This window comes from Rhizobium sp. 'Codium 1' (assembly GCF_020889605.1).
Lineage (GTDB): Bacteria > Pseudomonadota > Alphaproteobacteria > Rhizobiales > Rhizobiaceae > Allorhizobium > Allorhizobium algae.
Genome location: NZ_JAJGPW010000002.1, coordinates 340,801 through 397,504, shown reverse-complemented (window position 1 = coordinate 397,504; position 56,704 = coordinate 340,801). Strand labels below are relative to the sequence as shown.

Below are 56,704 nucleotides of genomic sequence, written 5' to 3'. Positions count from 1 at the left end.
CGCTTGGCCAGACGATCATCGCCATCGATCCGGTGGCGACGGGTGGCCCCGGCGTGTTGTCGCGACTGGCTTTGCTGGCCGAAGAGATCGGTGCGCAGGACGGGACGCGCATTCCCGGGCGGTGCGGGCAGGATCTGTCCCGGAGCGCCGCGGTCGCCGGCATCACGATCGAGGACGAGGTCGTCGCGGCCATCCGGGCGATTGCCTGAGCGTGCCGCGTTTCCCTGCTCAGATCACTCGGCGGCGATGATGTGGAATTCCTGCGGGGCACCCGGATTCTGCGCCTTGCTCATCAGGTAGATGAGACAGCTCGTTCTCAGGAGCGAGGCGAAGTTCGACACTGCGCCATTGATCTCAAGGGCTTCGTCGTAGAGCGTCGACAGGAAGCGGGATGTCGAGAAATTCTGGCTGGCTGCGATCTCGTCGATCAGCACCCAGAAGGCGGCTTCAAGCTGGATGCTGGTGGAATGGCCACCGATGCGGACCGAGCGGTTGACGGCGCGATAGCGGGACGGGTCCTGTCCTGCGAAGACTTCACACATGGCATGCTCCTCCCTGGTATCCGTTTTTTCGGTCTGCAGTCTTTTGAGCATTATGTTGCGCGCCGCTGCTGTGGTCAATTTCCGTCTTTTCTAAACTGCCTCGCCCGGGTGCGAAGAATGGACACATCTGCCGGCGAAAAAATTCGGCTGCGGTAATGGGCTGCTACCAGCCTTCCGGCAAATCGCGACATCCTCTCTCCATGACAGCTGTCAGCATGCGAGGAGCAGCCCATTGGCGAAAATGATCCATTCGATGATCCGCGTCCTGGAGGAGGAGCGCTCGCTTTCCTTCTACACTCAGGCCTTCGGCCTCGAGATCGCGGAGCGTCTCGATTTTGAAACCTTCACGCTCATCTATCTCAGCAATTCGGAAAGCGAGTTCGAGCTGGAGCTCACGGTCAACAAGGGTCGCGAGGAGGCCTATGAGCTCGGCAATGGCTACGGCCATCTGGCGTTGAGCGTTTCCGATCTCGATGCCGAGCACAAGCGCCTGACGGATCTGGGATTGAACCCGAACAAGATCGTCGAGTTCAACCGGGACGGGGCGCTGCTCGCTCGCTTCTTTTTCATCACGGATCCCGACGGCTACAAGATCGAGGTCTTGCAGCGGCACGGACGGTACAAGTGATCGTGAGGCCGGGGGAAGAGGAGCCCTCGGCCTCATTTTCCAGCAGCCGGCGGGCGCGGGATCGCGCCTTCCAAGGGTGACGGTGCAACGCCGTCGCGCATCATCTCATGGGAGGAGAATGACGTGGTTACGATACTCGACAAGAGCGGGGGCATGTCCCGTCGCCAGCTTCTGAAGACGGGTGCGGCCGGTGCCGTGCTGATGGTCACGGGCACGGCGGTCATCTGTCCTGACCAGGCCTGGGGCCTGGAAGCAACGGCCCTGAAGCCGGACACGCTCGCGACGCTGATCAAGATGGCGCGCGACATCTATCCGCATGACCAGCTTGCCGACCGTTTCTATGCGGCGGCCGTCAAGGGCCAGGACACGATGGCCGGCAAGGACGAGAAGCACAAGATGCTGATCGAAGAGGGCATTGCCGATCTCGACAGCAGAGCCGGTGCCGGCGGTTATCGAGGCCTCGGCTGGGAAGACGACCGTGTCGCCATCCTGCGCGACATCGAGACGACACCCTTCTTCCAGGCGGTGCGAGGCGACCTCGTGGTCAGCCTCTATAACCAGAAGGAGATCTGGCCGATCTTCGGCTACGAAGGCGAGTCCTATTCCAAGGGCGGCTATATCGAGCGCGGATTCGACGACATCACCTGGCTCTGAGCTAGCCCCAGGACACGCATTCATCGTCGCCGGAAGGAGGCCCATCGCGGATGGGAACGGCGGCGCTTACCCCAATGACCGATTTCCCGGGAGGAAAACATGGCAGCGCCCTATGATCTCAACGACGACAGCGTGGTCGTCATCATCGGTTCCGGTGCAGGCGGCGGCACGCTTGCCAACGAGCTTGCCCAGAAGGGCATCGACGTGGTCGTGCTCGAGGCCGGCGCCCGCATCGAATACGAGGATTTCATCAATGACGAATGGGAGAGCTTTTCCCAGCTCGCCTGGCTGGACAACCGCACCACCGGTGGTGGCTGGCGGGTTTCGAAGGACTTTCCCAATCTGCCGGCCTGGATCGTCAAAGCCGTCGGCGGCACGACCACCCACTGGGCGGGCGCCTCGCTCCGCTTCCAGGAGCATGAATTCAAGACGCTGACGAACTACGGCAAGGTGGAAGGCGCCAATCTGCTCGACTGGCCGATCACGCTGGCCGACCTCGAGCCCTATTATGCCAAGGCCGAGGACAAGATGGGCGTGACCCGCACCAACGGTATCGAGGGGCTGCCTGGCAACAACAACTTCAAGATCCTGAAGGCCGGTGCCGACAAGCTTGGCTACAAGGAGTGTCACACCGGCAATATGGCGATCAACTCGGCTGATCGCGACGACCGGATGAGCTGCCAGCAGACCGGCTTCTGCTTCCAGGGCTGCAAGTGGGGCGCCAAATGGTCGACGCTCTACACCGAAATCCCGAAGGGGGAGGCCACGGGCAAGCTGGAAGTCCGGCCGAATTCGCACGTCGTCAAGATCGAGCATGATGACAGCGGCAAGGTGACTGCGGTCGTCTATGCCGACAAGGATGGCAATCTGCAGAGCCAGAAGGCCCGGATCATCTGCGTCGCCGGCAATTCGATCGAAAGCCCGCGCCTGCTGCTCAACTCCGCCTCGTCCAGGTTTCCCGATGGTCTGGCCAACTCGTCGGGGCAGGTGGGGAAGAACTACATGCGCCACACGACCGGCTCGGTCTATGCGGTCTTCGAAAAGCCGGTGCATTTCTACCGCGGCACGACCATGGCCGGCATCGTCCGTGACGAGGCCCGGCACGATCCGTCGCGCGGGTTCGTCGGCGGCTATGAGCTGGAGACGCTGGCGCTCGGCATCCCCTTCATGGCAGCCTTCCTCGATCCGGGCGGCTGGGGCCGGTCGTTCGCGTCCGCCATGGACCAGTATGCCAATATGGCGGGTCTGTGGATCGTCGGCGAGGACATGCCGCAGGAACAGAATGCGGTAAAGCTGCATGGCGAGCTGAAGGACAAATACGGCATGCCCATCCCTGATGTCTGGTTCACGGACCATCCGAACGACGAGGCCATGCGCAACCATGCCTACAAACAGGGTGTGGCAATCTATGAAGCCGTTGGCGCAACCCGCGCCTTCCCGACGCCGCCCTATCCGTCGACCCATAATCTCGGCACCAACCGCATGAGCGAGAAGGCTGAGGATGGCGTCGTCAACAAGTGGGGCCAGAGCCACGACATCAGCAACCTTTTCGTCTCCGATGGTAGCCAGTTCACCACCGGGGCAGCCGAGAATCCGACTCTGACGATCGTCTCTCTTGCGATCCGCCAGGCGGATTACATCGCCGAACAGATGGGCCAAGGCAGCATCTGACCGGCAAAGACTACCTCCCTGCTGCGGGCAGCGATCGTGACGTGCGGTCCTGCCCGCTTTTTTTGTCTGACAGGGGCAGTCAGTGGCTGCGGGCGGTGACGAGCGCGCGGGCTTTCTCGCGGGCCTTGTCCCTGGTGCGGGCCACGGCCTTTCGGAGGCGTGCGCTGCGGGTATTGTCATTGTCGGCGACCGTCATGGCATTGCCGCGCCATTCGAAACCGCTGCCGAACCAGGCCGAGACGAAGAGGGCTGGCAACAGGAGGTCGCGGGTCAGCATGGCTGGCAGGATGCGCCACTCGCTGGGCCAGCCATAGGTACGGGCGAGCAGGAGCTCGCCGGCATACCAGGCGGCGAGGTAAACGAGTGGAGCTGCGGCGGGCAGGGTGCCGGTTGCGGCCAGTGCGATGACGGCTGCCGTCGGCAGGGCGGCGCCGGTGAAGATTTCCGGCAGGAAGTAGACCGGGAAGGAGGCGCGGCGCAGGCGCGCCCAGCGCAACTGGCGCTTCCAGACGGCTCCAATGTCGCGCCTTCCAAGCGGTTGCGGGAAGGGCTGGTGCACGAGGCGGACCTTGAGGCCGACACTGCGGATAAGGATCGTCGCGGCTGCGTCTTCGGCCACCTCTTCGCCGAGCCGTTCGAAACCGCCGAGATGCGAGATCAGTTGGCGGCTGAACAGCATCGACTTGCCCTGGGCGAAGCCGAAGCCCGCGGCATCGGCAAAAAGCTGCCAGCGTGCCTGGAAACTGTCGAGCCAGGCGCTTTCAAGACGGGCGCCAAAATTCTCCGGCTCGGTGCCGGCCGGTGGCGAGCAGACGAGGCCCGTCTCGCTGTCCCAACGCGCCATCATTCGCTCAATGGTGTCCGACGGCATCAGGACATTGCTGTCGGTCATGACGATCCAGTCATGGCGAGCGGTGCGCCAACCCTTGACCACGTTGTTCAGCTTCGGATTGGCGCTGAACAGGTCTTCGCCGACCAGCAGGCGCGCTGCAATATGCGGGTGCTCTGCAATCAGCCGGCGGGCGAGGGATGCTGCGGGGTCATCGGCCCTGGCGACGCAGAAGAGAATTTCATAGACGGGCCAGTCAAGTTCGAAGGTTGAGGCGAGGCAGCGTTCGAGATTGTTTTCCAGGCCGCAGATCGGACGGATCAGGGTGACCGGCGGGCGGGCCAAGGGATCGTGTTCGCGCTTCCGGTGGCGCAGTTTGACGGCAATGACGAGGGCGATGCTTGCCAGCTGGGCGAATAGTGCGAGCGCGGCGAACCAGATCAATAGTGTCATGGCGAGTCTCCGGTATCTCAGCTTCGGATAACATCGCTGTGTGACAGTTCGGCGAAGCCCGTAGAGGCCCGCAACGTCGCAGGCTTCAGTCCTTGGATCGCAGCGCCTGCAGCAACTTGAAGCCGAGGATCGCCGCAACCGCGCCCGCGGCCAGGAAACCGCTGATGCTGCCGCTGATTTCCGCGATCTCGGTGACGCTTTCGCTGAAGCTCGCGCCAAGGCCCGTATAAAGCCCGACCCAGACCGTTTCGCCGAGGATGCCGGCCAGTGTGAAGCGCGCCCAAGAGAAGCCAGAGGCGCCAGCCATCAGGTTGAGATAGGGGCCGAGCGGAGAGAGCAGCCAGCGCGTCAGGAAGACGGCCATATTGCCGCGCTCGTCCATTTCGCGCTGCGCCCGTTCGATCGCCTTGCGTCGCGCCGGATTGCGGGCGACGATCGGGACCAGCCGACGCCCTGCGGTCCAGCCAAGCATATAGCCCAACTGGTCGCCGAAGACGGCCGAGGCGAGGGCGACCGCAATCACGATCCAGAGGGTAAAGTCGCCGGCTGCGGCAAGGGCGCCCATCAGCATCATCACGATGGAGGCTGGCAGCGGTGCGCCGAGGCAGCTGGCGCAGACAACGAGACCGAGCAGGGACAGTCCGTAGGACGGCAGCGACGCGAGCAGCGTCTCGGTCAGGGTCATTTCGGCGGACCTCGGCGGCGGAGATCGGCAAGCGAATCCTCGATCTCAGCCTTGAATTCTTCAAAACTCTGGCCGCGCTCGTCGGCAAGCCGCTCCAGCGACGGGCGTGGGCCGTCCTTGGGCGGGGGCGGAAGGTCGAGGTCACCGGCGAGCTTCTCTACCGGCACGTGCCAGGAATGGGCAACATAGCCGATCGTCATCCAGGGTTCGGGCGGCAGCTCCTGACGCGCCGGGTCTGCCCAGTAGATGACGAACAGGATTGTCCGCCCGGCGAAGAAGATCGCGAGCGCCATCGCCAGCACGAAGGCCGAAGTGAGGATCCGGTGGCGGCGCCACAGTCTGAGGAAAGGCTTCACGGTTCTCTTGTGTGCTCCGGTCGACGGAAGGTTGACAGACCCGGTCACGGGGATTCTATCCTTGCCTTCTAACCGAGAACGGGGAGTGGCGGCAATGGTCGAAGCGGACGTCAGGCTCGGTGACAGCTGGAAAGCCGCGCTGGGCGATGAGTTCAGCCGTCCCTACATGCAGGACCTCAAGGCCTTCCTGCAGCGGGAAAAGGCCGATGGCAAACACATCTTCCCGAAGGGCGCGGAGTATTTTCGTGCGCTCGACCTCACGCCGCTCGATGACGTCAGGGTGGTGATCCTCGGGCAGGATCCCTATCACGGCGCGGGCCAGGCCCATGGCCTCTGCTTCAGTGTGCAGCCGGGCGTGCGGGTCCCGCCGTCTCTCGTCAACATCTACAAGGAGATGCAGAGCGATCTCGGCATCCCGCCAGCGCGCCACGGTTTCCTCGAACATTGGGCCCGGCAGGGCGTCCTGCTGCTCAACAGCGTGCTCACGGTTGAAGAAGCCCGCGCGGCCTCCCATCAGGGGAAGGGCTGGGAGACATTCACCGATGCGGTGATCCGGGCCGTCAATCTGGAATGTGAACATGTGGTCTTCATGCTCTGGGGGGCCTATGCGCAAAAGAAGGCCGCCTTCGTCGACCGGGCGCGGCATCTGGTGCTGACGGCGCCGCATCCTTCGCCGCTGTCTGCGCATAACGGCTTCTTCGGCTGCCGCCACTTCTCTCAGGCCAATGATTATCTGGTGGCGCAGGGCAGAAACGCCATTGATTGGCAATTGCCCGCGACGCCCTGATATCGTTTCGCGAAAAGTCTTTCACGCTCTTCTTAAATAGCGATGCTTCACTCTACCGTGGCGCCAAAATACAGCCTAACGTCTATTGTCTCTTTTTTTCAGCCAATGCAGATTGCGCCACGATCTTTCCATCGTGGCGCAGGTCTAAGCTTCATGCAGCCCTCATTGTCGGTTTCGCCTGTCTGGCGACGGCCCGTTTCGCCGATTGCCTGCCGGTTCGCCGAGGGCGATGTCGATCTCGTCGTGGTCGGCGCCGGATATCAGGGGCTTTCGACCGCGCTGCATGCCGCGCGTGCGGGACTTTCGGTCCAGGTCATCGAGGCGTGCGACATCGGTACGGGCGCATCCGGGGTCAATGGCGGACAGGTCATCCCCGGGCTGAAGCAGGATCCGGAGGTGCTGACCTCCCTGTTCGGCGACGAAGCCGGCAAGCAACTCACCCGCTTTGCCGCCAGGACGGCCGACGTCGTCTTCGACCTGATCGGGCGTGAAGGGCTGGATGTCGAGCATATGCGCTGTGGCTGGATCCAGGCCGCGCATACGGAAGCCGCACTGAAGGCCGCCATGCAGCGTAATCGCCAATGGCGAGCCCAGGGCGCTGATGTCGCACTGCTCAATCAGGCGGAGATCGCACTGCTGATCGGTTCCGAGGGCTATCGCGGCGGTTTCCTTGACCGGCGCGCGGGTGTCGTCAATCCCCTGGCGCTGGTGCACGAACTGGCGAGGATCGCGACAGAGGCGGGTGCCGATCTTGTCACTCGCGATCCGGTGACATCGCTCGTCCGTGACGGGACGTTGTGGCGGGTGGGAACTGGGAGCGGACGCTCGCTTCGCGCCCGGAAAGTGCTGCTTGCCACGAATGCCTATTCCGGCCTGCTTTTCCCGAAGCTCGCACGAAGCCTCGTCTGGTTGCATTCCTTCCAGATCGCCACCGAACCGCTGCCGCCAGAGTTCGACACCATCCTGCCGGGTCGTCATGCGGTGTCCGACAGTCGGCGGATCCTCGTCTATTACCGCCGCAGCCCGGATGGTCGCCTCGTCTTGGGTGGTCGCGGGTCGATGCGCCCGCCGCGCACGGCCGAAGACTGGGTGCACCTGGAGCGGGCGTTGCTGCGGCTCTATCCGATGCTGTCAAACGTTGCGATTTCGCATCGCTGGTTCGGGCGTGTCGCCATGACGCCCGATCATCTTCCGCATCTGCACGAGCCGGAGCCTGGGCTGCTCATGGTGGCCGGCTGCCAGGGGCGAGGCATCGGGCTCATGGTCTCGCTCGGTGAGCCGATTGCGCACTATGTCGCGACTGGCGACCCCGGCAAGCTGCCCCTGCCAGTCTCGCCGCTTCACGGCATCCCTCTGCATCGCTTTCGGCGCATCGGGATTGCCGCGCATGTCGCCTGGTACAGGTTGCTCGATGGTCTGGAACGCTGATCTTCCCATTCTCGTTGGGAAAAAGGCCAACGAGCCGTCTTGCGGACTTGCCGAGATCGATCCCGTGAAGAATAGTTCGAAACAGTCAATTCTTCCCCAAGTGGAGTCTGTATGTCCAAGCATCTGAAATTCTTCATAGACGGCGCTTGGGTGGATCCCATTGTCCCGGCTGTCCTCGACGTCTCCGATCCGGCGACAGAGGAGCCGTTCACGACGATCTCTGTCGGGGCCAAGGCCGATGTGGACCGCGCCGTTGCTGCGGCCAAGGCGGCGTTCACAAGCTTCTCGCAGACGGACAGGGCGGAGCGACTGGCGCTGCTGGAACGGATTCTCGAGGCCTACAACGCTCGTTTCGAGGATATTGCGCAGGCAGTGAGTCGGGAAATGGGTGCGCCACTTGCCTTCGCCCGGGACTCGCAGGCCTGGGCAGGACGGGCGCATCTGGAAGCGACGATCGCGGCCTTCAAGACCTTCAATTTTTCCGAGCAGCGCGGCACGACCCGGATCGTCAGGGAGCCAATTGGCGTCTGTGCCTTGATTACGCCCTGGAACTGGCCCCTCAACCAGATCGTCTGCAAGGTCGCCCCGGCTATTGCCGCGGGCTGCACGGTGGTTCTCAAACCGTCCGAGATCGCGCCGATTTCCGGTCTGATCTTCGCCGAGGTCATGGAAGCTGCCGGTACACCAAAGGGCGTTTTCAACCTCGTCAATGGTCGCGGCCTGGAGGTCGGTCAAGTCATGGCGGGTCATCCCGATGTCGACATGGTTTCCTTCACCGGATCGACCCGCGCCGGTATCATTGTCGCCAAGACGGCCGCCGATACGGTCAAGCGCGTCGCGCAGGAACTGGGGGGCAAGTCCGCCAATATCATTCTCCCGGATGCCGATCTTGTCACGGCGGTGAGCAAGGGCGTCGAGGGCTGCTTCGGCAATTCCGGCCAGTCCTGCGATGCGCCGACCCGCATGCTGGTGCCGGCGGACCGCCACGACGAGGCCTTGCAGATCGCCAGACAGGCCGCCGAGAAATACAAGGTGGGTGATCCCCAGGCACCGGATACAGTGCTCGGACCTGTCGTCAGCGACATGCAGTACGACAAGATCCAGCGGCTGATCGAGGTGGGGATCGAGGAGGGCGCGCTGCTCGTCAGCGGTGGTCCGGGCCGTCCCGAGGGGCTCAATCGCGGCTATTATGTCCGCCCGACCATCTTCGGCCATGTCACGCCTGACATGACGATCGCGCGCGAGGAGATCTTCGGGCCGGTGCTGTCGATCATGCCTTACGAGACGGAAGAGCAGGCGATCGAGATCGCCAATGACACCGTTTATGGTCTCGCAGCCTATGTGCAGTCCGAAAACATCGAACATGCGCGCCGGGTGGCGGCCCGGATGCGGGCAGGCTCGGTTTATCTCAATTATCCCGACTGGGATACGGCCGCTCCCTTCGGCGGCTACAAGCAATCGGGCAATGGTCGCGAATATGCCGATTGGGCCATTCACGATTTCCTCGAAATCAAGGGTATCGTCGGCTGGGGTGAGTGACCGCGAGCCTGTCGGGCGTCGCGGACGGTTGCCGGCAGGTAAACTGGCCTCGGGGCGTCAAGCCCTCGCCTGCCACCTGAAGTAAAGCGTGCGGACCAGTCTGCACGCCTGCCTCAATTTTGTCTATTTTTCCAATCGCTTGCATGATCAGGCTCTAAAGGCGTGCGTGGAACAATTTCCCGTGATGCCCGTTCTTTCCGTCAATGGCAGACAACGGAAAGGATCCAGCCATGAAGACGAAGATCATTGCTCTCGGAGCCATTCTCATCGGTGCCGTGGCATCGCCAGTCGCGGCGCAGGAAGGCACTGTTACGGGCGCTGCAGGCGGCGCCGTCACCGGTGCTATTGTCGGTGGCCCGGTTGGGGCTGCGGTGGGTGGTGTGGTCGGTGCAATTGCCGGCACCGCCGTCGATCCGCCACCCCAGAGAGTCGTCACCTATGTTCAGCAGCAGCCCGTGCCCGCGCAGCCGGTCGTGATCGAACGACAGGTGGTTGTCGGTGAGCCTTTGCCGCAGGAAATCGTCCTGACGACGATCCCTGAAGATCCGGCCTATGCCTATGCGGTGGTCAACAACCAGCGCGTGATCGTCGACCCACAGACCTATGTCGTTGTTGGGGTCGTCCAGTAAGGACGAAAGACTTCAGCAAAAGAATGAACGCGCTGCCGCCGCACAGCAGTTGGCAGCCCATCCAGGAGGAAATACCATGGATCAACGTCCCGATCCCCGCCTTGACCAGCGGCCGCATGTTACCCAGCAGACCACGACGAGTGGCGCGAGCTGGGGAATCGCGGTGCTGCTGATCGTCGTAATCGCCGCCGGTGCCTTCTTCATCTTCGGCGGTGGAGCAGATACCGATTCGCCAATGACGCCGGCCACGGAATCGACCGCTCCGGCAGAACCGGCAACGCCGCCAGCAACTGATGCCGCTCCGGCGACCCCGCCGGCCGCTGATCCGGCCCCGGCTGACCCCGCCCCGGCGGCACCGGCCCCGGCGACGCCGCCGACGACAACGCCTTGATCATTTAAGGCAGTCTTTGAGAGGTCAGCTACCGCCGGTGGCTGGCCTTTCGCGTTTGGTTGGGCTTTGTTGGGATCTTCCCCGCAGATCAAGGGAGACAGACGATGGGTGATGTCGGGCTGGCGGTAGCACAGGGCGCAGGTGCGCCACGTCTCGCCGTCGATCCGCTGCGTTACGCAGCAATCTATGCCGTTGGCGACGTGCATGGCTGTCTCGAGCCTCTGGTCGACCTCGAGGAGCGTATCCGCGAGGATGCGGCCTCGATCGAAGGGCGAAAACTGATCGTGATGCTGGGTGACTATGTTGATCGCGGGTCGAAGTCTGCGGCGGTCCTCTATCATCTCACAGCCGCGCCACCTGCCGGGTTCGATCGTATCTGCCTGCGCGGCAATCACGACGATGCGTTTCTTGCCTTTGTGGAAGGTGACCCTGCGGGCAACTGGGTTCTCGATCACGGTGCGAAAGAGACGTTTCGATCCTATGGCGTCGAAGTTGACGACCATCCATTGCGGGGTGCCTGCCGCCCTTTGCGGGAGATGGTGCGTACTGCTGTTCCGCAAAGCCACGTCGACTTTCTGCGAAGTCTGCCGGTGCTGCTGACCGTCGGAAATGATGTCTTCGCCCATGCCGGCATTCGGCCCGGACGCCCGCTTTCCGAACAGACAGACGAAGACCTGATGTGGATCCGCCGATCGTTTCTCGATCTCGGGCCCGGTCTTCCCCTACGCGTCTTCCACGGCCACACGCCGGTGAAAGAGCCTGATGTCGGGCCTGATCGGGTAGGCCTCGATACCCACTGCTATCGCACCGGACGGCTGGCAGCCGCGCGTGTTGTGGACGGGGATGTCACGATCCTGTCGGTCGGCGGGCCTGGCTGAATCGGGAGGCCATCCGTTCAGCGGGCCGGTTTTTCGACCGCCGGCTTTCCCCATTCGGCGATCGCGATGCCGCCCAGAACCAGAACCAGTGCCACGACGTGGAAGACTTCCAGCGTTTCACCGAGAATGGTGATCGACAGCAGAGTTCCGAAGACGGGCACGAGGTTGATGAACAAACCGGCGCGGTTGGCACCGATACCTTCGACGCCCTTGATGTAGAGGATCTGCGAAATCAGCGACGGGAAGAGCCCGGCATAGAGGATGATCAGCCAGCCGCGCATGTCGGGCAGGATCAACTCACCACGACCCGCTTCCCACCAGAGAAGCGGGAGACAGGTGACGGCGGCGGCAAGTGCCGGGACGGCCATCAGGCTCTTCCAGTGCACGGGTGGTTTCCAGCGCAGCGAAACGGTGTAGATCGCATAGGAGATGCCGGCAAAGAGCATCAACAGGTCGCCATGGTTCAGGGTGAGCGTCAGCAGCGTCTGCAGATCGCCATGCGAGGCCGTGACGGCCGCGCCAACGAAGCTGATCAGGAAGCCAAGGATCTGGATGGCCGAGACCTGAATGCGAAACAAAAGGAAATTGATGACGAAGATCAGGACCGGGATTGCACCCTGTTCGATCGCGCCGTTGACGGCGCTGGTATATTTGAGTGCGGTATAAAGAAAACCGTTGAAGGCGGCATAACCAATCGCACCGTAGAAGATCAGCAGCTTCCAATTGGCCTTGAGGACGCTCCAGTCCTTGCGAATCTGCGGGATCGCGATCGAGGCAATGACCAGGGTCGCGAGCGCCCAGCGTCCGAAGCTGAGGACCATGGGGCTTACATGGCCGAGCGCGAGCTTGCCGGCGATGGTATTGCCACCCCAAAGGAGGGTGGTGATGACGAGAAAGCTGTATGCGCGTATGGGCAAAGGCATCACTTCCCTGCAGGCGGCCGCCGGTTGCCTAAACCATATCGCTTTGGTCCGGCGCAGCGCGAATTGCCTCCGAATTAGGCGAGGGGGCATGCTTTGTCACGCAAAAAGCCAAATCTGGCCTCAAGACGGGTCGATTTCCGAAAAACAACACAGTATAGATGCGCGGGTTTGGGTAGGGCGCAGACACTGCGCGATATACAGGATTATGTGATGACGAATGTCGTGGTGATTGGTTCGCAATGGGGTGACGAGGGCAAGGGCAAGATTGTCGACTGGCTCTCCGAACGTGCGGACATCGTGGTTCGCTTCCAGGGCGGACACAATGCCGGCCACACGCTCGTCATCGACGGCGTTTCCTACAAATTGTCGTTGCTTCCCTCGGGTGTCGTGCGCCCTGGAAAGAAGGCCGTCATTGGCAATGGCGTCGTCGTCGACCCGCATGCGCTGATTGCCGAAATCGGCCGTCTGAAGGAGCAGGGCGTCGAAGTGACGCCGGACAATCTGCGCATCGCTGAAAATGCGACGCTGATTCTCTCGCTGCACCGCGAACTCGACGGCATGCGCGAAGATGCGGCTTCCAACAGCGGCACCAAGATCGGCACGACTCGCCGCGGTATCGGCCCTGCTTATGAGGACAAGGTCGGCCGTCGTGCGATCCGAGTGATGGACCTCGCCGATCTCGACGCGCTTGACGGAAAGGTCGAGCGGATCCTCACCCATCACAACGCGCTGCGTCGCGGCTTCGGCGTGGCCGAAATCGAGCACAAGACGATCATGGAGGAACTGACTTCGATCGCCGATCGTGTTCTGCCTTTCATGGATTCGGTCTGGGTGCTGCTCGACAAGGAGCGCCGCAAGGGCTCGCGCATCCTGTTCGAAGGCGCGCAGGGCTCGCTGCTCGACATCGACCACGGCACCTATCCCTTCGTGACCTCGTCCAACACGGTCGCAGGCCAGGCCGCTGCAGGTTCTGGCATGGGCCCGGGTTCGCTCGGTTATATCCTCGGCATCACCAAGGCCTATACGACCCGCGTTGGCGAAGGCCCGTTCCCGACGGAACTGCATGACGAGATCGGCCAGTTCCTGGGCGAGAAGGGGCATGAATTCGGCACGGTGACGGGCCGCAAGCGCCGTTGCGGCTGGTTCGATGCAGCCCTGGTGCGCCAGTCGGTCGCGACCAATGGAATCACCGGCATTGCGCTCACCAAACTCGACGTTCTCGACGGTCTCGAAGAGCTGAAGATCTGCGTCGGCTACAAGCTCGACGGTCAGGAAATCGACTATCTGCCTGCTGCCCAGGCTGCCCAGGCGCGAGTCGAGCCGATCTACATTACGCTCGAAGGCTGGAAGACATCGACTGTCGGCGCCCGCAAATGGGCGGATTTGCCGGCTCAGGCGATCAAGTATGTCCGTCAGGTGGAAGAACTGATCGGTGCGCCGGTCGCCCTCCTGTCGACAAGTCCCGAACGCGACGACACGATACTTGTGACGGACCCTTTCGAGGACTAATCTAGGATTTTAATGAAGTTTTGCCGGCGTGGCGGGCCGGCTCTCAAGAGAAAGTGCTGATGGCAGACTTTATCGCGGTAATTCGACGGGCCGTAGACGGGCTCTCGAACAACACTCCGGAGATGCGCGTACGGGTCTATGAAAAGGCCCGGGCCGCTGTCGTTCGGCAGCTTGAGAACATGTCGCCGCGCCCGCCCGAACACATGCTCCAGCGCCAGCTCGACAAGCTCGATGCCGCGATCCTTGAGGTCGAGGCCGAACATGCCGAAGCCTTGCCGGCCATCGACGAAGTGCCGGTCGTTGCCGAGGAGCCTCCAGAGGCGGCCGGTACGGCAGACATGGCAACAACTGGTGCCGTTGCCGCGTCTTCGCCCGCCTGGGCCGAGCCTGTTCCGGCAGCCGAGGAAGAGCCCGCGGCCGGCCCTGAAGACGCTCAGGCCTTGCCCGAAGCTGTCCAGCCGGTCAACGAGCCCGTCGAGACCTATGCGGAGAACGGTCCCTCTGTGACCGGTGACGACTGGGCCGACGCCCATATGGCGGAACCGGCTGCCGAGCCAGAGCCACAGCCAGAGCCTGAAAGTCTCGAAGTCTATCGCGCAGAGCCGGTTCAGGAACCGGAACCCGTTGCGGATGACGCCGCGCCGGTTGACGCAGGCTGGCGGGTCGAGCCGACATTCGGTGCCGATGATCCGGACACCGATTACGAGCGCCTCTACGACGACCGTCCCGAAGAGCCCGTTGCCGCCGCGCCGGAGAGCCCGGCAGAGGTCGAAGCCCCCGCTGAAGCCGAACCCTTCCAGGAGGCCCCGACAGCCGAGGAAACCTGGTCGCAGCAGGACGAGCCCGAGCCGACCACGCCGGCCTGGGCGGTCGAGCCGCCTGCCGAGCCCGAAGCCGCTGAACCCGAACGTGCTGAACCCGAACCCTTGGCCGCCGAGGTCCAGCCGGAACCCGAACCCGATCTCGTAGCGCCATCGCCGGCCGCCGCCGTACCGGTCGATTCGGTCGATGACTGGCTGCAGAGCCGTGCCCAGGATCCGCTGCCGACGATCCCCGCTGCGAGCTGGGATCCTCCTGTCGCGACCGAGACGGCCGCGAACCGCGTGCCGGAAGTTCCGGAAATCGATATGGCCCCTGCGGCCGTATCCTATACACCGACCGATGAATTCCCTGCCTATGAGGAGCCGGTTCGTGTCGAGGCGAGCCATGACTTCCTCGCTTCGGAGGGGCTCAGCCTTCCGGATGCTGACCCCGCTACACTCGGGACGATCGGCGAACCTCCGGCTGCAGCGAACATTGAACCAGACGATTTCAGCCAGTGGTTCCAGGATCACGCGGAGGAGGCCAAGGCTTCGCCGCGCGAGGGTGACGATGGGTCTGCACAGGGCGCATCGCTTGCTCCGACCGAGTGGGACGAGCATATCGACAGCTTTGCGCCGAGCGCAAAGGGTGCCCAGGTCGATGTCGCTGCCGGACAGGCCGACGGCATGGAGACACTGGTCAGCGGTTATGGACAGCAGCCTTCCTATCGGCTGGAGCCGAAGAAGCGGCGTAATCTTGCGCCTCTCATCATCGGTGGCCTGATCGTTGCCCTGCTTGCTGGCGGTGGTTATCTCGCCTGGAGCATGCGTGATGATATCGGCAGCATGGTCGCCAACCTGACCGGCGAGATTGCGCCGGCAGAAGAGACGACGGCCCCGCCCGCCACCATGCCGGCCGGTTCCGAGACACCGGCCGAACCGGTGACCGAAGAGGCCGCCACACCGCCTGCCGCTGCGACGGCTGCCGACCAGAAGTTCACCCAGCGCCTGCGTCCCGATGGCACCGAAATCGACGAGGGTGCAGGATCTGCGCCGATCGAAGGTGCGCCGGCCGAGGGCCGCTCGGTTTCCGCCCAGACGGTCGCCTCGGCCGTCGAGCCAAGCGATGCACCGGCTGCCGCCAATGGCGCTGCCGCCACGCAGAGCCCGGCCACGTCCGGGGATGCTGCAGCGATCGCTGGAGGCGAGAAGCTCTTCCTATACGAAGAGCGCATCGGCCAGGCGACTCCGGTCGCCGTGCCGGGCTCGATCAGCTGGACCGCCGTTCGCGAGAACGGTGCCGATGGACGACCCGACCCGCAGATCCAGGGGCGCATCAACGTGCCGGAGCGCGGTATCACGGCCCTCCTGACGATCAAGCGCAACACCGACAATTCTCTGCCGGCCAGCCACATCATCGAGGTCGTCTTCTCGGTGCCACCGGACTTCGAAGGTGGCGCGATCGAGAACCTGCAGCGGATCGCCATGAAGCGTACCGAACAGGATCGTGGTGACCCGCTCGTCGCTGTCACTGCCAAGGTCACGGACGACACATATCTGGTTGCGCTCAACGACTTCGAGGATGTCGTCAAGCGCAATGTCGAACTGCTCTCGACCCGCGGCTGGATGGACATTCCGCTCACCTACCGCAACGGTCGCCGGGCGCTGATCACACTCGACAAGGGCACGACGGGCGGCAATGTCTTCGAGCAGGTGCTGCGCGAATGGGCAGCGCTGACCCCGGCAGCGCCGGCGAATTGAGGGTCGCCCTCCCAAGTCTCTTCCAGATCCGCCGGAATTTTCCGGCGGATTTTTCATATCGAGCTGGCGTGAAGGTGGCGGATCAGGAAGGCACTTCCTTTCCGCGCGTCCGCATAGAGCAACAAGTGCAGGTTAGGGTGTGATCGCAGCAATGACACAGACCAGTGTAGCAACGGCCCCCATGTCGACGGCCGGGAGCCCAGCGATCGACTTCGTTTCGATGCACAAGGGTTTCGGCCGTGGTGCCAGCGCGGTGCAGGCGCTCGACGGGCTCAGTCTCTCGATCCCGCGCGGTGTGGTCTATGGTCTGCTCGGCCCCAACGGAGCCGGCAAGAGTACGCTGCTGCGGATCCTGGCAGGGCTTCTCCGGCCCGATCGCGGCGACGTCCGGATCTTCGGCGATGCGGCAACACCTGCCGGACGGCGGCGGCTCGGCATGCTGATCGAGGCGCCGAGCTTCTATCCCTTCCTGACGGCCAGAGAACATCTGCGGATCCTGGCGGACAGTTCCGCGACATCCTCTTTGGTGGAGCCGGTGCTCAAGCGGATCGGATTGCAGAAGGCAGCGGACAAGGCTGTGTCCGGCTTTTCGCTTGGCATGAAGCAGCGCCTTGGCATCGGTTGCGCGCTGGTCACGGAACCAGAGGCGATCATTCTCGACGAACCGACAAATGGTCTCGATCCGGACGGCATTCTCGAGATGCGCGCCCTGATCCACGATCTGGTGCATCGGGACGGGTTGACCGTGCTGCTTTCCAGCCATCTGCTGGATGAGGTGGAACGGGTCTGCGACCGCGTGGCGATCCTGCAGCATGGAAGACTCATCGCCGAAGGTGCGGTTGCCGATCTCCTCGATCAGGAGGGACGCTTCTGGTTGCGGGTCGATCATCCGGACGGGCTGGTTACGCAGCTGGACGGCCGCGGCCAGGCAGCCGACGGTGGTGTCTATGTTCGCATCGATCAATCCGAGGTGCCGGACCTGATCCGGTCGCTCGCTGTGTCGGGTGTGCGCATCCACGAGGCGAAATGGATCAAACCGGACCTCGAAACGGTGTTCCTGTTGCAGACGCGGGAGATGAAATGATGGGGACCCTTATCCCGACCGAAATGCTGAAGCTCGTTCGGCAGCCCGCGATCCTGTTCTGGGGCTATCTCGTGGTGCCGCTGGTGGCGGTTCTGCTCAAACTCGTGATCGAGGGCTTCCTTCTTTTTCGCATGGGTCACCGGAGTGCCGGAGACGTCGATCTTTTCCTGTCGGCGGCAAGAGGTCTCAGCCTGTCCGGCAATTCCCTCGGGCATCTTCTGTTTGCGCTGGGCGTCGCTTCGGTCTTCTTTCTTGAATACCGCTACTCGACATGGCGCCTTCTGGTGCCGCGCCATGCCCGTTTCGAGCTCTATGCAGCCAAGCTCATCGTCTGCCTCGCCTGGCTTGCGCTGGGGCTCCTCGTCGTCGTGCTGGGCGATATCGCGCTCAACCTGCTGTTCTCGCTGATCAAGGGGCAGGGTGGTGGCGCGCTCCTGGTCACTTCGGGTTCGTTCTCGCTGCTTCTGTTTGCTGCGGGAATCGCATTCCTCGAACTTGCCGTGCTTGCTTCGCTGGTCGCGGTGATCGTCGTCATCTTCCGCTCGATGATCGCCGCCGTGCTGTCGGCCTTTCTGCTGGCGATCGGGTCGACGCTGCTACAGCTTTACCTGGGGGCGGATGCGGATCGGCTGCCCTTGCCGAGCTATGCTGCCCAGGCGCTCCGCGACTGGTTGCTTGCAGGTGGCTCCGAAGTCCCGGCAATGCTCGGCTTTGCCGTTCTCCTGGGCTGGCTCGTCGTGCTGAACGGGCTTGGATTGGCGGTGTTCTCGCGGCAACAACTCGCCGTCGAATAGGCGAGGTCGATCATTCCGCCGATATAAAAAAAAGCCGCCCGGTTCATCGGGCGGCTTATTTCTCATTCTCAAGGATCCGGTGGCGGCTCAGGCCTCGACAACCCGCAAGGCCTTGGCGCTTTCCAGCGCATCCTTCTGAACGGCTTCCTGCACCTTTTCGAAGGCGCGCACCTCGATCTGGCGGACGCGTTCGCGGCTGATGTCGAACTCGGACGAGAGTTCTTCCAGCGTAACTGGATCTTCTGCCAGGCGGCGGGCCTCGAAGATGCGACGCTCGCGGTCGTTGAGCACGCTCATCGCACGCTTCAGCATGCTGCGGCGGGTGTCCAGCTCGTCCTGTTCGATCAGGACCGCTTCCTGGCTCTCATGGTCATCGACGAGCCAATCCTGCCACTGGCCACTCTCGCCTTCCGCCGCGCGCAGCGGGGCGTTCAGCGATGCGTCGCCGGACAGGCGGCGGTTCATCGAAATGACCTCCTCCTCCGACACCTTGAGCTTGGTCGCGATCTCGGTCACCTGATCAGGCTTGAGGTCACCCTCCTCGATGGCCTGGATCTTGCCCTTGAGACGGCGCAGGTTGAAGAACAGCCGCTTCTGGTTGGCGGTCGTGCCCATCTTCACCAGCGACCAGGAGCGCAGAATGTATTCCTGGATCGACGCCTTGATCCACCACATGGCATACGTCGCCAGGCGGAAGCCGCGCTCGGGATCGAATTTCTTCACGGCCTGCATCAGGCCGACATTGCCTTCCGAGACGACTTCGCCGATCGGCAGGCCATAGCCGCGATAGCCCATGGCGATCTTCGCCACAAGGCGCAGATGGCTTGTGACCATGCGATGCGCCGCGTCACGGTCGCCGTGTTCGGCATAACGCTTGGCAAGCATGTATTCTTCCTGGGGTTCCAGCATGGGGAACTTGCGGATCTCGTCCAGGTAGCGATTGAGGCCGGCTTCTCCGGCGGTGATGGACGGCAAACTGCTGCGGGCCATATAGCACCCCTCTTTCTTCGTTGGACTCCCAAAAACCGGCGAGTCCCATCTCCGTGGATCTCTCTATCCCACAGAAATCCGTATGTCAGATAAGTATGGCAAAACGGCGATACAAGATTTGCGTTCCGTCACGAGGCCGTGAAACCCAAAAATAATTTGCGTGCAATTCAATTGTGCTTGGTTGTGGCCCCTGGCGGCCTCACATTCCCTTCAGTGCATCGATCACCTTCTGCAGGTCCGCCGGAATCGGTGCCTCGAAGCGCATGGTCTTGCCCGTGGTCGGGTGCTCGAAGGCGAGCAGGTAGGCGTGCAGGGCCTGACGGTGGAACTTGTTCACCGCCCGCTTGGCATCTTCCGGCAACAGGTTTGCCTTGGTCTTGAAGGCTGCGCCATATTCCTGATCGCCAATCAGCGGATTGCCGATATGGGCCATATGGACGCGGATCTGGTGCGTGCGTCCGGTTTCGAGCCGGCATTCGACCAGTGAGGCGAGGCAGGAGGCGTCCGGTTTCTCGCCATAGCGCTCCAGCACGGTGTAATGCGTGATCGCCTCGCGGGCGTCGTCGGTGTCTTCGCGCTTCACCGTACGCTTGGTGCGATCGGCGCCGGAGCGGCCGAGCGCTGCGTCGATCGTGCCGGCGAGCGAGCGGGGACGACCCCAGACCACGGCGCGGTAGGCGCGCTCCAGAGGGCCGGTCCGTCCGTGATCGGCGAACTGCTCGGCGAGGTGGCGGTGGGCGATGTCGTTCTTGGCAACGACCATGACGCCTGACGTATCCTTGTCCAGGCGGTGGACGATACCGGGGCGCTTGACGCCGCCGATGCCGGAGAGCGTGTCGCCGCAGTGGTAGATCAACGCATTGACCAGCGTGCCATGCCAATTGCCGGCGCCCGGATGGACGACCAGGCCCGGCGGCTTGGCGATGACGATCAGATCCTTGTCCTCGTAGAGAACCTCAAGCGGGATGTCCTCGCCCTTCGGCTGCGGGTCTTCCGGCGCCGGCAGGTCGATGACGACGGAGTCGCCCGGCTTGATCTTGCGATTGGGAGAATCGAGCGGTGCGGCGTTCAGCTGAACCGCGCCCTGTTCGATCAGCGCCTTGACGCGATTGCGGGAAAATTCGGCCCCAAGGGCTGCCGTCAGCCAGGCGTCGATGCGGCCTTGGGCATCGCTATCGGCAATCAGCTCTTTCCTTGATGCGGCGGCTTCGTTAAAGGGGTCGGTCATCATGTCATCCCGTTTCACGGTGGCCGATGCTGCGGCCCTGGTTGCTGCCATTTGGCACAGACCGGGCTTTGGGACAATCGACAGCCGGTCGACCCGGCAATTTTCTCCGGATCGTTCGCATCGGAAAAAGTGTCGGGATCAATGCGAACGCAATGGGAAACGACTGCTGCCATGGCGCAAATCGACGACGAAAACCAGGAAGACAAGCCGCTCGATCCGGCGATGGAGAGCGTGCGGCGCAAGATGGTCAAGCTGCAGCTGATCTCCGGCGGCATCATGGCGGTGCTCTTCCTCGCGGTGCTGGTATCGATCTTCTACAAGCTGACGCGCGACGAAGGCGGCGCCGAACCAGTGACGGCGGCTGCACCCTCCTTCGCGGTTCCGTCCGACCAGCCGCTGAGCCTCACCGCCAATCTGCCAGCCGGCTTTCGCGTGGGTCAGACGTCGCTCTCGGGCAGCCAGATGCTGATCTATGGCGAGATGGGATCCGGCGAACGCAAGGCGTTTGTTTTCGATCTCGCGCTCGGCCGGATCATCGCCGACGTCACGCTTGCCGGCGACTGAGGCAGACGTGGAGCCCGGACGCCTCATCGAGATCACGGATCCCGGCGATGTCCGGATCTCTGAGTTCATCTCGATCCGCGAACGCGATCTGACGGGCCGCCAGGGACAGTTCATCGCCGAGGGTACGGTGGTGCTGTCCATGCTCGCCAAGGCGCATGCCGGGGCCGGGCCGGTGAAGGCCGAAAAGCTTCTCCTTCTCAAGAACCGTGTGGCGGGGCTATCGGACCTGCTGGCGCAGTTCTCCGAGGATGTGCCCGTCTATGTGGCTGATGCCGCCGTGCTCGATGCCGTCGTGGGTTTTCACCTGCATCGTGGAGTGCTGGCGCTCGGCAGTCGGACTGCACCACCTGATCTCGCCGCTCTGATCGGAGCCTTGCCCGACGATGCTCTCGTGCTCGTCGGTTGCGGCATCTCCAATCATGACAATATCGGCTCCCTGTTCCGCAATGCCGCCGGCTTCACGGCGGATGCCGTGCTGCTCGACGAGACCTGCTGTGACCCGCTCTACCGCAAGGCGCTGCGCGTCTCGGTCGGCTCTGTGCTTGCCGTGCCGTATGCGCGGCAGGGCGCGGCACAGGACGTGCTTGGATCGCTGGCTGAAGCAGGATTCGAAATCTGGGCGCTGTCGCCCGCCGGCACTGTCGAGATCGACACCATCACGCCGGGGCGGCGCGTCGCGCTGGTCATGGGCACGGAAGGCGAGGGGCTTCCCCCTGTTATCCTCGATCATTTCCTGTCCGCCCGCATCGCACAGGCGCCGGGATTGGACAGTCTGAATGTCGGGACGGCGAGTGGAATTGCACTCTACAATATCGCACGTGCCATGGGCAGGCTCGGCTGACCTAGGGTTGAGCGGCGCATCAGCCTATTCGGCGGGGCTCGCCATGCCGGTTCCGCGGCCGATCGACGGCTCGATCTTGAGCACCCGATCGACGAGGCTTTTCGGCTTCTCGAGCGCTTTGGGTTGCGCAGAGATAATGTCGGCTATGGCCGTCTGATCGGGTTCGCGTGCCGCCGTCAGCACAATCATCTTCGCGGCGATATCGCCCAACTCCTCGCGCAGGGCGTCGTCCTCGGTCGAGGCCTTTGCCATTAGCAGGCGTTCAGTCAGGGCCGTCTGACTGCGCCGGATGTCGTTTTCCAAGGCGATCGGATCCAGGGCGAGGTTGGAATTGGCAATCTCTTCGTCAACCATGGACAGATCCTTCGTCTCGGGCAAGGCGAGACCAGCTTCCCTCAGAACCCGCTGAGCATTGCGCAGCTGTGCCGTAGCGGCCTTGAGCTTGCCGCGAAGCTCCGTGAGTTCGCGCGTCCGGCGTTCGAGCAGCGAACCCGCATCGGCGCGGTCGGCCGCACCCCGCGCAAGGATGTCCTCCAGCCGCAGCACCTTGTGCTCTTCCTGGGTGAGGCGCAACTCGGCATCTTTTGCGCGCTTGCCGAGAAGCTTGCTCTCGCGGCGCAGTTCCTCGCGCTCGTCGCGCATATCCTGAATGCGTGTCTTCAGCGTGTCGATCTCGGTGTCCCGGCTCATCGCCTCGATGCGCATCGTGTCCATGTCGCTCATCAGGCGCGCGATCCTGTGGGCGCGAACCTCAAGCTCCATATCCTTGGCGGCGGCCGAGATTTCGACGCGCTTCAGCGTCTCGCGAATCGAGGTGATTTCGACATCGCCACGGCGGAGCCTCGAGCGCAGGTCGGCGGCTTCCGTGCTCATCTCCTCGATCTGGTTCTTGAGCTCCTTGCTGTCGGACACGAGACGCGCAGCTTCGCTGCTCAGGGCCTCGTTCTGCAGCTTGATGCCGATCGATTTTTCGCGCTCGCGGGTCAGTTCATGCTGGGTGCGGGCATTCTCGGCGGCGTAGACAGCGCGCACCATGTCCTTCTGGGCGCGAATCTCCTGTGGGCTGAGCGGCATGGTCGCCTTCAGCCGGTTCTCCGTATAGACCACAATTCGCTGATGCACCGCCGGGGCGACAAGCATCACCAGCAGCGCCGCCGCCATAAATCCCAGTCCAAAAATCAGGGCGTATTCAATCACGGTCTGGCCACTGCACTCGGTAAGAATTAGCAGATAGTTAAGCATGCAGACGGCGGCCGGGCAAGCAGAAGGGCTCGCAGGGCCGCGTCCATCAACGAATATGGCTAACGTCAGACCAGAATGAGCTTGCGTGAGCCTGAGGGAGCTGCGCTCCCCCGGAACGTCAGAAGGGGTTCCAGGTCGGGGAGCGGGTCAGCTTGAGGTAGCCGACATTGACGCCCAGCCGTGCGCCAATGCCCGTGCGGATCGGCACGAGGATCACATCGCGGCTCTTCAGCACCGTCATGCCGACGCCGGCAACGATATAGGCAGAGCCACTGACGCCGCCATAGCGCGCATAGAGCGTGTCGACATCCGGCAGATCGTAGACCAGCATCATGGCCCGTGTGCCGTTGCCGCCATAGTCTATGCCGAGTGACGGGCCCTGCCAGAAGACATCATGCTGCCCGACATTTTTGGTGTAGAGCATGCCTTCGCCATAGGTGAGGCCGGCGATCAGGGCGCCCGAGCCTTCCTGCCCGAGGATATAGCCGTTGGGCAGGCCATGTTGCTGGAAGGCCTGCTCGATCACCTTGGCCAGCGCGCCGCTCGTTTCGCCGAAGAAGCCATGGCCGGCATCGACCACTTCCTGAATTGTGTATTCGCCTGCGGCTTCGGCCGGGCGCTGTGTCATGACGACACTGAGCATCGCCAAAACGGCCAGGGCCATGGCCTTGAGAGACGGCATGGAGCGGTGGGACAGGTGATGCATGGTGCCTCCTGAATGCGAAGCCGACGGATTCGGCGTCTTCCTTGGGGGTAATTAAACCTAGCGAGCATCGTCTTAATAATCGGTTTACCAAATATGGTGTCATTATGACCGAACGGCATCCGACCAAGTCGCGCCTGCGGACCTGGGTCCGTTTGTTGCGCTGAGGGTCCACATCTTCTGGAGACGATCATGGCGAAGAATCCCAACCTCACGCTCGCAGGTCCCGACCTCGCGGCGCTGCTATGCAGCCGCGTCTGCCACGACGTCATCTCGCCGGTCGGTGCGATCAACAACGGCCTGGAACTGCTCGACGAGGGCGGCGCCGATGCCGATGCCATGGATCTCATCCGCACCAGCGCCCTGAATGCTTCGGTCCGGCTGAAGTTTGCCCGGCTCGCCTTCGGCGCCTCCGGATCGGTCGGCGCCTCGATCGATACGGGTGAAGCCGAGAAGGCCGCCAAGGATTTCGCCATTGCCGAAAAGAAGACAGAGGTCACCTGGAGCGGACCGCGTGCGATCATCGCGAAGAACCGGGTGAAGCTGCTGCTTAACCTCTTCCTGGTCGCCTACGGCGCCATTCCGCGCGGCGGCTCGCTCGACATCTCGCTGGAAAATCCCGAGACCGACGCGAAGTTCAAGATCGTCGCCAAGGGACGCATGCTGCGGGTGCCGCCGAAGTATCAGGAGATCCTCTCCGGCAACCTCGAAGAGGCCGTCGACGCCCATACGATCCAGCCCTATTACACCATTCTTCTTGCCGACGAATGCGGCATGGAGCTGAAATGCCTGCCGAGCGAAGGCGAGATCGCTTTCACAGCGGAAGTCATGTCCTGAGCCGTCCCGATTCGGGACGGTGAGGCGATGCAACCGGTAACCTTTCCTTAGGCGAGGCTCCGTATGCTGGCCAATACAATGATATCCCCATTCGAGGGGAGGGGAGTTGACCATGAAGCGCTTGATGATCGCAGACGGTTCCGACATCGTTCGCAAGGTCGGCAAGAGGATCCTGTCGGAGCTTGGCTATCAGGTTTCGGAGGCTGCTTCCGGGCGTGAAGGCCTCACGCGCTGCGAGCGGGAGCTTCCCGACGTCATGATCGTCGATGCGGGCATGGCTGACGCTCTCGATCTGATCTCCAACGTCCGTGCCCTTCCCGATGGCAAGGCCGTCAAGATCTACTATTGCGTTGTCGAAGCCGAGCTGAAGGTGATGATGGCCGGCAAGAGAGCCGGAGCAAGCGACTTCCTGCTCAAGCCCTTTGACCGCGAAATCCTGACCAAGACATTCGGCGACAAGGCAATCGCTGCCTGATCGCAATAGAACTGAGAGAAATTCTGGAAGGCGGTGCCATGAGCGCCGCCTTTTTCATGTTCATGGCTCAGGCAGTTGACGGCGGTATGCTCAAAGACAAAAGGCCCGCGTCAGGGACGCGGGCCTTTTGTAAGGAGATCGGAAAAGGCTCAAGCCGTTTCCTGGTATTCCGCGCCATCCGGCTCGCGCAGCACGTAGCCGCGGCCCCAGACAGTCTCGATGTAGTTTGCACCACCGGCCGCATTTGCGAGCTTCTTGCGCAGCTTGCAGATGAAGACGTCGATGATCTTCAGCTCCGGCTCGTCCATGCCGCCATAAAGGTGGTTCAGGAACATTTCCTTGGTCAGTGTCGTACCCTTGCGGAGCGAAAGAAGCTCCAGCATCTGGTATTCCTTGCCCGTCAGGTGGACGCGCTGGCCACCGACTTCGACGGTCTTGGCATCCAGGTTCACGATCAGCTCACCGGTGATGATGATCGACTGGGCATGACCCTTGGAGCGGCGGACGATCGCATGGATGCGGGCAACGAGTTCGTCCTTGTGGAACGGCTTCGTCATGTAGTCGTCGGCGCCAAAGCCGAGGCCCCGGACCTTGTCTTCAATGCCTGCCATGCCGGACAGGATCAGGATCGGCGTCTTCACCTTCGACAGGCGAAGGGTACGCAGTACCTCATAGCCGGACATGTCGGGCAGGTTCAGGTCGAGCAGAATGATATCGTAGTCGTAGAGCTTACCGAGGTCGACACCTTCTTCGCCGAGATCGGTTGTGTAGACGTTGAAGCTCTCGGACTTAAGCATCAGTTCGATGCTCTGCGCCGTCGCGCTATCGTCTTCAATGAGTAGAACCCGCATATTTATCCCCTTTACCGCCGCCGAAAGGTCAAGATGGCCCCCTACGCGATACGGATCCAGTCGTTGCCTGATTTGAAGGCTGCCACCAATTGGTTAACAAATTCTGATTCCCTCTGGCAAGGTGTATCGAATTTATTAAGCAAAGATTTTAGCCTCCTGATTCTTCATGTGTTTTCGGTCATCGCCACACTTGAATCTGCGCCTTAGGGAAACCCCGTAACCGATTCATTTGACTCATCATTGTCACGAGCTTTTTTCGGGCTCTGGCATTTACTGACCCTTAAGTGATCGGGCTTATCATTAACGATGCCCGTAAACGAAAGGTTACCAAAGGTAGCTTTTTGTTAACGCCGAAGACTTTTTTTGGACGAATCGGTGGCGGGCGTGTTGAGTAGCAAGTGTGGCGGGGGGTCTCGCATCACGGGAGTATTGCGTATGAAGTCGCGTGAGAGCCTGGTACGCCTGAAAGGATTTCAGGTTACCGAAAAGCGTCGGCAATTGCAGCAGTTGCAGTCGATGATGTCAGAGTTCGAACGGATGGCGAAGGAGCTCGAAGCTCAGATCGGCATCGAAGAGAAGAAGTCGGGCATCTCTGATCCCAATCATTTCGCCTACCCCACCTTCGCCAAGGCAGCTCGCCAGCGCGCGGACAATCTCCAGGTCTCGATCCGAGAACTGAAGGTCCAGCAGGAAGCAGCAGAACTGGCGTTGGAAGAGGCAGAAGCGGAGTACCAGAAGGCGGCGGCTCTCGAAGAGCGCGATGGCCAGATGCGTGTCCGGGCCTGAGCTGAAACGGTTCAGACTGGTTGTGATTTCCATAAGAAAGGCGGTCGCGGGTTACCCTGCGTCCGCCTTCGTTCGTCTATGGGGCCACTGACCGTGTATTATTGGCGCACGTCGTTCCAATCGGGGTGACGATCCATCTGCGCCTTCATGAAGGGGCAGAGCGGGATGATCTTCCAGCCGCCCTTGCGGGCCGCCTCGACAGCAAATTCCGCGAGTGCCAGCCCGGCACCCTGGCCGCGCATCGCGCCCGGGACCTCGGTGTGATCGATGATGATCAGTGTCGCCGAGGCACGGGAAAAGGTCATGATGGCCGGATCATCAATGCCATCGATTCGTCCGACATAGCGGCCGCCGGAGCCTGCTTCTTCGCTGTTGATCTGCATATCAGCCTCTTGTTGCCGGATTTGATCGCTTCTGATTAACATCCGCCCGCGCCGGCCGGCAACGCGTCTGCGGGTGACGCTGTGTTCGACGGAGAAGAGGAACGGCTTGCTGATCTGGTTGAAGGCGTTTCTTCTCATCGGGGCTTCGATTTCATTCGCCCTCGGCATCAGCCTGCCGCTGATGCGGTTCGAAAGTTTCTACGTTTTCTCGACGGATGCTTCACTGATCGAGGTGGTCGTTTCGCTGTGGGACGGAGGTGATGGTGCGCTTGCGGTCCTGGTGGCGCTGGTTTCCGTCGTCTTTCCGCTCGCCAAGATCCTTCTCGTCGCCGCCGAGGAGATCGCCGGCAGCCAGCCGGCCCGGCCTGACGCGCTGGCGCGGCTTCTGCCGGCTCTGTCGAAGTGGTCGATGATGGACGTTCTTCTGGTGGCGATCGTGATCTTCGCGACAAAAACCAGTGGTCTGGCGGAGGCTTTTACGCAGCCGGGCCTGTGGTTCTATGCCGGCTCCAGCCTTGCCGTCGCGGCTTTGAGTGCCCTTGGACGTCGCGGAGGCATCCAGAAAACATGAAACCGGCAGGCGGGGTGCGCCGTGCCGGTTCAGGATGGGGTCTGGAAAAATTGGCTTGTCGTGCCGGGCCAGCCGGCACCTAATTGATCAATGGCGATACTGCTGAATACGGGTGGTGCGCAGGCCGGGAAGGCCGTGATCATTAATCGAAGACTGCCAGGAGAGGAATTCCTCGACCGTCAGGGTATAGCGCTCGCACGCTTCTTCCAGGCTCAACAGGCCACCACGCACAGCCGCGACAACCTCGGCCTTACGGCGGATCACCCAGCGGCGCGTGTTGGCCGGTGGAAGATCGGCAATCGTCAGGGGGCTGCCATCGGGGCCGATGACATATTTCACTCGTGGGCGGATCATTTCGGTCATTGGACTCTCTATACATACTCAAGACCACACACCCTCATCCTAGGACCGATGCTTTAAAATTTGCCTAAGCGCATTGTAAGCATTTGATAATAATTTCCCCGACCATGCCCCTGACGGGATTCGCCCGAATTGCGGCAACTTGATTAAACTTGCGGCAATTGCATAGGAGTTATGCGTGTAGGGTGACTGGTCCGCTTGCGGCATCTGTGGCATTGTTGTCCCTTCAATGCCAAGGGCGCGGATCGACCTGTCGGTCCAGCGTAAATCTGTCATGCATGGCGGTCCACATATGGACCGCAAGACCGGCGACAGGCCCAGCCGATACCTGTTCCTTCGTGGAACGAAGCAATGTCCATAAACATTCATATCCCGATCGGACGATGCGTCCGGTCGAAAAGGAGTTCTATGTTCAGGCCAACCGATGTGACGCGCAGTCACAGTTTTGGTGACGGTGACGCCGTTTTTCAGAGCGAAGCGCTCTCCACGGGTACGTGGGGACGCGAACTCTTCGCGCTCGGCCGTCAGCACGGTTTCCGACACTGCATGCTCGCCCGCTTTCCCAAGGCGGACAGCCCGGAGTTTTCTGCAAACCTGATCGTCTGCACCTGGCCGGATGAACTGCGACTCGCCTATGAAGCGGCGGAGGTCTATGCCCGAAGCCAGCTTGTTGCGCGCATCAAGAATTCGCTCCTGCCAATCTATACCGAGGACAATCTTTTCCTTGGGACCGCTGGCTCGGAGGCGCGCCAGCCCGTTGCGCCGCATTTCCAGCCATTCGACCTTGGTGGCTCGCTGGCCTACGGCCTGTATGACCGGAACCAGACCCAGTATGTTCTGGTCTTTTCCGGACGGGAGACCGCGCCGGACCGCAAGGAAATCGCGGAACTTCTGCTGAGCGTGATGGAGTTGCTCGATGCCGGCGTCGAGGCACTTGTTCCAAGGCTCGGGCCGAAGGAGAAGCTGTCCGCCCGCGAGGTCGAATGCCTGCGCTGGTCGGCGGCGGGCAAGAGCAGCGACGAAATCGCCATCATTCTCGACATTTCCAGCCATACGGTCGTCAGCTACCTGAAGAGTGCGATGCGCAAGCTTGAGGCGGTCAACCGCATGCAGGCGGTTGCGCGCGCCTGTCGATATCGCCTGCTCTGAGGGCGGACAGATTCCGCATATAATCAAAGGCGCCGCCATCTCAGCGGCGCCTTTGTCGTTCCGGCGTCTGCTTTCACAGCAAGGCCAGACTGATCTCCGTCTTGCCATAACCGAACTCATACTGGGTCGTGCCCTCGTGGCGCAGTGCCACAGTGTCGGTGACATCGAGCCAGACCAGTGCCATCGTGCTGGATGTTCCTGCGCCCCCGATGTGGGTCAGAATATCGGCCGAGCCGTTGCGGCTGACATGCAGCTTATGGCTTCCGATGCTGATCGCAGCGACCGTGAGCGAGACCAGGTAATAGCCTGACGCAGGAACGATCAAGGGATGTCCGTTGCCCGAGGGCAGGGGAGAGCCGAGGGCGATATCGCCGCCCGAGAGGTGCAGGATATCGAAGCCGGTGAAGCTGCCGGCTGCCGGCGTGAGTGTTGCTGGCGCAAGTGAGGCGCGCACAAGCGGCCGCTGGTCGTGGCGGACATAACCTTCCGGCGTGATGCTCACCGCCTGGCGCCAGCCTGTCACGTCGCCATTGACCTTGAGGGAGAATCGGTCTTCGCCCGCAAGTCCCATCTCGGCCCGCCCCTGCCAATTGGACTGGAAGATCAGGCTTGCCGTTTCCGCAATGCTTGATTTGTTGACTGTCAGGCGGTGGCCGCCGCCGGCGTGATTGAACAGGCTCGCGGGTGAGGACAGGGAGAGCCTGTTGTAGCTGTCTGGCGTGGCTGCGATGCCCAGCCGCTCGAACTGGGTTTCCGTCGGCAGCGGCTGCTCGATCCATTCGGCTCCGTTGAAGATCTTCAGCCTTGCTTCGTCGAGGAAGACGGCGGTCCAGCCCGGTCGTGGAGGGATGAAGACCCAGACACCGTCCTGAAAGAGGGCAAGGCTTTCTGCTCTGCCGGTCCAGGCGCCGGTCTCCGGGGCCGTGACCCAATGGATCTGCCCTTCGGCGGGTTCAGCCGGTGGGGTCTGAGCACTTGTCGCAACAACCAGCTGCACCAAGGCATCGAGCCGCTGGAGTGCCTCATTGTGTGTCACATGCTTCTGCGCCTGGGCGGGCAGGATGAAGGGCAAGTCGAGATTGGCTGTGGCGTCGGTCATGGTCTCTCCTTCACGGTTGGGCTGCGAGACGCAGCGCGATGGAAGGAGAAAGTCTGAGGCATGTCGGACGGCGGGGGATGAAAGCCACGTCTCCCCGTTGATTTTCCTTGCCTTTATCTCGAAGTCATCCCCGCTCCTGCGGGTGCCCGGTTGCTATGAAGGCCGGATTCTCGAAGGCGCGGAGGCCCGGCAATCGTTTGCCATAGGTGAGCGGTGCCCCGTCTTCGGTCGATACCATGCCGCCCGCCGCCCGCAGCACGGCGTCGCCGGCAGCCGTATCCCATTCCATCGTGGGTCCGAAGCGGGGATAGATGTCGGCGGCTCCTTCGGCGACGAGGCAGAATTTCAACGAGGATCCGACCGCCTTGCGCTCCAGGATCTCCGCTTTCTTGATATAGGCGTCGGTGGCATCGCAATTGTGGGACCGGGAAACCAGTGCGGAGGGCCTGGCATGTTGCGAGCGCACGGCGATCCCGTGGCGCATGGTGACGCGGCCTTCGGCATCGATTGCAAGTTTCTCGGCCTTGCCTGAACCGCCCAGATAAAGCGTGCCGAGGGCAGGGGCATGGACGACGCCCAGGATGGGCGCACCATATTCGATCAGCGCGATGTTGACGGTGAAATCGTCGTGGCCGCCGATGAATTCGCGGGTGCCGTCGAGTGGGTCGACCAGAATGAAGCGACCGGCGGAAATGTCAGGGATGCGGCCGGCTGCGACTTCTTCCTCCGCGACGACCGGTATGCCGGGCAGATGGCGTGAGAGCGCGTCCAGGATCAGGCGTTCGGCTTTCTCGTCGGCCTCCGTCACAGGCGACCTGTCGCCCTTCAGGCGGACCTCGGCGCCCGCCCTGTAAACGTCGAGGATGACGTGGCCTGCGGCGATCGCGCTGTCCTCAAAGAGTTTCAGAATGTCTGTCTTGTCATGCACCTGCATCGGGCTCCCGAGCGTCATGTCTCCGGTTTACCGCTGTGGCATGCACTTTGGAAGTGCGCGTTGTCGTAGCAAGCCAAACTCGTCTGATGTTTCTGTGCTGCACTGCGACGAAACATGTGGCGCATGTCTCAAACAGCATGGTTTTTGTCCTGATCGCGCTTGCTCTTTATGATGCCTATGCGAATGTGACGCGACATTTGCAGAGGTTGTTCGATGCGTTATTCCGCCCTTTCGATCTTCCGCCAGGCGCTTTCCGGCAACCGGAACTGGGCGCCGATGTGGCGTGAGCCGCAGCCCAAGCCGCATTACGACGTTGTTATCGTCGGTGGTGGCGGGCATGGTCTGGCGACCGCCTACTACCTTGCCAAGGAATTCGGCATTACCAATGTCGCCGTGATCGAGAAGGGCTATCTCGGCGGCGGCAATGTCGGGCGAAACACCACGATCATCCGCTCGAATTACATGCTGGAGGGCAACGAGCCCTTCTACGAGCTGTCGATGAAGCTGTGGGAAGGGCTGGAGCAGGACTTCAACTACAATGCCATGGTTTCGCAGCGTGGTATCGTCAATCTCTTCCACACGGACGGGCAGCGCGACGCCTATGCGCGGCGCGGTAATGCGATGATGATGCATGGGGTCGCTGCCGAACTGCTCGACCGCGAGCAGGTGCGCTCGATGATGCCCTATCTCAACTTCGACCATGCCCGTTTCCCCATCCTCGGTGGCCTCCTGCAAAAGCGCGGCGGCACGGCGCGCCATGATGCCGTTGCCTGGGGCTATGGGCGCGGGGCGGACGAGCGTGGTGTCGATCTGATCCAGCATTGCGAAGTGACCGGCATCCGACGCGATGAACTCGGGCAAGTGACCGGCGTCGAGACGACAAAGGGCTTCATCGGCTGCAACAAGCTGGCAATGGCGACCGCCGGCCACACCTCCGTCACCGGCAAGATGGCGGGCCTCGACCTCCCGATCGAAACTCATGTGTTGCAGGCCTTCGTGTCGGAAGGCATCAAGCCCGTCATCGACAATGTCATCACCTATGGCGCAGGACACTTCTATATCTCGCAGTCCGACAAGGGCGGCTTGGTCTTCGGCGCCGATATCGATTACTATTCCTCCTATGCCCAGCGCGGCAATCTCGCGACCGTCGAGCATACGATCGAGGAGGGCGTGTCGTTGATCCCCGGCCTGTCGCGGGTTCGCGTGCTGCGGGCCTGGGGTGGTGCCATGGACATGTCGATGGATGGCTCGCCGATCATTGATCGCACGCCGATCGACAATCTCTACCTGAATTGCGGCTGGTGCTACGGGGGGTTCAAGGCGACGCCGGCGTCGGGCTTCTGCTTTGCGCATCTGATCGCCAAGAACGAGGCCCATCCCGTGGCCCGCCTCTTGCGCCTTGATCGCTTCGAACGCGGCTTTGCCGTCGACGAAGGCGGCAAGGGTCCACAACCGAACCTGCATTGAGACAATCGCCATGGCAAGCCTGATCACCTGTCCGCATTGCGGCGTCCGTCCCAAGGAAGAGTTCAGCATTCGTGGCGATGCGAGCCCGGTCCGTCCGGCGCCCGGTGCGCCTGACAATGCCTGGAACGCTTACGTCTTCCTCCGCGATAATCCGAAGGGCCGGATCATGGAGCACTGGCACCACTCGGCCGGCTGCCGCCGCTGGCTGGTGGTCGAGCGGGACAATGCCGCGAGCCACGAGGTCTATAGTGTCACCGACGCGAGCGGATACGCCAAGGAGGCCGCGCGATGACCGGTTATCGCCTCTCATCCGGCGGGCTCGTCAACCGCGCCCGCACCCTCTCTTTCTCGTTCGATGGCCAGACTTACACGGGCTATGAAGGCGATACGCTGGCCTCTGCCTTGATCGCCAATGACCAGATGCTGGTCGGGCGGTCGTTCAAGTATCACCGCCCGCGCGGTATCGTGACGGCGGGTTCGGCGGAACCGAATGCGCTCGTCACGATCGGCAAGGACGGTCGCACGGAGCCCAATACGCGGGCCACTGTCGCCGAGCTCTATCAGGGGCTCGAGGCCCACAGCCAGAACCGCTGGCCGTCGCTGAAATACGATATCGGCTCGGTCAACAGCCTGCTGTCGCCATTTCTCTCGGCCGGCTTCTACTACAAGACCTTCATGTGGCCGAAAGCCTTCTGGGAGAAGCTCTACGAGCCGATCATCCGCAAGGCGGCCGGCCTCGGCAAGACGCCGTTCCTGCCGGATCCCGATCGCTACGAAAAGGCCTGGGCGCATTGCGACCTGCTGGTGATCGGGGCAGGCCCCGCCGGTCTGATGGCGGCGCGGGCTGCGGCCCGGGCTGGTCTTCGGGTCATCCTGGCGGATGAAGGTTTCGTGCTGGGCGGTTCGCTGCTGTCAGAGCGCGTCACTGTCGGCGGCGTGCCGGCCGCCGACTATGCGGCCTCCGTCGTCGCGGAAATGAAGAGCCTTTCCAATGTCACGCTGATGCCGCGCACCACTGTGTTCGGCTGGTATGACGACAATGTCTTCGGTGCCGTCGAAAAGGTTCAGAAGCATGTTGCGCAGCCAACCAGCGAGCTTCCGGTCGAGCGTGTCTGGCGCATCGTCGCCAAGCGGGCGATCCTGGCTTCCGGTGCGGAAGAGCGGCCGCTGGTCTTCGGCGGGAATGACAGACCGGGTGTGATGACGTCGGGTGCCGTCAGCACCTATCTTAACCGCTATGGCGTGGCCGCCGGCCAGAATGTCGCCATCTTCACCAATGGCGGTGCGGGCTATCGCACGGCCGCCGATCTGGTCTCCGCCGGTGTTGGCGTTGCCGCCATCATCGACGGGCGTGCCCAGTCTTCGGATGTTGCGCCCGCTGGCGTGCGGATTATCTCCGGTGGGGCCGTCGTCGACACCAAGGGTTATCACCGGATCAAGGGCCTGCTCGTCGAGCGCATGGGCCATCAGGAAGACATTGCCTGCGATGCGCTGGCCATGAGCGGCGGCTACAGCCCAATCGTCCATCTCGCCTGCCAGCGCGGCGCCAAGCCTGTCTGGTCCGACGAACATCAGGCCTTTCTTGCCCCCGATGTCGGCCAGGGGCTGCGAATTGCCGGCGCCGCTGCCGGGCTTGCTTCGCTTGCCGCTGTGCTGCGCGACGGAGCGGAGAAGGCGCATGAGGCGGTTGGTGATCTCGGTCGCCTTGTCGGTACGGTCGACGTGCCTGAAGTCGAGGGCGAATACGACGCTGCCTTCGCGCCGCTCTGGTATGTGCCCGGGGCGAAGGCAAAAGCCTTTGTCGATTTCCAGAACGATGTGCATGTGAAGGACCTGGGCCTTGCCCAGCGCGAGGCCATGGGCCATGTCGAGCACACCAAGCGCTACACGACCGGCGGCATGGCGACCGACCAGGGCAAGCTCGGCAATGTCGCGACCATCGGCATCATGGCCGGCATGCGCGGCGTTTCACCGGCCGAGATTGGCACCACGACCTTCCGTCCCTTCTACACGCCCGTCTCCTTCGGGGCGATGGCGGGTACCTCGCGCGGAGAACACTCGCGGCCCGTGCGCACCTCGCCGCTGCATGGCTGGGCGAAGCGCAACGGTGCGGTCTTCGTCGAATCCGGCCTCTGGTACCGCTCCTCCTGGTTCCCGCGTGATGGCGAAAAGACATGGCGCGAGGCGGTCGACCGGGAAGTGCTGAATGTCAGGGCCAATGCCGGGATCTGCGATGTCTCGACGCTCGGCAAGATCGAGATCTTCGGCAAGGACGCGGCTGAATTCCTCAATCGCATCTATTCCAACGCCTTCCTCAAGCTTCCCGTCGGCAAGGCCCGTTACGGGCTGATGCTGCGCGAAGACGGCATGATCTACGACGACGGCACGACGAGCCGGCTGTCGGACGAGCATTTCTTCATGACCACAACGACGGCCTATGCCGGCGAGGTGATGACGCATCTGGAATTCTGCTCACAGGTTCTCTGGCCGGATCTCGACGTTCGTTTCGTCTCCTCCAGCGATCAGTGGGCGCAAATGTCGGTTGCGGGTCCCAAGGCGCGGATCATCCTCGAACAGATCATCGAAGACGATATCTCCGACGAAGCCTTCCCCTTCCTCTCGGCCCGCGAAGTGCTGCTCAAGGGGGGCTTGAAGGCGCGGCTGTTCCGCATTTCCTTCTCCGGTGAACTCGCCTTCGAAGTGGCAGTGCCGGCCAATACCGGCGAAGCCGTCGCCGATGCGATCATGGCGGCCGGCAAGGCCCATGGCATCTGCGCCTATGGTGTCGAGGCGCTCAACGTGTTGCGAATCGAAAAGGGTTTCATCACGCACAGCGAAATCGACGGCCGCACGACGCCCGACGATGTGGGCCTGGGGAAAATGCTCTCGACGCAAAAGCCCGACTTCATCGGCAAACGCCTGTCGAGCCGCTTTGGCCTCACCGCCGCCGACCGTCCGCAACTCGTCGGGTTGAAGCCTGTCGACCATGACAAGGAGTTCAAGGCGGGTGCGCATCTGCTGAAAGAGAACGTCAAGCCGTCGACGCTCAATGACCAGGGTTGGGTCTCCTCCGTCTGCCATTCGCCGACACTCGGGCATATGATCGGTCTCGCCTTCCTCAAATCCGGCCGCGAGCGACTGGGCGAGAAGATTGTCGTCTGGGACGGCCTGCGGGGCGGGGAGGTGATGGCCGAGGTCGTCAGCCCGGTCTTCTACGACCCCGACAACAAGAAACTGAACCTGTGAGGATCCGACCATGCCGGTGACCTTTACCGCCCGTCACGTGCTCGAGGACCACATTTCCGGTTTCGAAGCGACGCCCAATCCCCATCATCTTGCGATCCTGCGTTCGCCGGTCGTCTTCTCGGTGCTGGCCCATGCCGGCCACGAAAGCGATGTCGAGGAGGCGCTGGACAATCTTGAGGACGTGCATGTCCGCGTCTGCGGCCCCGGCGAATGGCTTGTCGTCAGTGAGACCGTTCCGGCCGATACGATTGCCCGCCAGCTCGCGGATCTCGGGGCTGCCGGTGCCTCCTTCGTCGACCAGAGCGACGGCCGCGTGGTGCTGCGCATTCAGGGCCCGAAGGTCCGGGCGATCCTTGCCAAATGCATGGCACTCGACCTGCATTCCGACCTCTTCGAAATCGGCCAGTCGACCAATTGCCAGATCTGCCATGTCGCCGCCAACCTTGCCCGCACGGGCCACGATGCGTTCGAAATCACTGTCATGCGCAGCTTTGCCGGCTTCCTGTTCGACGAGGTCTGCGCGATGGGCCGGGAGTTTGCGCTGACGGCGGGGTTCGCGTGAGCGCCTGACCGTGTATTCTTCGCAGTGAATTGCGGGGACCGTTTCGGCGTTCGCCGCGCAAAGGATCCCGCCCCCGCATGTTTCATCTGATGTTTTCGCTGCCATGGCTCATCGTGGCAACCCGCTTCATCGCCCCCTTGCCGTGGCCGTGGTGGGCGAAGCTCTCGCTCGCCGTCTTCCTGCTGTTTGCCTCGCAATATCACCTGTTCAGCCGGTTCACGTCAGGATCAGTCTTTGCGCCGGAATTTCCTCGACCACTGGTGATTGCCTTCAATCTGTTCTTCGGCGCCATCGTGCTGCTGGCGGCCATGCAGGTGATCCTCGATCTGCTGGGTATCCTGATCTTTGCCGTCACCTGGTCGTTTCCGGTCGTGCCGCCTGAGGTGCGCTACACGATGGGGATCGCCGCGCTGTTGCTCGCAAGCTTCGGCATCAGCCAAGCGATCCGCGTGCCGAAGGTGAAGCGCATCGAGGTTGAGATCCCCGGTCTTGCGCCTGATCTGGACGGCTATCGGATGGTGCAACTGACCGACATGCATATCAGCCGGCTGTTTACGGCCGCCTGGGCAATGGCCGTCGTCGAGAAGACCAATGCGCTTAATGCCGATCTGATCGTCATCACCGGCGATCTGATTGATGGAAGTCTCGACATCCGGCGCGACGACATTGCGCCACTGGCGGGCCTCAAGGCCCGTCACGGCGTGCTGACGGTGCCGGGCAATCACGAATATTTCTTCGATGTCGACCGTTGGCTGGCACATTTCCCAGAACTCAACATGCGGATCCTTGCGAATGACCATGCGGTCATCGAGCGCGGCGAGGGCCGGCTTGTGATTGCCGGTGTGACCGATCTTTCGGCGCGGTTTAGCGGCGCTGTCGAGCCCGATCTGGAAAGGGCGCTTCATGGTGCGCCAGCCTCTGCCCCCGTCATCCTTCTCGACCACCAGCCGCATATGGCACAGCGGGCCGCGAAGAGGGGCGTTGCGCTGCAGCTTTCGGGCCATACCCATGGCGGCATGGTGCGCGGTCTCGACCGGCTCGTCGCCCGGGCAAACAATGGCTATGTTTCCGGCTTCTACCAGGTCGGAGACATGAAGCTCTACGTCAGCAACGGCACGGGGCTCTGGCCGGGCTTTGCGCTCAGGATCGGTGTGCCGGCAGAGCTGACCGAGTTTACGCTGCGGTCGGCGGCGCAGAACCCTCGCCAGACCTGACTTGCTGACTTGGCCGTTCGAAGGGGCCCTGGTTACAGGCGCCCCGGCCGTGGCTGTGACACGCCGCCCAGAGAACACTTGGTGTTATCGATGCGACATGTTTCGTCGCAGCATGGTCTTCTGGCTTTCACGTGCGCAATCTAGCTTTGTCGCATCAATGTTTGCCGCCAAGGAGAGCGTTTTCCATGAAGAGCCATGCGCGTGTCGTCGTTATCGGCGGGGGTGTCGTCGGATGTTCGGTCCTGTACCACCTGACCAAGTTCGGCTGGACCGACGTGGTGTTGCTCGAGCGTTCGGAGCTCACCTCCGGCTCGACCTGGCATGCGGCCGGCGGCATGCACACGATCAACGGCGATCCGAACGTCGCCAAGCTGCAGAAATATACGGTCGAGCTCTACAAGGAGATCGAGGAATATTCCGGCCAGGACATCGGGTTGCACATGACATCCGGCCTGATGCTGGCCGCCACCAAGGAGCGTTTCGACTGGATGAAGTCGCTCTTGGCAAAAGGCAAGTATGCCGGCGGTGAAGCGACGCTCATTTCGGCGCAGGAAGCCTATGAAATGATGCCGCTCCTGGATCCGAAGCAGTTCGTCGGCGCCGTCTTCGATCCGCATGAGGGTCATCTCGATCCCTACGGCACGACGCATGCCTATGCGAAGTCGGCCAAGAAGAATGGTGCGGACATCTACCTGCACACCAAGGTCGAGGATCTGGTGCAGCTGGAAGACGGCACATGGCGGGTGATCACCGACAAGGGGGAGATCCGGTGCGAGCATGTTGTCAATGCTGCCGGCCTCTGGGCGCGCGAAGTGGGCCGCATGGTCGGGCTGGAACTGCCCGTGCTCGCCATGGAGCATATGTATCTGATCACCGAGGACATGCCCGAGGTCGTCGAGTTCAACAAGACGACGGGCAAGGAACTGATGCACTGCGTTGACTTCGACGGCGAGATCTATATCCGCCAGGAGCGCAACGGCATGCTGATGGGCACCTATGAAAAGGACTGCCGCCCCTGGTCGCCGATCGAGACGCCGTGGACCTTTGGCCATGAATTGCTGGCCGAAGACCTGGAGCGCATCACCACCGAACTCGAAATCGGTTTCCGGCATTTCCCGGCCTTCAACAATGCCGGCATCAAGAAGATCATCAACGGCCCCTTCACCTTCTCGCCAGATGGCAACCCGCTCGTGGGGCCGGTGCGCGGCATGACCAATTACTGGTCGGCCTGCGCAGTGATGGCCGGCTTCAGCCAGGGGGGCGGCGTGGGGCTGGCGCTTGCCAACTGGATCATCGAAGGCGATCCGGGCTTCGATGTCTTTGCCATGGATGTCTGCCGCTACGGCGATTACGCGACGCTCGCCTATACCAATGCCAAGGTGCGCGAAAACTATTCCCGCCGCTTCTCGATCCGCTATCCGAACGAGGAGCTGCCGGGTGCGCGTCCGCTGCTCACCACGCCGATCTATGACAAGCTCAAGAGCGCGGGCGCCGTATTTGGGGCGTCTTACGGCCTGGAGACGGCGCTCTGGTTTGCGCCTGAAGGTGTCGAGGATGCCTTTTCGTGGCGCCGTTCGACCGACTTCGAAGCTGTCGGTCGCGAGGCCAAGGCCGTTCGCGAGAGCGTCGGCCTGATGGAAACCTCCGGCTTCGCCAAGTACATGGTGAGCGGGGAGGGGGCTCGCAGCTGGCTCGACCATATGCTCGCCTGCACATTGCCGGAGGTCGGGCGCATGGCGCTTGCACCAATGCTCAACGAGGCCGGCAAGCTGATCGGCGACTTTACGGTCGCCAATCTCGATGACGAAGATTTCCTCGTGATCGGCTCGGGCATCGCCGAGGATTACCACATGCGCTGGTTCGAAACCCACCTGCCCGATGACGGCTCGGTGGATATCGAGGCGCTGAACCTCAACCTCGTGGGCCTGTCGATCGCCGGGCCAAAGTCACGCGATGTGATCTCCAAGCTCACCCATCTCGACATGTCCGACGCGGCTCTGCCCTTTATGGCGATCCGTGAGATGGATCTCGGCATGGCACCGGTCATTCTGGGCCGTGTCAGCTATACCGGCGATCTCGGCTATGAGATCTGGATGCGACCCGAATACCAGCGCTATGTCTTCGACACGCTGATGGAGGCCGGTGCGGAGTTCGGCATCTCGCTCTTCGGGCTGAGGGCGCTCAATGCGCTGCGACTGGAGAAGAGCTTCGGTAGCTGGTCACGCGAATACCGTCCGCTTTACGGGCCTCTCGAAGCCGGGCTCTCGCGTTTCGTGGCGCTCAAGAAGGAGGCGAGTTTCGTCGGCAAGCAGGCGGCGCTCGAAGAAAAGCTGTCGGGCGGGACGCTTCGCCTGCGCACCTTCATCATCCAGGCGAAGGATGCCGACGTCATCGGCGACGAGCCGATCTCGTACAATGGCGAGGTTCGGGGCTGGGTCACGTCCGGTGGCTTCGCCCATCCGAGCGGCGTGTCTGTCGCCCTCGGTTATGTTCCCAAGGAGATTGCCGACGAAATGGAGGGGTGGGGCGTGGAAATTCTTGGGGAAATCCTGCCCGCCCGGCTGCAGCCTCTGTCGCTTTTCGACGCGAATGGGTCGCGAATGAGAAGCTGATCTGTTTTTCGCAAAAATGGGCTTGCATTAGTTCCATCGCAACGACGGCGGGTCGCCCAAGGCGACCTGCTGATTTCGTGGGCTTTTTCTGCTGCTTTTTTGTGTCGCCTGTTGAATCCGGGGTCAACTGCCTCGTTAACAGTAACATTTTGTCCCCGATCCGCCTTTTTGGCTTCACATTTTCGGACAAAACGATATGGAATCCTCCAACGCCTACGCCCGCAAGGGACAACAAAATGAGACGCAACAAACAGGCGTCCGGGGGATAATATATGGAGTACTTCATCCAGCAGCTCATCAACGGGCTGACTCTTGGATCCATCTATGGCCTCGTGGCTATCGGCTATACGATGGTCTACGGCATCATCGGCATGATCAATTTTGCCCATGGCGATATCTTCATGCTTGGCGGCTTCGCCGCACTCATCGTCTTCCTCATCCTGACATCCTTTTTCGCCGGAATTCCGGTGGCGCTCGCGCTCTTCATCATGCTGATCGTCGCGATGCTGATGACCGGGTTGTGGAACTGGACGATCGAGCGCGTGGCCTACCGGCCGCTGCGCGGTTCGTTCCGGCTTGCGCCGCTGATCACCGCGATCGGCATGTCGATCGTGCTGTCCAACTTCATCCAGATCTCACAAGGGCCGCGCAACAAGCCGATCCCGCCTCTGGTCAGTGATGTCCTGCATATCGGCAATGTCACCATTGCGCTGAAGCAGGTGATCATTGTCGTGGTGACCGCCGCCCTGCTCGCCGCCTTCTGGTATATCGTCAACAAGACTCCGCTCGGGCGTGCACAGCGCGCCACCGAGCAGGATCGCAAGATGGCCGCGCTGCTTGGCGTCGATGTCGACCGGACGATCTCCGTGACCTTCGTGATGGGCGCTGCACTCGCGGCGGTCGCTGGCACGATGTACCTGATGTATTATGGTGTCGCCTCGTTCAATGACGGCTTCATTCCGGGCGTCAAGGCCTTCACGGCGGCGGTACTTGGAGGTATCGGCTCGCTTCCAGGTGCTGTTCTCGGCGGGCTGTTGATCGGCCTGATCGAGTCGCTGTGGTCCGCTTACTTCAGCATTGCCTACAAGGATGTCGCTACATTCGGTATCCTCGCATTCGTGCTGATCTTCAAGCCGACCGGCATTCTTGGTCGACCGGAAGTCGAGAAGGTTTGATCCGATGACAGAACCCGTAAATGTAAATGGTGCCGTATCTTCCGGCACGATGACGCGCGCCATCAAGGAAGGTCTCTTTGCTGGTGTCATCTCGCTCGGCCTCTTCATTCTCTATATCGGCATCAAAACCGATCAGAACATGGCGAATGAGTTGATCTGGTACCCGCGCTGGGGGCTTCTTGCATCCTTCGTCGCGATTGCCGCTGTCGGTCGTTTCGCCCTGGTCGCCTTCATCACGCCCTGGTTCCAGGCGCGGAAGGAGAAGAAGTCCGCTTCGGTGCCGGTGCATGACATCGATGCGAAACCGAGCTTCTTCAAGACGCATTTCCTCAAGATCGCGCTTCTCGCGCTCGTCCTCTATCCGCCGGTGATTCTGGCGCTGACGGGTGTGCAGGGATCGCTCAAATATGTCGACAACTTCGGCATCCAGATCCTGATCTATGTCATGCTCGCCTGGGGTCTGAATATCGTCGTTGGCCTCGCCGGCCTGCTCGATCTGGGGTACGTGGCCTTCTATGCCGTGGGCGCCTATTCCTATGCTCTGCTCGCACAGAATTTCGGCTTGTCCTTCTGGCTGCTCTTGCCGCTTGCCGGCATTCTTGCCGCCTTCTGGGGCATCATCCTCGGCTTCCCGGTCCTGCGGTTGCGGGGCGACTACCTCGCCATTGTCACACTGGCGTTTGGCGAGATCATTCGACTGGTGCTGATCAACTGGCAGGACGTGACCAAGGGTACGTTCGGTATCTCCAGCATTCCCAAGGCAACCTTCTTCGGCATTCCGTTCGACGCCTCAGCTGGCGGTTTTGCCAAGATGTTCGATCTGCCGATGTCGTCGGCCTACTACAAGATCTATCTGTTCTACGTCATCCTGGCGCTCTGCTGCCTGACTGCCTATGTCACGATCCGCCTGCGTCGCATGCCGATCGGTCGGGCCTGGGAAGCGCTTCGCGAAGACGAAATCGCCTGCCGTTCGCTCGGGATCAATACCGTGACGACGAAGCTGACCGCGTTTTCGATCGGGGCGATGTTCGGCGGGTTTGCCGGCTCCTTCTTCGCCGCCCGTCAGGGCTTCGTCTCGCCGGAGAGCTTTGTCTTCCTCGAGTCTGCCGTCATCCTCGCCATCGTCGTTCTCGGCGGCATGGGGTCGCTGACCGGTATTGCGGTCGCTGCGATCGTCATGATCGGTGGCACCGAGGCCTTGCGCGAAATGGAGTTCCTGAAGCACATCTTCGGATCCGACTTCACGCCTGAGCTCTATCGCATGCTGCTCTTCGGCCTGGCCATGGTCATCGTCATGCTGTTCAAGCCACGCGGTTTCGTGGGCAGCAGAGAGCCGACGGCCTTCCTCAAGGAGCGCAAGACCGTCTCGGGTAGCTTTACCAAGGAAGGTCACGGCTGATGATCTCCGGAAACAATACAATGAGCAATGACACCATCCTGAAAGTCGAGCATCTGTCGATGCGCTTCGGTGGTCTGATGGCCATCAACGACTTCTCCTTCGAAGCCAGGCGCGGTGAGATCACCGCGCTGATCGGCCCCAACGGCGCCGGCAAGACCACCGTCTTCAACTGCATCACCGGCTTCTACCGGCCGACGATGGGCATGATCACGTTGCGCCACAAGTCCGGCCAGGAGTTTCTCCTGGAACGGTTGCCGGACTTCGAGATCCCGAAGAAGGCCAAGGTCGCGCGAACCTTCCAGAACATTCGCCTGTTCTCGGGCCTTACCGTTCTGGAAAATCTGCTGGTTGCCCAGCACAATGCACTGATGAAGGCCTCCGGTTACACTGTGCTCGGTCTGCTCGGACTGCCGGCCTACAAGAAGGCCGCAAACGACGCGATCGAGAAGGCCCGTTACTGGCTGGACAAGGCCGATCTCACCGATCGCGCCGACGATCCGGCGGGCGATCTGCCCTATGGGGCCCAGCGCCGTCTCGAGATCTGCCGCGCCATGTGCACCGGCCCAGAGCTTTTGTGTCTGGACGAGCCGGCGGCTGGTCTCAATCCGAAGGAATCCCTGGTGCTCAACTCGCTGTTGCGCAACATCCGCGACGAAGGCACATCGCTGCTCCTGATCGAGCACGACATGTCGGTCGTGATGCAGATTTCCGACCATATCGTGGTGCTGGAATATGGCCAGAAGATCTCTGACGGCTCGCCCGATCACGTGAAGAACGACCCGAAGGTCATCGCGGCCTATCTGGGTGTCGAGGATGAAGAATTGGACGAAGTGATCCACGAAGTCGAAGCGATTGCCGGGGGGGAAGCCTGATGTCCTCTGAACCGCTTCTCAAGGTTTCCGGTGTCGAAACCTATTACGGCAATATCCGTGCGCTCGCGGGTGTCGATGTCGAGGTCCACAAGGGTGAAATCGTGTCGCTGATCGGCGCCAATGGCGCTGGCAAGTCCACGCTGATGATGACCATCTGTGGCAATCCGCAGGCGCGCAGCGGACAGGTCGTTTTCGACGGTGAAGACATCACCAAGATCCCGACCCATCTCATCGCACGTCGCCGTATCGCCCAGTCCCCGGAAGGTCGCCGGATCTTTCCGCGCATGACGGTGCTGGAAAACCTGCAGATGGGGGCCGGCCTCGACGATCTGAAGTACTTCAAGGAGGACGTGGAGAAGATCTTCACCATGTTCCCCCGCCTGAAGGAGCGTCAGAGCCAGCGTGGCGGTACGCTCTCGGGTGGCGAGCAGCAGATGCTGTCCATCGGCCGAGCGCTGATGTCGCGGCCGAAGCTGCTTCTGCTTGACGAACCCTCGCTCGGTCTCGCACCGCTGATCGTCAAGGGGATCTTCGAACAGATCAAGCGGCTCAATCAGGAAGAAGGTCTGACCGTGTTCCTGGTCGAGCAGAATGCTTTCGCCGCACTGAAGCTGTCCGACCGTGCCTATGTCATGGTCAATGGCAAGGTGACGATGAGTGGCACGGGTAAGCAGCTGTTGGCCGATCCATCGGTTCGCGCGGCTTATCTCGAAGGCGGCCATCACTGAGCGCGGGGAGAATTTGACATGCAAGGTTTGTTTTTCGAAAGCGACACCACCGTTCGGCTCGTGCTGCGGTTCCTCGTGATGCTGCTTGGCATATGGACCGCGTGGCGGACCGGCAAGGCCGCAGCCGAGGGCTGGAGCGGCTATGGTACGGTGCTCGTTTACGTGCTGGGCTTGGGTTTCGCGATGCGGTTCCTGCATTATTCGCTGTTTGCGGGTCCCTTCGTCAGCCCCTTCTTCTACGTGCTCGACGTGGTCATCCTGATGGTGTTTGCCGTGGCCGGTTTCCGGTCGCGCCGCACCACGCAGATGGTCGACAACTACTACTGGCTCTACGAGAGAACATCGTATTTCTCGTGGAAGAACAAAGATTGACAAGTTGTTGTTTTCTGTCGCAGATTGCCGGCAGAGGACGTCGACTTGCGATAAGACAAGGCCTCGGCCGTATACAAAGAGTGGAACAGTTTTCCGGCGCAGTCGCAGCGGGTATTGCGCAGGGTTTTCAACCTAACCCGCACAAAAAACTTGGGAGTAACAATATGAAGAAGTCTCTTCTTTCGGCAGTTGCGCTGACGGCCATGGTTGCCTTCGGCGGCAACGCTTACGCCGATATCCTGGTTGGCGTCGCCGGCCCGCTGACCGGCCCGAACGCGGCTTTCGGTGCACAGCTCCAGAAGGGTGCCGAGCAGGCTGCTGCCGACATCAACGCTGCCGGTGGCATCAACGGTGAAATGATCAAGGTCGTCCTCGGCGACGACGTGTCGGACGCCAAGCAGGGTGTTTCCGTCGCCAACAAGTTCGTTGCTGACGGCGTGAAATTCGTCATCGGTCACTTCAACTCGGGCGTCTCGATCCCGGCTTCTGAAGTCTATGCCGAAAACGGCATCCTCCAGATCACGCCTGCTTCGACCAACCCGAACTACACCGAGCGTGGCCTGTGGAACACCTTCCGCGTTTGCGGTCGTGACGACCAGCAGGGCGCCGTTGCCGGCAAGTACATTTCCGACAACTTCAAGGACGCCAAGGTTGCCGTCGTTCATGACAAGACGCCTTACGGCCAGGGTCTTGCCGACGAAACCAAGAAGGCAATGAACGAACTCGGCGTAACCGAAGTCATCTACGAAGGCATCACTGCCGGCGAAAAGGACTACTCGGCTCTGATCGCCAAGATGAAGGAAGCCGGCGTATCCGTCGTCTACTTCGGCGGTCTGCACACTGAAGCCGGTCTCATCATGCGCCAGATGGCCAGCCAGGGCCTGGACGCGACCCTGATGTCCGGCGACGGCATCACCTCGAACGAACTTGCTTCGATCGCCGGTGACGCAGTTGAAGGCACTCTGATGACCTTCCCGCCGGATCCGCGCAAGAACCCGAACGCTGCTGACGCCGTGAAGAAGTTCCGCGATGCCGGCTTCGAGCCGGAAGCCTACACGCTGTATTCCTACGCTGCTCTCCAGGTCATCGCTGACGCCGCCAAGGCTGCTGCCTCGGCCGACACGGAAGCCGTTGCCACGGCGCTGAAGGAAAAGGGTCCGTACACGACCGTTATCGGCGAACTGTCCTTCGACGCCAAGGGCGACATCACCCGTCCGGACTACGTCATGTACACCTGGAAGAAGGGCGAGGACGGCAAGTACTCGTACTTCCAGGACTAATTCGATCCTTTATCGGACCGACGGAAAGCCCGGCCTCGCGCCGGGCTTTCTGCGTTTTTGAAGGGTAGGAGAAGGGCCGTAGCCAATGAGCAGCGGACGGGAGGCCGGCGAGATCTGGCCATCGCCCGGGCGTGTGATGGCAAGCCTCTGGTGTTATGCGGCGTTGCGTCGGCTGGCGGGTTGCCTGCTGCCTGCTGTCTCTCACGTCTCCCGCAGAACGTCCGCGGCTTTCACGGCGGCCGAAGCGCGGTTTTCGACGCCGAGCTTGGAATAGATCTGTTCGAGATGCTTGTTCACCGTGCGGGACGAGAGCCCCAGGATTTCGCCGATGTCGCGGTTGGCTTTGCCCTTGGCAATCCAGAGCAGGACTTCACTTTCGCGGTGTGTAAGGCTGAAGCGTTCACGCAGCATCTCGTCTTCGCTCTGACGGTTGGCGGAGGTCAGGCGGAAGAGATATTCGTCCGCGCCGATCGTGCCCAGCAGCGAGAGTGTGAGTGGCAGCCCGGTGGCACCGGGGAAGGGGAAGTTCGATTCGGATTGCGCGGCCGTGCTGGCGCGGCGATGGGACAGCCAGGCGGCTGCGGCCTTTGCGACTTCGCCAATGCCGTCGGCATGGCCGATCGCGGTTTCGATCAGGCGGCTCGCCTGAGGTGTCGTCCAGTGCACCTGGCCGTCACCGCGGATGGCGAGCAGATGCCGGCCGGCAGCATCGAGCGCCACGCGCGCACTCTGGGCGGAGCGGGCATTCGACAGGTGGACGCGGATGCGGGCGCGTAGTTCGTCGATGTTGATCGGCTTGGTAAGGTAATCCACACCGCCGGATTCCAATGCCTTCACGACATGTTCCGTTTCCGTCAGACCCGTCATGAAGATGACAGGCACCTGGGCGACCGCGGGATCCGCCTTCAAGGTGCGGCAGGTCTCGAACCCATCCATGCCAGGCATGACGGCATCGAGCAGAATGAGGTCGGGACTGATGCGGGCGACGATCGACAGGGCGCCGTGGCCGGAGGTGGCGATCAGGACGGAATAGCCCGAGGCCTCCAGAGCTTCGGTCAGGAAGCCGAGAGCATCGGGACTGTCGTCCACCAGAAGCACGATGTCTCGGCGATTCGCCTCAGCCATGGATCGACTCCCTGCCGGTTTCAAACGAGGTCAGGAAGTTGCGCAGACCCGCCATGTCGAAGGCTCGCACATAAGCGCGGGCGGTTTCGATGAAGGCGGCATTGCTTCCCATGCTTCCGAGTTCGGCGAGCTTCGCCTCGATGCCGCGCACATAGCCGATATCGCAGAGACTGATCAATTCCTCCAGATGCAGCGCGCCCGGCGAGAGTGGCCGATCCTGGCGCACTGTCTGCTGCAAGAGGCGCGGATTGTCGGCATAGATCCAGTCGAGGCCGAGGAAACGCGCGAGCTTGTCGCGCAGGCGGGAGATGTCGACCGGCTTTGCAATGGCGTCGTCATGGCCTTCGCCATCGGCTGCCGGGGCATCGCCGACATTGGCCGAGAGCATCAGGATCGGTGCCTTCTGACCGGCATCGCGCAGTCTTTCGACCAGTTGCCATCCGTTCATGCCGGGCATGGAAATGTCGACGAGAAAGAGATCCGGTTTGACGCCATGGATCAGTGTCAGGCATTCAGGTCCACCTGCCGCCGTCAGCACGACGAAATCGAGCGGAGCCAGGACTTCGCGCATCAGTTCGCGGTGATCCTCGTTGTCGTCGACGACGACGATGGTTCGCCGGGGACCCGTGTAGGAGACAATCCGGCGCTCCGGGGCCGGGGCGGTGTTCGGGCGGTCGATGGCAGACAGCATCAGCCGGACCTTGAAGGTGGATCCCTTGTCGCGTTCGCTGGTGACGGCTATCTCGCCGCCCAGGGTGTTGGTCAGGAGTTTCGTGATCGTCAGCCCCAGCCCCAGCCCCGGCATCGGGCGGACATTGTCTGCTTCGCCACGCTGGAAGGGCTCATAGATTCGGTTCAGGTCCGTTTCCGAGATGCCACGGCCACTGTCGCTGATCGTGAAGGTCGCGACCTGGCTACGATAGTCGACATCGAACCGGATCGTGCCTTCGTCGGTGAACTTGATTGCATTCGAGAGCAGGTTGACGAGGATCTGGCGCAGGCGACGCTCGTCCGTTCGGACATAGAGCGGCAGATTCCGGGAGCGCTGATGTTCGAAAAGAATGCTTTTGGCTGCAGCCTGGGGGGCAAACATGTCTATCAACTGGTCGAGGAAGTCCTGGATATTGACTTCATTGGAGAAGACCTGCAGGCGGCCGGCCTCGATCTTGGAAATGTCCAACAGGCCGTCGATGAGGCCGGAGAGATGGTCGGCCGAACGGCGGATGACCTTGATCGCGGATTGGCGCGGAACGGGGATGGTTTCATCCCGCTCGAGGATCTGGGCATAGCCCAGCACGGCGTTGAGCGGGGTGCGCAGTTCGTGGCTGAGGCCGACGACATAGCGGCTCTTGGCACGGTTGGCGGCTTCTGCCGTCTCCTTGGCATTTTGCAGAGCGGCATCCGTCTTGCGGTGGGCGGCGATCTCCTTGAGCAGAAGCGTGTTCTGGCGGGACGATTCTTCTTCTGCCACGACGCGGCTGTCATGGGCGAGCACGTAGAACCAAGTGACGATGCCGGCGATGATGGCGAAGATGAAGAAGACGACGGTCACCGTTCGGTTGACCACATCGGTCATTTCGGGCGTTGCCGCATTCACCTGATGGGCGATGACCGCAAGGATCACGCCGATGACGGAAATCGAGATCATGGCCGTCATGGCGTAGCGGCCAAGGCGTGTGGCAAAAGTCTCGATCACCGATTTCGGCAGCAAGGCGCGGGCGACGGTTGCGGCCTGAGCGTTGATCTTCGCATGCGGCTTGCACATGTCATGGCAACGGCTGTCGAGCGTGCAGCAGAGCGAACAGATCGGGGCTGCATAAGCGGGGCACCAGGCCATGTCCTCCGGCTCGAATGGGTGTTCGCAGATCGAGCAGGTGATATCGGTCTGGTTCTTCCAGCTGTGGCGCGGCTTGCGGGCAAGGTAGTATTTGCCCTCCGTCCGCCAGGCGAAGAACGGCGAAATGACAAAGGCGACAAGCGTGACATAGGTCGAGAGCGAGGCCATGGTCGAGCCGAAGGCGCCGAAATGAGCGGCCAGGGCCAGGCTTGCGGACAGCGCCATCGTGCCGCAGCCGACCGGATTGATGTCGTAGAGATGGGCGCGCTTGAACTCGATGCCCGGCGGTGAAAGGCCAAGCTTCTTGTTGATGAAGAGATCGGCGGAGATGGCGCAAAGCCAGCTCATGGCGATGATCGAGAAGATCCCGAGCGTTTCTTCGAGCAGCCCGTAGATGCCAAGCTCCATCAGCAGGAGGGCAATGGCAACATTGAAGACCAGCCAGACGACACGGCCCGGATGGCTGTGGGTCAGGCGCGAGAAGAAGTTCGACCAGGCGAGCGAGCCTGCATAGGCATTCATCACGTTGATCTTGAGCTGGGAGACGACCACGAAACCGGCCATCAGAAGCATGGCTGCCGTCTCGTTCGGCAGCATGTAGCCGAAGGCTGCGACATACATATGCGCGGGGTCGGCGGCCTCGCTGATCGGGACACCGGTGGAGAGCGTCAGCACGGCGAGGAAGGAGCCGGCGAGCAGCTTGGGGACGCCCAGGACAACCCAGCCGGGGCCGGCAAGAAAGATGGCGATGCGGTGATGCAGTTTGCGGGCCCCTTCCGGCGGCAGGAAGCGCAGAAAGTCGACCTGTTCGCCGATCTGCGGCATCAGGGCAAGGATGACCGCCGAGGCTGCACCGAATTCGAGCAGGTTGAAGGGGGCCGGCTGGCCCAGATTGGCATTGGTGTGGTCGATGCCGGCAAAGGCGCGCCAGAGATCGATCTTCTCCCAGTCGAGAAAGGCTATGAAGACGAAAGGCAGGATGTTGAGGATGATCCAGAAAGGCTGCGTCAGCAGCTGGAACTTCGAGATCATCCGGATGCCATAGGTGACGAGCGGCAGAACAACGATCGCCGAGATGATGTAGCCGAGCCAGAGCGGAATCCCGAAGGCGAGTTCCAGCGCCTTGGTCATGATCGAGGCCTCGATGGCAAAGAGCATGAAGGTAAAGGCGGCATAGATCAGCGAGGTGATGGTTGATCCGATGTAACCGAAGCCGGCGCCGCGGGTCAGGAGGTCGATATCGACGCCGTGGCGGATTGCATATTTGCTGATGGGAACGCCGACCAGCAGCATCAGGATCGCGGCGACGACGATGGCGAAGAAGGCGTTGGTCGTGCCGTAGGCGATGGTGATCGTTCCGCCGATCGCTTCCAGTGCGAGAAAGGAAATCGCCCCGATCGCGGTCTGGGAAATCCGGCTCGAGGAAAACTGACGTGCGCTCTTGGCGGTGAAGCGCAGGGCATAGTCTTCGAGAGTCTGGTTCGCCACCCAGCGATTGTATTCGCGGCGTACGGGAATGATGCGTTGGCGTGCGGCCATGCCTAAAATCTAGCGCCTTGTTATGGGTGGCTTTCCTTTAGGCATTTTCACGGGATTGTCCAGAATAGCAAGGGCTGTCAGCGCTTGATCAGGCCACCGTGGTAGTCCAGCCGATAGGCGATCCGGCCGTCGACGAGGATGCGCTCCGTGCCGATGAAGCTGCAGTCGCCAGCGGCCGCGGCGTTGCGACAGTCGCTGAGCGGATGGTTCCGCCTTGCCTCAGGAGTTCAATGTGGCTGCCAGGCGATCCGCGAGAGCCCTGACAAGAGCGCTGGCGTCATAGGGCTTGCGGACGACCGGCACCGAGAGGAGTTCGTCGGGCACCAGCGAGCGATCATCGTAACCTGTTGCGAAGACGAAGGGGATGCCACGGCGCACCAATTCCTCGGCCACGGGCACCGAAGTGTCGCGTCCGAGATTGATGTCGAGCACGGCGATGGACGGCGTAAACGACTTCAGGCGGTTTAAGGCATCGCCGCTCGAACTCGCCGTGACGACCGTCTCGATGCCCGCATCGGCAAGCATCATCTCGGCATCCATGGCAATGAGGACCTGGTCTTCCACCAGCAGCACCTGCAAGCCCGCGATGCTCTGAGAACCTGCCAGCACACCGCCTTCGGCTTCCAGGAGTTTTTCCGCATGCACCGGTTCACTCTCCCAGGTGAGGAAGCGTCCCGGCAGGCAGAACTCTGCATCGAGGCCTTCCGGACGATATTCCAGCCGGCTCGTACCGCCGAGATCGTAAGGTATGCTACGCTCGATCAGCGCCGAACCGAAACCCTTGCGGCCGATCGGGCCGACGGGTGGGCCACCGGTCTCGCTCCAGTGCAGCACACAATTGCCACCGTCATTTACCTGCCAGGTGACCTCAAGCCTTCCCCCATCGCGAGACAGGGCGCCGTATTTGGCAGCATTGGTGCATAATTCGTGGATGACCAGGGCTGCCACGGCATGGGCGCGGGCGTCGAGTGTCGCGCGCGGTCCCTTGACGACGATCGTGCTGCGACCGGCGCGGTAGGGCAGGAGTTCTGCGTCGAGCAGGTCGTTCAGCGTGCCGCCGCCACCACCTCGGGTCAGCTGGTCATGTGCATGCGACAGCGCGTGAATGCGGCCGCGAAGGGAACCGATGTAATCCTGGATCGGTCCATCCTCCTGCGAGGGGGCGGTGACGAGCGATTTGATCACCGCGAGAATGTTCTTTACCCGATGGTTCAGCTCTTCGTTGAGCATGCGCTGGCGGACGTCCGACTTGCTGCGTTCCTCATGCATCAGTTCGTTATGGCGCAGGACGATCTCGACGATGGCCGAGCGGATCGCTTCAGCGATCTCGAAGTCGGAATCGCGCCAGGGCGTCGCCTGACGCTGCACGGTTTCCTTCCAGATGGCAAAGCTCTTGCGTGGGGTCAGCCGGTCGCCAAGAGGACCGCTTTCATAGGTCTTCTCCGGATTACCGGCCCAGTTCAGGGTCTGCAGCCGCTCCTTGCGGAAGAAGAAGAGATAGTCACGCGGAATTTGCGACAGAGGAACTGCCATGACGCCGGAGACGTCCTCGAAATAGTCCGCAGCCGGAGGATAATCTCGCGACAGCGCCTTCGTCGACCAGATGCGGCCGTCAGCGACTTCCCCGACGAATCGAGTGAGATCAACTTCCCGCCCGTGCGGCGGGGCGGCGCCGATGGCGGTCCAGCGTCCGTTCATCCACATGCCCACGCCGTCACAGGCAAAGAGCGACTGAAACTCCGGCAGGGCTTTCGTCAGGATATTGTCGAGGTCCGTGTGGTGGGAGGCCGCCTGCAGAAACCGATCCAGCGAGCGGCGGGCCTCGTTCGCGATGTCGAGCTTGCGTTTCTGCTTGAGCGCAAGGAGGTGCAGCGAAAAGAACTCGCCGAACATTTCCGCCGCGATCCGCTCCGACAAAGTGAGCGTCTTTGGCGCGTAGTGGTGGCAGGCGATCAGGCCCCACAGTCTGTCATCGACGATGACGGAGATGGACATGGAGGCCGCAACGCCCATATTGCGCAGATACTCGCAGTGGATCGGCGAGACGCTGCGCAGATGGGCAAAGGAGAGATCAAGCGGGGCAACGACTTCGTCTGCTGCCGGCAGCAGATTTACCCGCAGGCCCCGGGCGTCCGAGATGACCCGGATCGGGTTTTGCATATAAAGGACGCGCGCCTGGCGGGGGATGTCGGTCGCTGGAAAATACTGGCCGAGGAAACTTTCCAGATCGTGCCGCTTGGCCTCGCTCGCAACCTTTCCCGAACCGTCGTCCTCGAACCGATAGATCATCACGCGGTCGTAGCCGAGCACCGTGCGAACAAGTTTTGCCGATGCGGAGATCAGGAGATCGATATCGTTGATGTCCCTGATCCTGCCGATCATTTCGCGCGCAAGCTGCAGGGGCTGGGTGCGCCTCAGAGACGGTTCGAATTCGAGGATCGCGCCCTGTACCTGGCGATGGACGGCAACGTCGAAATGCTGGCCGTTGGCGAGCGGCAGATGGGCGATCACCGCCGGACGGCTCGCATCGGGCGCTGCAGCAATGGCGTTTCTGATGTCGTGGGTCACGTCGGCACCGAACAGGTCCGCTATGGACTGCCCATCCAGTCTCGGCGGCAAGCCAAGCATGTCAGGCGCGTTGGCCGAGTAACGGCGGACCGTCGTGATGGCGGGGTCGCAGGCCATAAGACATCCGTGCGGCTGTATGGCGCCGGGGATATGGATCGGCTCGCGATCGCAATTGGTCAGGTCAACGGACGGCGTGGTCAGCATTCATCGCGCTTTCGAAGGCATCACGGGCATAGTCGAAAGCGGTGTTTGCCCAGTCCGCGGCTGCCCGGGCATCGTATACACACACGTTCTCCATACGCTCGGAAAACGCACGCCAGTTCGAAAAGTTCCGTGCTTGTGAAAAAAGATGTCGGGCGCCGTAGTCGGCTGAAAAGCCAAGGGCTTCTGCACGTTTTGCAAGGAGGCGGGCTCCGAGCGAGGAGCCTTCCAGCACATAAAGCAAGCCGACGATTCCGTCACCCTGGGGCGGCGCGAAGGCGCGGGGCGCCTGAGGCTCCGGTGTGTCGAGATCGGACAGGTCGGCCCTCAGTTCGTCCCGGACAAGACCTGGTTCCCAGTCGGAAAAGGCCTGGGGCAGGGGATGCTGGGAGAGCCAAGCCTCGACCGGCAGGCGAAAGGCGGCGATCCCTGCGAGGTAGCGGCGATAGTCGGCAGCCGTCGCGAAACCGCCGACCAGCGCATCGAGCGCCATATGGGCGCTCCATGTTGCTTCCTTGAGGGCGCTTCGGCGCGGCGGCAATTCCATCATGCTTCCTTACTTGGTTCCTTCCCATATAGAAGCTCGCCGCCCTCGCGAACAACCCGTTATCGTATTCGAGCCACGCTATGTGTTGGAGACCGGCATTCGAAGGCGCCGGTTCCGTCTTTTACCCCCCGACCTACGTTAAACGACGTATACGTTTTTGCGTCGCAGCATCCGATAGTCCCCTTCAGCAACGGTTAACACTCATTAACCGACCGGTTGCGACCAAGAAGAGGGGATCACAACAATGTCCATGAAGATGAAACTGACCGGCGCCCTGCTCGGCGCCATGCTGTCGACGACGGCCTTCCACGGCGCATTCGCCCAGGAAGAGACCATCAAGATCGGCGTCCTGCATTCGCTGTCGGGCACGATGGCAATCTCTGAAACCACGTTGAAAGATGCCATGCTGATGCTCGTCGAAGAGCAGAACAAGAAGGGTGGCGTTCTCGGCAAGAAGCTCGAAGCCGTCGTCGTCGATCCGGCCTCCGACTGGCCGCTGTTTGCCGAAAAGGCCCGCGAACTGATCGAAAAGGACAAGGTCGCGGCCGTCTTCGGTTGCTGGACCTCGTCCTCGCGCAAGTCCGTCCTGCCGGTCTTCGAAGAGCTGAACTCGATCCTCTTCTACCCGGTCCAATACGAGGGTGAAGAATCCTCGCGCAACATCTTCTACACGGGTGCCGCTCCGAACCAGCAGGCCATCCCGGCCGTCGACTATCTCGCCGAAAACGAAGGCGTCGAGCGCTGGGTTCTGGCCGGTACCGACTACGTCTATCCGCAGACGACCAACAAGATCCTCAAAGCCTATCTGATGTCCAAGGGTGTTGCCGAAGCCGACATCATGATCAACTACACGCCGTTCGGTCATTCCGACTGGCAGACGATCGTATCCGACATCAAGAAGTTCGGCTCGGAAGGCAAGAAGACTGCTGTCGTCTCGACCATCAATGGTGACGCCAACGTTCCTTTCTACAAGGAACTGGGCAACCAGGGCATCAAGGCCGAAGACATTCCGGTCGTCGCCTTCTCCGTCGGTGAAGAAGAACTCGCCGGTCTCGACACGGCTCCGCTGGTCGGCCATCTCGCCGCCTGGAACTATTTCCAGTCCGTCGATGCGCCTGTGAATGCCGAATTCATCGATACCTGGCACGCCTTCACCAAGAACGACAAGCGCGTGACCAATGACCCGATGGAAGCAGCCTATATCGGCTTCCAGGCCTGGGTTGCTGCCGTCGAAGCTGCCGGCACCACCGAGACCGATGCCGTTCTCGACTCGATCATCGGCGTGGCCGTTCCGAACCTCTCCGGCGGCACGTCGACCGTCATGCCGAACCACCACATCACCAAGCCGGTCCTGATCGGTGAAATCCAGGCGGATGGCCAGTTTGAAATCGTGCAGCAGACCCCGTCTGTCGTCGGTGACGAGTGGTCCGATTACCTGCCTGACTCCAAGGACCTGATCTCCGATTGGCGCAAGCCGATGGAATGCGGCAACTTCAACGTTGCCACCGGCAAGTGCGGCGGCAAGGGTAGCTGATCAGCTAGCCTTTGGGTCTCAGCCCCTCGCCGCCAGAGCAACGTGTTGCTCCGACCTCTCCCGCAAGCGTGGGAGAGGGGACGGCCAGTCAGCATGCTGGTCGCGATGGGCGAGGGCGCGGCAAATTTCCTTCTCCCCGTTTGCGGGGAGAAGGTGCCGGCCGGCGGATGAGGGGCTCCTCAGGCTCCGCTGCCAGCCATCCGGGGGACAAGAGAATGCTCATTCGTTTCATCACACTCACTTTGTTATTTTTCTCGCTTGCCGCGCCTTCGTTCGCGCAGAGCGAGCCGCGCGACCTCCTGAACGCACTCGGCAAGGCCAATTTCAAGCAGGCCGAAGAACTGCTCGGCCAGATCGCCGCAACGGGTGATCCGCGTGTCGTGCCGGCGCTCGAAGCCTTTGCCGAAGGTGATCTCTATCTCCGCAAGTCGGACAATCAGGTGGTCATTACCAAAGCCGCCGGCCGCAATCTTGCGGCCATCGATCCGCTGACGGGCGAGACGATCGCCGAGGAGGCGAAAGGCGCCTTCACCAAGATCAGGGTCAACAACAATCTCCGACGGGCAATCCGTTCCGCACTTGGCGGCCTGACGCTGCTCAGCCCCGAGCGCAACGTTCGGCTTGCTGCCGCGCAGGCCGTTCTACAGTCGCCGAGCGCCGAAAATCTCGATCTGGTCGAGACGGCCCTCGCCACCGAACAGGACCGGGAAGTCAAGGCGCGCATGGAAGAGGCGCGCGCCGTCTCGGTGCTCGCCTCCGATCGTTCAGTCGATGAGAAGCGTGCGGCGATCGATACTGTCGCCTCGCTTGGCGGACGGGAGGCCATCGGCATCCTAATGTCGGTGTCATCGACCATCGACGAAAGCCTCACACCCGATCTCGACTCGGCAATTGCCAAAATCGAGAGCAGCCTCCTGTTCTGGGACATGGGCCAGAATGTCTGGTACGGCATCTCTCTGGGCTCCGTGCTTTTGCTCGCGGCCATCGGCCTTGCCATCACCTTCGGCGTGATGGGCATCATCAACATGGCGCATGGCGAGATGGTGATGATCGGGGCCTACTCCACCTTCAT

At 61.7% G+C, this 56,704-nt stretch carries 52 protein-coding genes and 1 pseudogene (2 of these 53 running past the window's edge); 35 read left to right on the top strand and 18 right to left on the bottom strand.

Going from position 1 to position 56,704, the window contains the following annotated elements; translation table 11 throughout:
• A protein-coding gene (locus tag LJE98_RS07080; protein ID WP_229574461.1) for an Ldh family oxidoreductase crosses the window boundary here: on the top strand, positions 1-209 show its 3' portion. It extends 784 nt beyond the left edge of the window; 209 of the gene's 993 nt are visible here — the last part of the coding sequence; the start codon falls outside the window, past its left edge; it ends in the stop codon at positions 207-209.
• Positions 210-233: 24 nt separating this feature from the next.
• Here LJE98_RS07080 and LJE98_RS07075 read toward each other — a convergent pair whose 3' ends face one another.
• Complete coding sequence (locus tag LJE98_RS07075; RefSeq protein WP_229574460.1) at positions 234-542, bottom strand: ribbon-helix-helix domain-containing protein; 309 nt, start codon at positions 540-542, stop codon at positions 234-236.
• Between the two features lie 232 nt (positions 543-774).
• On the opposite strand from LJE98_RS07075, the gene LJE98_RS07070 reads away from it, so the two are divergent.
• The 3 genes from LJE98_RS07070 (at position 775) to LJE98_RS07060 (ending at position 3,495) form a co-directional block, all read left to right on the top strand.
• On the top strand, positions 775-1,170 hold the full coding sequence (locus tag LJE98_RS07070; RefSeq protein ID WP_229574459.1) for a VOC family protein: 396 nt from the start codon (positions 775-777) through the stop codon (positions 1,168-1,170).
• Between the two features lie 123 nt (positions 1,171-1,293).
• Complete coding sequence (locus tag LJE98_RS07065) at positions 1,294-1,824, top strand: twin-arginine translocation signal domain-containing protein (RefSeq protein WP_229574458.1); 531 nt, start codon at positions 1,294-1,296, stop codon at positions 1,822-1,824.
• Positions 1,825-1,923: 99 nt separating this feature from the next.
• Positions 1,924-3,495, top strand: coding sequence for a GMC family oxidoreductase (locus LJE98_RS07060; RefSeq protein ID WP_229574457.1), 1,572 nt, complete (start codon positions 1,924-1,926; stop codon positions 3,493-3,495).
• Positions 3,496-3,574: 79 nt separating this feature from the next.
• Here LJE98_RS07060 and LJE98_RS07055 read toward each other — a convergent pair whose 3' ends face one another.
• The 3 genes from LJE98_RS07055 to LJE98_RS07045 all read right to left on the bottom strand — a co-directional run bounded on the left by LJE98_RS07055 (position 3,575) and on the right by LJE98_RS07045 (position 5,866).
• Positions 3,575-4,777 carry a ceramide glucosyltransferase gene (locus LJE98_RS07055; RefSeq protein WP_229574456.1) on the bottom strand — a complete coding sequence of 401 codons (1,203 nt, stop codon included), beginning with the start codon at positions 4,775-4,777 and terminating at the stop codon, positions 3,575-3,577.
• Positions 4,778-4,862: 85 nt separating this feature from the next.
• Complete coding sequence (locus tag LJE98_RS07050) at positions 4,863-5,462, bottom strand: DedA family protein (protein WP_229574455.1); 600 nt, start codon at positions 5,460-5,462, stop codon at positions 4,863-4,865.
• The gene (locus tag LJE98_RS07045; protein ID WP_229574454.1) at positions 5,459-5,866 is read right to left on the bottom strand and encodes a hypothetical protein; all 408 of its coding nucleotides are present in this window, start codon (positions 5,864-5,866) and stop codon (positions 5,459-5,461) included. The genes LJE98_RS07050 and LJE98_RS07045 overlap by 4 nt, the downstream gene beginning before the upstream one ends.
• Positions 5,867-5,912: 46 nt before the next feature.
• Between LJE98_RS07045 and ung the strand changes: the two genes are divergently transcribed.
• The 6 genes from ung (at position 5,913) to LJE98_RS07015 (ending at position 11,470) form a co-directional block, all read left to right on the top strand.
• A complete protein-coding gene (gene ung, locus LJE98_RS07040; protein ID WP_229574453.1) occupies positions 5,913-6,605 on the top strand; it encodes a uracil-DNA glycosylase in 693 nt (230 codons plus the stop codon).
• 153 nt (positions 6,606-6,758) lie between these two features.
• On the top strand, positions 6,759-8,033 hold the full coding sequence (locus LJE98_RS07035) for an NAD(P)/FAD-dependent oxidoreductase (RefSeq protein WP_229574452.1): 1,275 nt from the start codon (positions 6,759-6,761) through the stop codon (positions 8,031-8,033).
• Positions 8,034-8,144: 111 nt separating this feature from the next.
• Positions 8,145-9,572: an aldehyde dehydrogenase family protein gene (locus LJE98_RS07030; RefSeq protein ID WP_229574451.1), complete on the top strand. Its 1,428-nt coding sequence runs from the start codon at positions 8,145-8,147 to the stop codon at positions 9,570-9,572.
• A 230-nt stretch (positions 9,573-9,802) separates the two neighbouring features.
• Entirely contained in the window at positions 9,803-10,201 is a 399-nt protein-coding gene (locus LJE98_RS07025; protein ID WP_229574450.1) for a DUF1236 domain-containing protein, read from the top strand.
• Positions 10,202-10,277: 76 nt separating this feature from the next.
• A complete protein-coding gene (locus LJE98_RS07020) occupies positions 10,278-10,592 on the top strand; it encodes a hypothetical protein (RefSeq protein ID WP_229574449.1) in 315 nt (104 codons plus the stop codon).
• Between the two features lie 104 nt (positions 10,593-10,696).
• On the top strand, positions 10,697-11,470 hold the full coding sequence (locus LJE98_RS07015; RefSeq protein WP_229574448.1) for a metallophosphoesterase family protein: 774 nt from the start codon (positions 10,697-10,699) through the stop codon (positions 11,468-11,470).
• Positions 11,471-11,487: 17 nt separating this feature from the next.
• Here LJE98_RS07015 and LJE98_RS07010 read toward each other — a convergent pair whose 3' ends face one another.
• Positions 11,488-12,387, bottom strand: a complete 900-nt coding sequence (locus LJE98_RS07010; protein ID WP_229574447.1) for a DMT family transporter — start codon at positions 12,385-12,387, stop codon at positions 11,488-11,490.
• 216 nt (positions 12,388-12,603) lie between these two features.
• Here LJE98_RS07010 and LJE98_RS07005 point away from each other — a divergent pair, with 216 nt between their 5' ends.
• From LJE98_RS07005 to LJE98_RS06990, 4 genes and pseudogenes are all read left to right on the top strand, one after another.
• Positions 12,604-13,902, top strand: coding sequence for an adenylosuccinate synthase (locus tag LJE98_RS07005; RefSeq protein WP_229574446.1), 1,299 nt, complete (start codon positions 12,604-12,606; stop codon positions 13,900-13,902).
• Between the two features lie 59 nt (positions 13,903-13,961).
• Entirely contained in the window at positions 13,962-16,463 is a 2,502-nt protein-coding gene (locus LJE98_RS07000) for a hypothetical protein (RefSeq protein WP_229574445.1), read from the top strand.
• Between the two features lie 274 nt (positions 16,464-16,737).
• Positions 16,738-17,547: pseudogene (locus tag LJE98_RS06995) on the top strand (ABC transporter ATP-binding protein); the annotation flags it as partial.
• A complete protein-coding gene (locus LJE98_RS06990; protein WP_229574443.1) occupies positions 17,544-18,341 on the top strand; it encodes an ABC transporter permease in 798 nt (265 codons plus the stop codon). The pseudogene LJE98_RS06995 and the gene LJE98_RS06990, both read left to right, overlap by 4 nt.
• Positions 18,342-18,428: 87 nt before the next feature.
• On the opposite strand, the gene rpoH is transcribed toward LJE98_RS06990, so the two are convergent.
• Positions 18,429-19,331 carry an RNA polymerase sigma factor RpoH gene (gene rpoH / locus LJE98_RS06985; protein WP_229574442.1) on the bottom strand — a complete coding sequence of 301 codons (903 nt, stop codon included), beginning with the start codon at positions 19,329-19,331 and terminating at the stop codon, positions 18,429-18,431.
• A 199-nt stretch (positions 19,332-19,530) separates the two neighbouring features.
• Positions 19,531-20,559, bottom strand: a complete 1,029-nt coding sequence (locus tag LJE98_RS06980; RefSeq protein WP_229574441.1) for an RluA family pseudouridine synthase — start codon at positions 20,557-20,559, stop codon at positions 19,531-19,533.
• A gap of 171 nt (positions 20,560-20,730) precedes the next feature.
• On the opposite strand from LJE98_RS06980, the gene LJE98_RS06975 reads away from it, so the two are divergent.
• Positions 20,731-21,123 (top strand): hypothetical protein, encoded by a 393-nt coding sequence (locus LJE98_RS06975; RefSeq protein ID WP_229574440.1) that lies wholly within the window; start codon positions 20,731-20,733, stop codon positions 21,121-21,123.
• A 7-nt stretch (positions 21,124-21,130) separates the two neighbouring features.
• A complete protein-coding gene (locus LJE98_RS06970) occupies positions 21,131-21,964 on the top strand; it encodes a TrmH family RNA methyltransferase (protein ID WP_229574439.1) in 834 nt (277 codons plus the stop codon).
• A 24-nt stretch (positions 21,965-21,988) separates the two neighbouring features.
• On the opposite strand, the gene LJE98_RS06965 is transcribed toward LJE98_RS06970, so the two are convergent.
• The gene (locus tag LJE98_RS06965) at positions 21,989-23,125 is read right to left on the bottom strand and encodes a hypothetical protein (protein ID WP_229574438.1); all 1,137 of its coding nucleotides are present in this window, start codon (positions 23,123-23,125) and stop codon (positions 21,989-21,991) included.
• Between the two features lie 199 nt (positions 23,126-23,324).
• Positions 23,325-23,849 carry a DUF1134 domain-containing protein gene (locus LJE98_RS06960; protein ID WP_370660356.1) on the bottom strand — a complete coding sequence of 175 codons (525 nt, stop codon included), beginning with the start codon at positions 23,847-23,849 and terminating at the stop codon, positions 23,325-23,327.
• Positions 23,850-24,101: 252 nt separating this feature from the next.
• On the opposite strand from LJE98_RS06960, the gene chpT reads away from it, so the two are divergent.
• Both chpT and LJE98_RS06950 read left to right on the top strand, forming a co-directional pair.
• Positions 24,102-24,746, top strand: a complete 645-nt coding sequence (chpT, locus tag LJE98_RS06955) for a histidine phosphotransferase ChpT (RefSeq protein ID WP_229574436.1) — start codon at positions 24,102-24,104, stop codon at positions 24,744-24,746.
• A gap of 112 nt (positions 24,747-24,858) precedes the next feature.
• The gene (locus LJE98_RS06950) at positions 24,859-25,221 is read left to right on the top strand and encodes a response regulator (protein WP_229574435.1); all 363 of its coding nucleotides are present in this window, start codon (positions 24,859-24,861) and stop codon (positions 25,219-25,221) included.
• A gap of 149 nt (positions 25,222-25,370) precedes the next feature.
• Here LJE98_RS06950 and ctrA read toward each other — a convergent pair whose 3' ends face one another.
• Complete coding sequence (gene ctrA / locus LJE98_RS06945; protein WP_006725856.1) at positions 25,371-26,072, bottom strand: response regulator transcription factor CtrA; 702 nt, start codon at positions 26,070-26,072, stop codon at positions 25,371-25,373.
• Between the two features lie 435 nt (positions 26,073-26,507).
• On the opposite strand from ctrA, the gene LJE98_RS06940 reads away from it, so the two are divergent.
• Complete coding sequence (locus LJE98_RS06940; protein WP_102018277.1) at positions 26,508-26,858, top strand: flagellar export protein FliJ; 351 nt, start codon at positions 26,508-26,510, stop codon at positions 26,856-26,858.
• Positions 26,859-26,956: 98 nt separating this feature from the next.
• Here the strand turns inward: LJE98_RS06940 and LJE98_RS06935 are convergent, their stop codons facing one another.
• Positions 26,957-27,241 carry a GNAT family N-acetyltransferase gene (locus LJE98_RS06935; protein ID WP_229574434.1) on the bottom strand — a complete coding sequence of 95 codons (285 nt, stop codon included), beginning with the start codon at positions 27,239-27,241 and terminating at the stop codon, positions 26,957-26,959.
• A gap of 106 nt (positions 27,242-27,347) precedes the next feature.
• On the opposite strand from LJE98_RS06935, the gene LJE98_RS06930 reads away from it, so the two are divergent.
• Positions 27,348-27,812, top strand: coding sequence for a paraquat-inducible protein A (locus LJE98_RS06930; RefSeq protein ID WP_229574433.1), 465 nt, complete (start codon positions 27,348-27,350; stop codon positions 27,810-27,812).
• Positions 27,813-27,899: 87 nt separating this feature from the next.
• Here LJE98_RS06930 and LJE98_RS06925 read toward each other — a convergent pair whose 3' ends face one another.
• Positions 27,900-28,175 (bottom strand): DUF1153 domain-containing protein, encoded by a 276-nt coding sequence (locus tag LJE98_RS06925; RefSeq protein ID WP_006725852.1) that lies wholly within the window; start codon positions 28,173-28,175, stop codon positions 27,900-27,902.
• 405 nt (positions 28,176-28,580) lie between these two features.
• On the opposite strand from LJE98_RS06925, the gene LJE98_RS06920 reads away from it, so the two are divergent.
• Positions 28,581-29,321: a LuxR C-terminal-related transcriptional regulator gene (locus LJE98_RS06920; RefSeq protein ID WP_229574432.1), complete on the top strand. Its 741-nt coding sequence runs from the start codon at positions 28,581-28,583 to the stop codon at positions 29,319-29,321.
• 73 nt (positions 29,322-29,394) lie between these two features.
• Here the strand turns inward: LJE98_RS06920 and LJE98_RS06915 are convergent, their stop codons facing one another.
• Both LJE98_RS06915 and cysQ read right to left on the bottom strand, forming a co-directional pair.
• Positions 29,395-30,420: a DUF2793 domain-containing protein gene (locus LJE98_RS06915; protein ID WP_229574431.1), complete on the bottom strand. Its 1,026-nt coding sequence runs from the start codon at positions 30,418-30,420 to the stop codon at positions 29,395-29,397.
• A gap of 124 nt (positions 30,421-30,544) precedes the next feature.
• Positions 30,545-31,372, bottom strand: a complete 828-nt coding sequence (gene cysQ, locus LJE98_RS06910; RefSeq protein WP_229574430.1) for a 3'(2'),5'-bisphosphate nucleotidase CysQ — start codon at positions 31,370-31,372, stop codon at positions 30,545-30,547.
• 195 nt (positions 31,373-31,567) lie between these two features.
• Here cysQ and LJE98_RS06905 point away from each other — a divergent pair, with 195 nt between their 5' ends.
• From LJE98_RS06905 to LJE98_RS06850, 12 genes are all read left to right on the top strand, one after another.
• Positions 31,568-32,821: a sarcosine oxidase subunit beta family protein gene (locus LJE98_RS06905; RefSeq protein ID WP_229574429.1), complete on the top strand. Its 1,254-nt coding sequence runs from the start codon at positions 31,568-31,570 to the stop codon at positions 32,819-32,821.
• A gap of 10 nt (positions 32,822-32,831) precedes the next feature.
• Positions 32,832-33,113 carry a sarcosine oxidase subunit delta gene (locus LJE98_RS06900; protein WP_229574428.1) on the top strand — a complete coding sequence of 94 codons (282 nt, stop codon included), beginning with the start codon at positions 32,832-32,834 and terminating at the stop codon, positions 33,111-33,113.
• Entirely contained in the window at positions 33,110-36,067 is a 2,958-nt protein-coding gene (locus tag LJE98_RS06895; RefSeq protein ID WP_229574427.1) for a sarcosine oxidase subunit alpha family protein, read from the top strand. Before LJE98_RS06900 ends, LJE98_RS06895 begins: the two co-directional genes overlap by 4 nt.
• Positions 36,068-36,077: 10 nt before the next feature.
• Positions 36,078-36,629, top strand: coding sequence for a sarcosine oxidase subunit gamma (locus LJE98_RS06890; protein ID WP_229574426.1), 552 nt, complete (start codon positions 36,078-36,080; stop codon positions 36,627-36,629).
• A 77-nt stretch (positions 36,630-36,706) separates the two neighbouring features.
• Positions 36,707-37,843 (top strand): metallophosphoesterase, encoded by a 1,137-nt coding sequence (locus tag LJE98_RS06885; RefSeq protein WP_229574425.1) that lies wholly within the window; start codon positions 36,707-36,709, stop codon positions 37,841-37,843.
• Positions 37,844-38,028: 185 nt separating this feature from the next.
• Entirely contained in the window at positions 38,029-40,455 is a 2,427-nt protein-coding gene (locus LJE98_RS06880) for a GcvT family protein (RefSeq protein WP_229574424.1), read from the top strand.
• Positions 40,456-40,727: 272 nt separating this feature from the next.
• Positions 40,728-41,630, top strand: coding sequence for a branched-chain amino acid ABC transporter permease (locus LJE98_RS06875; RefSeq protein WP_229574423.1), 903 nt, complete (start codon positions 40,728-40,730; stop codon positions 41,628-41,630).
• A 49-nt stretch (positions 41,631-41,679) separates the two neighbouring features.
• The gene (gene livM / locus LJE98_RS06870) at positions 41,680-43,029 is read left to right on the top strand and encodes a high-affinity branched-chain amino acid ABC transporter permease LivM (protein ID WP_420710120.1); all 1,350 of its coding nucleotides are present in this window, start codon (positions 41,680-41,682) and stop codon (positions 43,027-43,029) included.
• On the top strand, positions 43,029-43,901 hold the full coding sequence (locus LJE98_RS06865; protein ID WP_370660335.1) for an ABC transporter ATP-binding protein: 873 nt from the start codon (positions 43,029-43,031) through the stop codon (positions 43,899-43,901). Before livM ends, LJE98_RS06865 begins: the two co-directional genes overlap by 1 nt.
• Positions 43,901-44,629 (top strand): ABC transporter ATP-binding protein, encoded by a 729-nt coding sequence (locus LJE98_RS06860; RefSeq protein ID WP_229574420.1) that lies wholly within the window; start codon positions 43,901-43,903, stop codon positions 44,627-44,629. The genes LJE98_RS06865 and LJE98_RS06860 overlap by 1 nt, the downstream gene beginning before the upstream one ends.
• Positions 44,630-44,647: 18 nt before the next feature.
• A complete protein-coding gene (locus LJE98_RS06855; protein ID WP_229574419.1) occupies positions 44,648-45,001 on the top strand; it encodes a DUF6867 family protein in 354 nt (117 codons plus the stop codon).
• 164 nt (positions 45,002-45,165) lie between these two features.
• Positions 45,166-46,281 carry a branched-chain amino acid ABC transporter substrate-binding protein gene (locus LJE98_RS06850; protein WP_229574418.1) on the top strand — a complete coding sequence of 372 codons (1,116 nt, stop codon included), beginning with the start codon at positions 45,166-45,168 and terminating at the stop codon, positions 46,279-46,281.
• 201 nt (positions 46,282-46,482) lie between these two features.
• Here the strand turns inward: LJE98_RS06850 and LJE98_RS06845 are convergent, their stop codons facing one another.
• The 4 genes from LJE98_RS06845 to LJE98_RS06830 form a co-directional block, all read right to left on the bottom strand.
• On the bottom strand, positions 46,483-47,406 hold the full coding sequence (locus LJE98_RS06845) for a response regulator transcription factor (protein WP_229574417.1): 924 nt from the start codon (positions 47,404-47,406) through the stop codon (positions 46,483-46,485).
• Positions 47,399-50,782, bottom strand: a complete 3,384-nt coding sequence (locus LJE98_RS06840) for an ATP-binding protein (RefSeq protein ID WP_229574416.1) — start codon at positions 50,780-50,782, stop codon at positions 47,399-47,401. The genes LJE98_RS06845 and LJE98_RS06840 overlap by 8 nt, the downstream gene beginning before the upstream one ends.
• Before the next feature lie 219 nt (positions 50,783-51,001).
• The gene (locus LJE98_RS06835; protein WP_229574415.1) at positions 51,002-53,554 is read right to left on the bottom strand and encodes an HWE histidine kinase domain-containing protein; all 2,553 of its coding nucleotides are present in this window, start codon (positions 53,552-53,554) and stop codon (positions 51,002-51,004) included.
• Positions 53,532-54,101, bottom strand: coding sequence for a biliverdin-producing heme oxygenase (locus LJE98_RS06830; protein WP_229574414.1), 570 nt, complete (start codon positions 54,099-54,101; stop codon positions 53,532-53,534). Before LJE98_RS06830 ends, LJE98_RS06835 begins: the two co-directional genes overlap by 23 nt.
• A gap of 241 nt (positions 54,102-54,342) precedes the next feature.
• Between LJE98_RS06830 and urtA the strand changes: the two genes are divergently transcribed.
• Positions 54,343-55,632, top strand: a complete 1,290-nt coding sequence (urtA, locus tag LJE98_RS06825; RefSeq protein WP_229574413.1) for an urea ABC transporter substrate-binding protein — start codon at positions 54,343-54,345, stop codon at positions 55,630-55,632.
• 215 nt (positions 55,633-55,847) lie between these two features.
• Positions 55,848-56,704: the 5' portion of an urea ABC transporter permease subunit UrtB gene (urtB, locus tag LJE98_RS06820; RefSeq protein ID WP_229574412.1), read on the top strand. Its footprint extends 748 nt past the window's final position; the window shows 857 of its 1,605 coding nt (coding positions 1-857); it begins with the start codon at positions 55,848-55,850; the stop codon falls past the right edge of the window.

Bases quoted from the DNA above. Each gene is read 5' to 3' on its own strand.
- LJE98_RS06935 (WP_229574434.1), bottom strand. From the start codon at position 27,241: ATGCAGATCAACAGCGAAGAAGCAGGCTCCGGCGGCCGCTATGTCGGA.
- LJE98_RS06920 (WP_229574432.1), top strand. From the start codon at position 28,581: ATGTTCAGGCCAACCGATGTGACGCGCAGTCACAGTTTTGGTGACGGT.
- LJE98_RS07030 (WP_229574451.1), top strand. From the start codon at position 8,145: ATGTCCAAGCATCTGAAATTCTTCATAGACGGCGCTTGGGTGGATCCC.
- LJE98_RS06850 (WP_229574418.1), top strand. From the start codon at position 45,166: ATGAAGAAGTCTCTTCTTTCGGCAGTTGCGCTGACGGCCATGGTTGCC.
- LJE98_RS06990 (WP_229574443.1), top strand. From the start codon at position 17,544: ATGATGGGGACCCTTATCCCGACCGAAATGCTGAAGCTCGTTCGGCAG.
- LJE98_RS06860 (WP_229574420.1), top strand. From the start codon at position 43,901: ATGTCCTCTGAACCGCTTCTCAAGGTTTCCGGTGTCGAAACCTATTAC.
- LJE98_RS06895 (WP_229574427.1), top strand. From the start codon at position 33,110: ATGACCGGTTATCGCCTCTCATCCGGCGGGCTCGTCAACCGCGCCCGC.
- LJE98_RS06960 (WP_370660356.1), bottom strand. From the start codon at position 23,849: ATGCTCAGTGTCGTCATGACACAGCGCCCGGCCGAAGCCGCAGGCGAA.
- LJE98_RS07005 (WP_229574446.1), top strand. From the start codon at position 12,604: ATGACGAATGTCGTGGTGATTGGTTCGCAATGGGGTGACGAGGGCAAG.
- LJE98_RS07060 (WP_229574457.1), top strand. From the start codon at position 1,924: ATGGCAGCGCCCTATGATCTCAACGACGACAGCGTGGTCGTCATCATC.
- LJE98_RS06885 (WP_229574425.1), top strand. From the start codon at position 36,707: ATGTTTCATCTGATGTTTTCGCTGCCATGGCTCATCGTGGCAACCCGC.
- urtA (WP_229574413.1), top strand. From the start codon at position 54,343: ATGTCCATGAAGATGAAACTGACCGGCGCCCTGCTCGGCGCCATGCTG.
- LJE98_RS06875 (WP_229574423.1), top strand. From the start codon at position 40,728: ATGGAGTACTTCATCCAGCAGCTCATCAACGGGCTGACTCTTGGATCC.
- LJE98_RS06905 (WP_229574429.1), top strand. From the start codon at position 31,568: ATGCGTTATTCCGCCCTTTCGATCTTCCGCCAGGCGCTTTCCGGCAAC.
- LJE98_RS06830 (WP_229574414.1), bottom strand. From the start codon at position 54,101: ATGATGGAATTGCCGCCGCGCCGAAGCGCCCTCAAGGAAGCAACATGG.
- LJE98_RS06840 (WP_229574416.1), bottom strand. From the start codon at position 50,782: ATGGCCGCACGCCAACGCATCATTCCCGTACGCCGCGAATACAATCGC.
- LJE98_RS07015 (WP_229574448.1), top strand. From the start codon at position 10,697: ATGGGTGATGTCGGGCTGGCGGTAGCACAGGGCGCAGGTGCGCCACGT.
- LJE98_RS07025 (WP_229574450.1), top strand. From the start codon at position 9,803: ATGAAGACGAAGATCATTGCTCTCGGAGCCATTCTCATCGGTGCCGTG.
- LJE98_RS06890 (WP_229574426.1), top strand. From the start codon at position 36,078: ATGCCGGTGACCTTTACCGCCCGTCACGTGCTCGAGGACCACATTTCC.
- LJE98_RS06975 (WP_229574440.1), top strand. From the start codon at position 20,731: ATGGCGCAAATCGACGACGAAAACCAGGAAGACAAGCCGCTCGATCCG.
- LJE98_RS07055 (WP_229574456.1), bottom strand. From the start codon at position 4,777: ATGACACTATTGATCTGGTTCGCCGCGCTCGCACTATTCGCCCAGCTG.
- LJE98_RS06855 (WP_229574419.1), top strand. From the start codon at position 44,648: ATGCAAGGTTTGTTTTTCGAAAGCGACACCACCGTTCGGCTCGTGCTG.
- LJE98_RS07075 (WP_229574460.1), bottom strand. From the start codon at position 542: ATGTGTGAAGTCTTCGCAGGACAGGACCCGTCCCGCTATCGCGCCGTC.
- LJE98_RS07035 (WP_229574452.1), top strand. From the start codon at position 6,759: ATGCAGCCCTCATTGTCGGTTTCGCCTGTCTGGCGACGGCCCGTTTCG.
- LJE98_RS06900 (WP_229574428.1), top strand. From the start codon at position 32,832: ATGGCAAGCCTGATCACCTGTCCGCATTGCGGCGTCCGTCCCAAGGAA.
- LJE98_RS06845 (WP_229574417.1), bottom strand. From the start codon at position 47,406: ATGGCTGAGGCGAATCGCCGAGACATCGTGCTTCTGGTGGACGACAGT.
- LJE98_RS06925 (WP_006725852.1), bottom strand. From the start codon at position 28,175: ATGACCGAAATGATCCGCCCACGAGTGAAATATGTCATCGGCCCCGAT.
- rpoH (WP_229574442.1), bottom strand. From the start codon at position 19,331: ATGGCCCGCAGCAGTTTGCCGTCCATCACCGCCGGAGAAGCCGGCCTC.
- LJE98_RS06940 (WP_102018277.1), top strand. From the start codon at position 26,508: ATGAAGTCGCGTGAGAGCCTGGTACGCCTGAAAGGATTTCAGGTTACC.
- LJE98_RS06915 (WP_229574431.1), bottom strand. From the start codon at position 30,420: ATGACCGACGCCACAGCCAATCTCGACTTGCCCTTCATCCTGCCCGCC.
- ctrA (WP_006725856.1), bottom strand. From the start codon at position 26,072: ATGCGGGTTCTACTCATTGAAGACGATAGCGCGACGGCGCAGAGCATC.
- cysQ (WP_229574430.1), bottom strand. From the start codon at position 31,372: ATGACGCTCGGGAGCCCGATGCAGGTGCATGACAAGACAGACATTCTG.
- LJE98_RS06980 (WP_229574441.1), bottom strand. From the start codon at position 20,559: ATGACCGACCCCTTTAACGAAGCCGCCGCATCAAGGAAAGAGCTGATT.
- chpT (WP_229574436.1), top strand. From the start codon at position 24,102: ATGGCGAAGAATCCCAACCTCACGCTCGCAGGTCCCGACCTCGCGGCG.
- LJE98_RS06950 (WP_229574435.1), top strand. From the start codon at position 24,859: ATGAAGCGCTTGATGATCGCAGACGGTTCCGACATCGTTCGCAAGGTC.
- LJE98_RS07020 (WP_229574449.1), top strand. From the start codon at position 10,278: ATGGATCAACGTCCCGATCCCCGCCTTGACCAGCGGCCGCATGTTACC.
- LJE98_RS06965 (WP_229574438.1), bottom strand. From the start codon at position 23,125: ATGGCGGCGGCGCTGCTGGTGATGCTTGTCGCCCCGGCGGTGCATCAG.
- LJE98_RS06835 (WP_229574415.1), bottom strand. From the start codon at position 53,554: ATGCTGACCACGCCGTCCGTTGACCTGACCAATTGCGATCGCGAGCCG.
- ung (WP_229574453.1), top strand. From the start codon at position 5,913: ATGGTCGAAGCGGACGTCAGGCTCGGTGACAGCTGGAAAGCCGCGCTG.
- LJE98_RS07000 (WP_229574445.1), top strand. From the start codon at position 13,962: ATGGCAGACTTTATCGCGGTAATTCGACGGGCCGTAGACGGGCTCTCG.
- LJE98_RS07050 (WP_229574455.1), bottom strand. From the start codon at position 5,462: ATGACCCTGACCGAGACGCTGCTCGCGTCGCTGCCGTCCTACGGACTG.
- livM (WP_420710120.1), top strand. From the start codon at position 41,680: ATGACGCGCGCCATCAAGGAAGGTCTCTTTGCTGGTGTCATCTCGCTC.
- LJE98_RS06880 (WP_229574424.1), top strand. From the start codon at position 38,029: ATGAAGAGCCATGCGCGTGTCGTCGTTATCGGCGGGGGTGTCGTCGGA.
- LJE98_RS06865 (WP_370660335.1), top strand. From the start codon at position 43,029: ATGATCTCCGGAAACAATACAATGAGCAATGACACCATCCTGAAAGTC.